Annotated in this window: 39 protein-coding genes and 1 tRNA gene (1 of these 40 only partly in view); 21 read left to right on the top strand and 19 right to left on the bottom strand. The window is 62.3% G+C overall.

From position 1 onward, the window contains the following. From galE to dapD, 3 genes are all read right to left on the bottom strand, one after another. Positions 1-566, bottom strand: partial view of a UDP-glucose 4-epimerase GalE gene (gene galE / locus HMPREF2879_RS03385; protein ID WP_044150267.1) — the 5' portion only. Its footprint begins 448 nt before the window's first position; only the first 566 of its 1,014 coding nucleotides appear in the window; its start codon is at positions 564-566; the stop codon falls past the left edge of the window. A gap of 201 nt (positions 567-767) precedes the next feature. After that, positions 768-1,649, bottom strand: a complete 882-nt coding sequence (locus tag HMPREF2879_RS03380) for a DUF4253 domain-containing protein (RefSeq protein WP_070634823.1) — start codon at positions 1,647-1,649, stop codon at positions 768-770. A 278-nt stretch (positions 1,650-1,927) separates the two neighbouring features. Continuing rightward, a complete protein-coding gene (gene dapD, locus HMPREF2879_RS03375; RefSeq protein WP_049356443.1) occupies positions 1,928-2,893 on the bottom strand; it encodes a 2,3,4,5-tetrahydropyridine-2,6-dicarboxylate N-succinyltransferase in 966 nt (321 codons plus the stop codon). 101 nt (positions 2,894-2,994) lie between these two features. Between dapD and dapE the strand changes: the two genes are divergently transcribed. The 4 genes from dapE to HMPREF2879_RS03355 all read left to right on the top strand — a co-directional run bounded on the left by dapE (position 2,995) and on the right by HMPREF2879_RS03355 (position 6,837). After that, positions 2,995-4,188 (top strand): succinyl-diaminopimelate desuccinylase, encoded by a 1,194-nt coding sequence (dapE, locus tag HMPREF2879_RS03370; protein ID WP_049349379.1) that lies wholly within the window; start codon positions 2,995-2,997, stop codon positions 4,186-4,188. An 89-nt stretch (positions 4,189-4,277) separates the two neighbouring features. Then, entirely contained in the window at positions 4,278-4,658 is a 381-nt protein-coding gene (locus HMPREF2879_RS03365) for a taurine ABC transporter substrate-binding protein (RefSeq protein ID WP_070634822.1), read from the top strand. Positions 4,659-4,663: 5 nt separating this feature from the next. Next, the gene (locus tag HMPREF2879_RS03360) at positions 4,664-6,022 is read left to right on the top strand and encodes a hypothetical protein (RefSeq protein WP_070634821.1); all 1,359 of its coding nucleotides are present in this window, start codon (positions 4,664-4,666) and stop codon (positions 6,020-6,022) included. A 437-nt stretch (positions 6,023-6,459) separates the two neighbouring features. Beyond that, positions 6,460-6,837: a twin-arginine translocase TatA/TatE family subunit gene (locus HMPREF2879_RS03355; protein ID WP_005505243.1), complete on the top strand. Its 378-nt coding sequence runs from the start codon at positions 6,460-6,462 to the stop codon at positions 6,835-6,837. Positions 6,838-6,928: 91 nt separating this feature from the next. Here the strand turns inward: HMPREF2879_RS03355 and HMPREF2879_RS03350 are convergent, their stop codons facing one another. The 3 genes from HMPREF2879_RS03350 to HMPREF2879_RS03340 are packed head-to-tail and all read right to left on the bottom strand — an operon-like array spanning position 6,929 to position 10,386. Further along, positions 6,929-8,131, bottom strand: a complete 1,203-nt coding sequence (locus tag HMPREF2879_RS03350) for a P-loop NTPase (protein WP_070634820.1) — start codon at positions 8,129-8,131, stop codon at positions 6,929-6,931. After that, complete coding sequence (locus tag HMPREF2879_RS03345) at positions 8,121-9,065, bottom strand: DUF1003 domain-containing protein (RefSeq protein ID WP_070634819.1); 945 nt, start codon at positions 9,063-9,065, stop codon at positions 8,121-8,123. The genes HMPREF2879_RS03350 and HMPREF2879_RS03345 overlap by 11 nt, the downstream gene beginning before the upstream one ends. After that, complete coding sequence (locus tag HMPREF2879_RS03340; protein ID WP_049341854.1) at positions 9,058-10,386, bottom strand: magnesium transporter MgtE N-terminal domain-containing protein; 1,329 nt, start codon at positions 10,384-10,386, stop codon at positions 9,058-9,060. Before HMPREF2879_RS03340 ends, HMPREF2879_RS03345 begins: the two co-directional genes overlap by 8 nt. Positions 10,387-10,517: 131 nt before the next feature. Here HMPREF2879_RS03340 and HMPREF2879_RS03335 point away from each other — a divergent pair, with 131 nt between their 5' ends. Continuing rightward, positions 10,518-11,477 (top strand): hypothetical protein, encoded by a 960-nt coding sequence (locus HMPREF2879_RS03335; RefSeq protein ID WP_012903160.1) that lies wholly within the window; start codon positions 10,518-10,520, stop codon positions 11,475-11,477. Between the two features lie 149 nt (positions 11,478-11,626). Here the strand turns inward: HMPREF2879_RS03335 and HMPREF2879_RS03330 are convergent, their stop codons facing one another. Continuing rightward, positions 11,627-13,156, bottom strand: a complete 1,530-nt coding sequence (locus tag HMPREF2879_RS03330; RefSeq protein WP_005508501.1) for an aminopeptidase P family protein — start codon at positions 13,154-13,156, stop codon at positions 11,627-11,629. Between the two features lie 215 nt (positions 13,157-13,371). Here HMPREF2879_RS03330 and HMPREF2879_RS03325 point away from each other — a divergent pair, with 215 nt between their 5' ends. After that, complete coding sequence (locus HMPREF2879_RS03325; protein ID WP_083309628.1) at positions 13,372-14,340, top strand: PHP domain-containing protein; 969 nt, start codon at positions 13,372-13,374, stop codon at positions 14,338-14,340. An 89-nt stretch (positions 14,341-14,429) separates the two neighbouring features. Here the strand turns inward: HMPREF2879_RS03325 and HMPREF2879_RS03320 are convergent, their stop codons facing one another. The 4 genes from HMPREF2879_RS03320 to HMPREF2879_RS03305 all read right to left on the bottom strand — a co-directional run bounded on the left by HMPREF2879_RS03320 (position 14,430) and on the right by HMPREF2879_RS03305 (position 19,639). Beyond that, positions 14,430-15,701, bottom strand: a complete 1,272-nt coding sequence (locus HMPREF2879_RS03320; RefSeq protein ID WP_070634818.1) for a DNA-methyltransferase — start codon at positions 15,699-15,701, stop codon at positions 14,430-14,432. Between the two features lie 8 nt (positions 15,702-15,709). After that, on the bottom strand, positions 15,710-17,428 hold the full coding sequence (locus HMPREF2879_RS03315) for a DEAD/DEAH box helicase (protein ID WP_070634817.1): 1,719 nt from the start codon (positions 17,426-17,428) through the stop codon (positions 15,710-15,712). A 502-nt stretch (positions 17,429-17,930) separates the two neighbouring features. Further along, a complete protein-coding gene (locus HMPREF2879_RS03310; RefSeq protein WP_005505268.1) occupies positions 17,931-18,158 on the bottom strand; it encodes a DUF3107 domain-containing protein in 228 nt (75 codons plus the stop codon). Positions 18,159-18,376: 218 nt separating this feature from the next. After that, complete coding sequence (locus HMPREF2879_RS03305; RefSeq protein WP_070634816.1) at positions 18,377-19,639, bottom strand: glutamyl-tRNA reductase; 1,263 nt, start codon at positions 19,637-19,639, stop codon at positions 18,377-18,379. A 222-nt stretch (positions 19,640-19,861) separates the two neighbouring features. Between HMPREF2879_RS03305 and hemE the strand changes: the two genes are divergently transcribed. The 8 genes from hemE to HMPREF2879_RS03265 all read left to right on the top strand — a co-directional run bounded on the left by hemE (position 19,862) and on the right by HMPREF2879_RS03265 (position 29,117). Further along, positions 19,862-21,061 carry a uroporphyrinogen decarboxylase gene (gene hemE / locus HMPREF2879_RS03300; protein ID WP_070634815.1) on the top strand — a complete coding sequence of 400 codons (1,200 nt, stop codon included), beginning with the start codon at positions 19,862-19,864 and terminating at the stop codon, positions 21,059-21,061. Positions 21,062-21,199: 138 nt separating this feature from the next. After that, entirely contained in the window at positions 21,200-22,750 is a 1,551-nt protein-coding gene (gene hemG / locus HMPREF2879_RS03295) for a protoporphyrinogen oxidase (protein ID WP_070634814.1), read from the top strand. 117 nt (positions 22,751-22,867) lie between these two features. After that, positions 22,868-23,689, top strand: coding sequence for a hydrogen peroxide-dependent heme synthase (hemQ, locus tag HMPREF2879_RS03290; RefSeq protein ID WP_070634813.1), 822 nt, complete (start codon positions 22,868-22,870; stop codon positions 23,687-23,689). Then, a complete protein-coding gene (locus tag HMPREF2879_RS03285; RefSeq protein WP_070634812.1) occupies positions 23,686-25,125 on the top strand; it encodes a ferrochelatase in 1,440 nt (479 codons plus the stop codon). Before hemQ ends, HMPREF2879_RS03285 begins: the two co-directional genes overlap by 4 nt. Before the next feature lie 110 nt (positions 25,126-25,235). Beyond that, positions 25,236-26,369 carry a hydroxymethylbilane synthase gene (locus HMPREF2879_RS03280; RefSeq protein ID WP_070634811.1) on the top strand — a complete coding sequence of 378 codons (1,134 nt, stop codon included), beginning with the start codon at positions 25,236-25,238 and terminating at the stop codon, positions 26,367-26,369. A gap of 5 nt (positions 26,370-26,374) precedes the next feature. Then, positions 26,375-27,295: a uroporphyrinogen-III synthase gene (locus tag HMPREF2879_RS03275; RefSeq protein ID WP_083309626.1), complete on the top strand. Its 921-nt coding sequence runs from the start codon at positions 26,375-26,377 to the stop codon at positions 27,293-27,295. 73 nt (positions 27,296-27,368) lie between these two features. Continuing rightward, positions 27,369-28,370 (top strand): porphobilinogen synthase, encoded by a 1,002-nt coding sequence (hemB, locus tag HMPREF2879_RS03270; RefSeq protein WP_070634810.1) that lies wholly within the window; start codon positions 27,369-27,371, stop codon positions 28,368-28,370. A gap of 552 nt (positions 28,371-28,922) precedes the next feature. Then, on the top strand, positions 28,923-29,117 hold the full coding sequence (locus tag HMPREF2879_RS03265) for a hypothetical protein (protein ID WP_070541620.1): 195 nt from the start codon (positions 28,923-28,925) through the stop codon (positions 29,115-29,117). A gap of 112 nt (positions 29,118-29,229) precedes the next feature. Here HMPREF2879_RS03265 and HMPREF2879_RS03260 read toward each other — a convergent pair whose 3' ends face one another. The 6 genes from HMPREF2879_RS03260 to HMPREF2879_RS03235 all read right to left on the bottom strand — a co-directional run bounded on the left by HMPREF2879_RS03260 (position 29,230) and on the right by HMPREF2879_RS03235 (position 36,298). Beyond that, positions 29,230-29,877: a hypothetical protein gene (locus HMPREF2879_RS03260; RefSeq protein ID WP_246822898.1), complete on the bottom strand. Its 648-nt coding sequence runs from the start codon at positions 29,875-29,877 to the stop codon at positions 29,230-29,232. 65 nt (positions 29,878-29,942) lie between these two features. Next, positions 29,943-31,136, bottom strand: a complete 1,194-nt coding sequence (locus tag HMPREF2879_RS03255; RefSeq protein WP_070541623.1) for a carboxylate transporter — start codon at positions 31,134-31,136, stop codon at positions 29,943-29,945. A 146-nt stretch (positions 31,137-31,282) separates the two neighbouring features. Further along, the gene (locus HMPREF2879_RS03250; protein WP_070634809.1) at positions 31,283-32,464 is read right to left on the bottom strand and encodes a sugar dehydrogenase; all 1,182 of its coding nucleotides are present in this window, start codon (positions 32,462-32,464) and stop codon (positions 31,283-31,285) included. 32 nt (positions 32,465-32,496) lie between these two features. Then, on the bottom strand, positions 32,497-33,846 hold the full coding sequence (hemL, locus tag HMPREF2879_RS03245) for a glutamate-1-semialdehyde 2,1-aminomutase (RefSeq protein WP_049327651.1): 1,350 nt from the start codon (positions 33,844-33,846) through the stop codon (positions 32,497-32,499). 224 nt (positions 33,847-34,070) lie between these two features. Next, positions 34,071-35,438, bottom strand: a complete 1,368-nt coding sequence (locus HMPREF2879_RS03240; RefSeq protein ID WP_049362532.1) for a threonine/serine exporter family protein — start codon at positions 35,436-35,438, stop codon at positions 34,071-34,073. A gap of 164 nt (positions 35,439-35,602) precedes the next feature. After that, positions 35,603-36,298, bottom strand: coding sequence for a 3'-5' exonuclease (locus HMPREF2879_RS03235; RefSeq protein WP_070634808.1), 696 nt, complete (start codon positions 36,296-36,298; stop codon positions 35,603-35,605). Between the two features lie 215 nt (positions 36,299-36,513). Here HMPREF2879_RS03235 and HMPREF2879_RS03230 point away from each other — a divergent pair, with 215 nt between their 5' ends. Next, complete coding sequence (locus tag HMPREF2879_RS03230) at positions 36,514-40,353, top strand: UrvD/REP family ATP-dependent DNA helicase (RefSeq protein WP_070634807.1); 3,840 nt, start codon at positions 36,514-36,516, stop codon at positions 40,351-40,353. A 79-nt stretch (positions 40,354-40,432) separates the two neighbouring features. Continuing rightward, on the top strand, positions 40,433-45,202 hold the full coding sequence (locus tag HMPREF2879_RS03225; protein WP_070634806.1) for an ATP-dependent DNA helicase: 4,770 nt from the start codon (positions 40,433-40,435) through the stop codon (positions 45,200-45,202). A 1,019-nt stretch (positions 45,203-46,221) separates the two neighbouring features. Here HMPREF2879_RS03225 and HMPREF2879_RS03220 read toward each other — a convergent pair. Then, positions 46,222-47,223 carry a phosphotransferase gene (locus tag HMPREF2879_RS03220; RefSeq protein WP_070541642.1) on the bottom strand — a complete coding sequence of 334 codons (1,002 nt, stop codon included), beginning with the start codon at positions 47,221-47,223 and terminating at the stop codon, positions 46,222-46,224. A 321-nt stretch (positions 47,224-47,544) separates the two neighbouring features. On the opposite strand from HMPREF2879_RS03220, the gene HMPREF2879_RS03215 reads away from it, so the two are divergent. Both HMPREF2879_RS03215 and HMPREF2879_RS03210 read left to right on the top strand, forming a co-directional pair. Continuing rightward, positions 47,545-49,509, top strand: a complete 1,965-nt coding sequence (locus HMPREF2879_RS03215) for an ATP-dependent helicase (protein WP_070634805.1) — start codon at positions 47,545-47,547, stop codon at positions 49,507-49,509. Continuing rightward, positions 49,493-50,131 (top strand): M48 metallopeptidase family protein, encoded by a 639-nt coding sequence (locus tag HMPREF2879_RS03210; RefSeq protein ID WP_070634804.1) that lies wholly within the window; start codon positions 49,493-49,495, stop codon positions 50,129-50,131. Before HMPREF2879_RS03215 ends, HMPREF2879_RS03210 begins: the two co-directional genes overlap by 17 nt. A 165-nt stretch (positions 50,132-50,296) precedes the next feature. Here the strand turns inward: HMPREF2879_RS03210 and HMPREF2879_RS03205 are convergent, their stop codons facing one another. Beyond that, positions 50,297-51,760 carry a zinc-dependent metalloprotease gene (locus HMPREF2879_RS03205; RefSeq protein WP_070634803.1) on the bottom strand — a complete coding sequence of 488 codons (1,464 nt, stop codon included), beginning with the start codon at positions 51,758-51,760 and terminating at the stop codon, positions 50,297-50,299. A 297-nt stretch (positions 51,761-52,057) separates the two neighbouring features. Here HMPREF2879_RS03205 and HMPREF2879_RS03200 point away from each other — a divergent pair, with 297 nt between their 5' ends. The 3 genes from HMPREF2879_RS03200 to HMPREF2879_RS03190 all read left to right on the top strand — a co-directional run bounded on the left by HMPREF2879_RS03200 (position 52,058) and on the right by HMPREF2879_RS03190 (position 57,116). Next, the gene (locus HMPREF2879_RS03200; RefSeq protein WP_070634802.1) at positions 52,058-53,281 is read left to right on the top strand and encodes a YlbL family protein; all 1,224 of its coding nucleotides are present in this window, start codon (positions 52,058-52,060) and stop codon (positions 53,279-53,281) included. A 272-nt stretch (positions 53,282-53,553) separates the two neighbouring features. After that, positions 53,554-56,706, top strand: coding sequence for a UPF0182 family membrane protein (locus tag HMPREF2879_RS03195; RefSeq protein ID WP_070634801.1), 3,153 nt, complete (start codon positions 53,554-53,556; stop codon positions 56,704-56,706). Positions 56,707-57,039: 333 nt separating this feature from the next. Then, positions 57,040-57,116, top strand: a tRNA-Met gene (locus HMPREF2879_RS03190). Positions 57,117-57,671: the final 555 nt, after the last annotated feature.

Here is a 57,671-nt window from a genome sequence, read left to right as displayed (position 1 = left end):
CCGATACGGCCGGACTCGTGCGCACCAACGGGGTTGAAGTAACGCAGCAGAGCAATGTTCCACTTGGAGTCGGAAGCAGCCAGGTCAACCAGCATGTCCTCAATGTGCTCCTTGGTGCGGCCGTAGCAGGACTGCGCGTCCATGTTCATCTTCTCGATCAGAGGCATGGACTCGGGCTCACCGTACACGGTAGCGGAGGAGGAGAACACGATGGAGTGGCAGTCAGCCTCGTCCATTGCGTACAGCAGGTTCAGGGTGCCAGCCACGTTGGTCTGGTAGTACCACAGCGGCTTCTCAGCGGACTCGCCCACAGCCTTCAGGCCCGCAAAGTGAATCACAGCGTCGGGGCGAACCTGCTTGAAGAGAGCCTTCATACCTTCGAGGTCGAGCAGGTCAACCTTGTGGAACTCGGGGGCGCGGCCAGCGAGTTCAGCGACGCGCTTGAGGGACTCCTCGGAAGAGTTCGCGAGGTTATCCATGACGACGACGTCGTGGCCTGCCTTGAGCAGTTCAAGTACAGTGTGGGAGCCGATGTAGCCGGCGCCGCCGGTAACGAGTACCTTCATGATGTCCTTTCGGGCTTTATATATCCGGAAAAAGTGCTCCGGATGGGGGACAAAAGCTGTTGAGCTGTATCTAATGGTACAGCTGTGCATGGGGTGTAAGTACTGCGGGACACTGTGCGCTTGTGCACTCTGGTGTGAGCATGTGGGAAGCGTTCTTTAGGTGTGTCGCCACTCGCCCCCACCTCGCTGTATAGCTTGCGTCTAATCCCACCAGAAATACCATTGGCGGCTCTGGTGAATAAACTCCGTCAGCTGCTCAAAATCCTCAAACACCTGGAACGGAAGATCGGAACAGAACGCGAACTGCTCGACCGCCACCTTCTTCGCCTCCAACGGGTCGGTTACGGGGCGTTCCACCAGAAATTCCAGACAATCGGCATTGTCAAGAGCCGCCGGGATTGCGCCGTACTTTTCACGCCAATAGTGGGTGAACGCCAGCTGCGTTTCGGCGTTCGGGCAGTCATTCCAGCCGCCGAAGGGCAGGTACGCGGGAATATCGGCGGGGTCATCGGTCGGAATCTGCAGCAGGAGCATCTCGCCCTGCTCCTCATCCTGGAGCTCGTAGCAGAGTAGGGCAGAAAGAATCGGGGCGTCATCTTCGGGCTCCTCATCGGGCAGAAAATCGGAGCCCATAAACTCGTCAACAAGCTCATTGAGGTTGAAGTCGTCCGGGTCGTCTTCGCTAGTATCTTCGCCATCGTCCATAACCTGGCGCAACTGCTGAGCAATGGCGGCGCTACCGTACTCTTCGGTGGAGGCGCCACCCCGGGCGGTACGGTAACGCTGCAGGACGGCACGAGTGTAGGCGCTCACCTGCTCGGGGGTCAGAGTCTCAACATCGTCAATGATGTCGTGCTCAAGGGACACCGCAATGACCATGCTTTCAAGCACCGTATCGTTCAGGTTTAGGAAGAAGGGGACGAACCCCTCCGCGCGCCCCAGCTTAGCCAACTCATCGTAACGAGCCATGGCATCAGCGGCAGGAGCGCCCATTGGAATACGCTCGTGCGGGTAGGGGAAAAGTCGCATAAAGTGCCGGTAGGTTTCGCTCATCGTCGACTCTGACTTAGTTGATTCGGGCATCTGAGTTCCTCTCTGAACTATACAGGTGGTCAGTCATGGCGGGTGCGCTGTACCCGGTACTACCAGCCTAGCGAAAGCCCGAGCATCCCGCTCTGAAAACGGTCATCGTAGCCGCCGCGGATTCGCGCCCAGTCTGTAAGATCGGCGGACGAGGGAACACCGGGCGCAGAAAAGGGGTCGGGATGCTTCACACATCCCGACCCCTAAAGCCGATCCCTAAAGTTCGCGGGCCGACCCCCAACGTTGGCAAGGGCAACCAGCGCTAGTCCAGGTACAGACTAGTTCAGGTGTAGCGCCTCGTTCAGCTCCACGGTGTTCTTTGCACGCGGCAGAACCTCAATCGCGCCGCTGATCGAATTGCGGCGGAACAGCAGGTTCGACACGCCGGACAGCTCCGCAGCCTTCACCACGCGCGCCTCCTGACCGGGCAGCAGAACACTCACGCGCGAACCAGCGGTCACATACAGGCCAGCCTCAACCACGCAGTCATCACCCAGGGCAATACCGATACCGGACTCCGCACCCAGCAGAGAACGCTCACCAATAGAGACGCGCTGAGTGCCACCACCGGAGAGGGTACCCATCGTGGAGGCGCCGCCACCCACATCCGAGCCGTCGCCCACCACAACGCCCTGAGAAATACGGCCCTCAACCATGGAAGTGCCCAGGGTACCGGCGTTGAAGTTCACGAAGCCCTCGTGCATCACGGTCGTGCCGGACGCCAGGTGCGCGCCCAGGCGCAGACGGTCGCCGTCACCAATACGCACGCCGGCGGGAACCACGTAATCCACCAGGCGCGGGAACTTATCAATGTGGCTCACGCTCAGGTGGCCCAGCTTGCGCAGACCAATCGCCAGCTTCTGGAGCTCAGCGGCAAGCACCGGGCCGTGGTTAGTCCACGCAACATTCGCCAGGGTACCGAACAGGCCGTCCAGGTTCAGCTCGTTGGGGCGAACCAGAGTGTGGGAGAGCAGGTGCAGACGCAGGTACGCGTCGACTGCGTCTTCGGGTGCCTCATCCAGGTTGATGGAGGCGGTACGCACCTCGGTACGGGCATTGCGCGCCGGGTGCTCAGCGGCCAGTTCCTCCAGCTCGTCCGCGATGGACAGGTCGGGGGTCTGGGTGAGGGAGGGAGCGGGGAACCAGGCATCCAGGACGGTGCCGGCGTGCTCGCCGGAGACAACAACATTGACCAGTGCGACGCCGGAGGCGTAACGGGGAGTGTTTTCAGACATGCCTTCCATTATAGGTTTGGGGCTTGGCGCCCCTTCAAGACCGTCTCATATGCTCGATATGGGCGTTGTGTGCGCGGGTATGCGCACGGGGGAACCTGTAAGGTTGAAGGATGAGCGTTTCCCCGAATACTTCTGAACGTCACCCGGTTCCGGCACCGCCCCTGAATTTGGACGTGTCTATGCCCGAGCTGACGCGTGCCCTGCTGGATCTTGAGTCGGTTTCTGGTAACGAACGAACGATTGCTGATGCCGTGCACACGGCGCTGTCGTTCTGCCCCCACCTGCACCTGACCCGTGACGGGGACGCCATCATTGCCCGCACCGAATTCCCGCCGCTGCCTGGAGCTGAGGGGGAGAGTGCTGAGGGGGAGCGTACCCGCATTATCCTCGCCGGTCACCTGGATACCGTGCCCCTGCCTACCGTCGAGGGTTCCCTGGGTACTGTGCCCTCTACGGTGCGTGAAGAAGAGGACGGGTACGTGCTCTACGGCCGCGGCGCCACCGATATGAAGGGCGGCGTTGCGGTGCAGCTGAAGCTTGCCGCCGAGCTGACCGCGCAGGACACCGACTACAACCTGACCTACATCTTCTACGACAACGAAGAGGTCGCTAGCGAGCTTTCCGGCCTAGCGCGCCTGATCCGCAACCACGGTGAGCTCATCACCGACGCAGATTTCGGTGTGCTGCTCGAACCGACCAACGGCACCATTGAGGGCGGCTGCAACGGCACCATGCGTTTCTTCGTGCGCACCCGCGGCCTGGCCGCCCACTCGGGTCGCGCCTGGCGCGGTGAGAACGCGATTCACGCCCTGGCACCGGCGTTGGCGGCGCTCGCCTCCTACGAGCCGAAGACCATCGCGGTGGAGGGCCTGGACTATCGTGAGGGCCTGAATGCGGTGCAGATTTCTGGTGGCGTTGCCGGTAACGTGATTCCCGATGCGGCGGCGATGCACGTGAACTACCGATTCGCCCCGGATAAGACCCTGGATGAGGCGGTCGCCCACGTGCGTGAGGTTTTCGCCGGATACGAGCTGGACTTTGTGGATCTTTCCCCGGCGGCTCGCCCCGGCCTGGACACCCCGCTGGCGGCATCCCTGATTGAGGCGGTGGGCGAGGAACCCCAGCCCAAGTACGGTTGGACGGATGTGGCGCGCCTGAGCGAGATTGGTATTCCCGCCGTGAACTTCGGTCCCGGTGACGCCCTGCTGGCTCACACCGATAATGAGCATGTGAGCTTTAGCCAGCTGACCCGTTGCCACGCGGATTTGCGTGCCTGGCTGCTCAGCGACCGTGACGAGGACTAACCGCGACGCTGATTCTGCCGGTGCTGGCGCTACTATTTGAATTTAGGTGACCGTCAGGGGTTGACGGTCCTGCATGATATGAGATTGACATGAACTTTCTTCTGATTCTGCTTGCCCTGCTGATTTCGGGCATTGCGGTGCTCTCCGTTGTGGCGCTCGGCGGTGAGCGTGCCGTGCCCGGTGCCGCGTTCTTCAGCGGCGTGGGCCGTGACGGTCTGGGCACCTTCGACCGTGTGGAGGATTTCGGCTTTATCGCTCCTCTCGTCGGTGCATCCGAAGATAACAAGGCACTTGAGAACGCACCCGCCGCTGAGTCTGCTGCTTCGACCGCAGAATCTGCTGATGCTAACGTTGCTGCCGCTGAGTCGGTTCGCCGCGGTGCGGTTCCGCTGGCTGATGATGCGGAGAGCACCTTGAGCGCGCATGACTTTGTGGAGAAGCGAAAGAACCCGCAGGCTGAGGGGAACTAACGCCCGTGAGTGTTTCGCCTGAACGTAATAGTGCTTCCCCCGCGTATTCTCCCGCGCAGGGTGCCGCCATCCCCGCCTCCACGAAGGAACAGGGCGAGTCTTTTGATGAGTTGCTGACCTGGGCGTACACCGCCGCCGGTGAGCGCCTGCACCGGGTGGGGGAGCGTCTGCGTGCCCTGCCCGCGTGGCTGTCGGTACTGCTGATTTACGGTCTGTCCCGCGTGTGGGGTTTCATCGTGTTTGCCGTGGTCGGTCAGCAGCAGCTGCGCAGCCCGTGGGGTCAGCATCTGGATTATTTGTCGTTCATTAGCATCTGGGATGCCGGCTGGTATGAGCAGATCGCGGTACAGGGCTACCCGAGTGAGCTGCCGGTGAATGCGGCGGGTGTGGTTCAGCAGAATCAGTGGGCTTTTTACCCGATTTTCCCGCAGCTTTCCGGTGCTATTAGCCATGCGACGGGCATCGGGTACTACCCGGTGGCGGCGACGGTTGCTCTGCTTGCCGGTTTCGCGGCGGCGTGGGTGATTTATCTGCTGTTTGAGGCGTCGTTGAAGGCGACCGGTTTCACAAGTGAGGAGTCGCCTTCTGCCCTGTCTATGTGGGCTGTGGCATTGGTGTCGTTCTTGCCGGTGGCGCCGGTGCTTCAGGTGCCGTATGCGGAGTCGCTGAACCTGGTGTTCCTTGCCGGTGCGCTGCTGTGCCTGGTTCAGGGACGCTACGGCCTGCTGGTTCCTGTGGCGGCGTTGGCGTGCCTGTCCCGCCCGGTGGGTGTGCCCCTGGGTGCGGCAGCCGGCCTGTGGTGGTTTGCATGCTGGGTGCGTTCGAGCCGCCAGTCGGGTATGGGTGCGGCGTTTGTGCGTCATCTGGGGCAGCTGGTCAGCGCCTTGGTGGTGTGTGCGTGTGCGCTGGTGTGGCCTGCGATTGCGTGGTGGGCTACGGGCCGTGTGGATGCGTACACCGCCACGGAGACGGCGTGGCGCGGTACCCATTTGGCGCCGATTCAGCCGTGGCTTTCGCAAGGGTACCTGTACTTTGGGTATGCGGCTCCGGTGCTGCTGACTCTGCTGATTTTGGGTTTTATTGCTCTGTGTTTGAGCCCCCTGGCGCGTAGGGTTTTGGCGGCTCCGTTGAACCTGTGGTGCCTAAGCTATTTTGCGTATTTGATTCTGTTTTTGAATCCGCAATCGTCGACGTTCCGCCTGTTGTTGCCGTTGTTCCCGCTGGTGATTGTGGTGGCGGCGGCGAGCCGTTCGCGGGCGTATCGTTGGGCGCTGCTGGTGGCGGGTGCGTGTGCGCAGTGGGGCTGGGTGGGCTGGCTGTGGCATTGGAAGCAGCTCCCCGGCGGTGGAGATTATCCGCCGTAAACCGAATATCGTGACTGGAGACCGCCGGTGTGCTGCCGGCGGTCTTTTGCGTTCGGGAGGCGGGCATGCCTGCGGTTGGAGCCGCAGCGTTTTAACCCGGCGGTGGAGATTACCCGCCGTAAACCGCTGATTCTTTCCAACAGGTGCTTGAGACCGCCGGTGTGCTGCCGGCGGTCTTGTGCGTTCGGGAGGCGGGTGTGCCTGCGGCTGGAGCCGTAGCGTTTTAACCCGGCGGCGGAGACTACCCGCCGTAAACCGAATATTGTGTCAGGAGATCGCCGGTGTGCTGCCGGCGGTCTTTTGTGTTCTTAGCCGTGAGCGCAATGCTCCTCCGCGGTGCTGTAGCGTACGCCTTCTGCTTGTCCAGAGCTTAAAGACACGTCCAGAAAGCGCCGCGGGTTCGGCGGTGCTGGCTCGGAACTGATAATCTATATTCTGTGTTTGGTATTAGTGGCACCGAGTTGATTATTTTGGCCATCATCACGTTTGTGGTGATTGGCCCCGAACGCATGCCCGAATACGCCCGCCAGATTCGTGAATTCGTCAAGACTGTGCGCCGCATGGCGTTCGACGCGAAGGACGACTTCAAGGAAGCCCTGGGCGAGACGGGTCTGGAAGATATTAACTGGCGCCAGTACGACCCCCGCCAGTACGATCCGCGCGTGATTGTGAAGCAGGCATTCGCTGAGGATGACGCCGAGCGTGAGCGTGAGGCGAAGGAACGTGAAGAGGCGCTGCTGAAGGAGAAGGAAAAGTCGGAGAGCCGTGCTCTTCCGCGAGGCGCATACGCCCCCTTCGACGTGGACGCAACCTAAGATTTTGAATAGATAAGAACCCCGCACCGTGATGGTGCGGGGTTCTTTCTATTCTCAGCTGTTTGGCCGTCAGCTTCTAGACGCTCAATCTCTAAACGAAGAGCGGCAGGTTCTGACCCGCCCTCGACTCGCCCGACTGCAGCAGCTGCGAGGCGATGGACTGGATTTCTTCTGCGGTGGCGGAGTCGGGGTAACCCCACACGACAGGCATGCCATCGTCGCCGCCGGTACGCAGGTTCACATCCAGCGGGACGGAACCGAGCAGCGGTACCGGGTAGGAGAGCGCCTCCGAAAGACGCTCAGCGAGCACCCGGCCGCCGCCAGAACCGAACATGTCGAGCACGGTGCCGTCCGGCAGGGTCATGGCAGCCATGTTCTCCACCACGCCCACGACCTTCTGACCGGTCTGCAGGCTCAGAGTACCGGCACGCTCCGCCACATCCACCGCGGCGTGCTGCGGGGTGGAAATGAGCACCAGCTCCGCATTCGGCAGCAGCTGAGCCATGGAGATGGCAATATCGCCGGTGCCGGGCGGCAAATCGAGCAGCAGCACATCCAGGGCACCGAAGTGCACGTCCATGATGAACTGCTCCAGGGCACGGTGCAGCATGGGGCCGCGCCACGCCACCGGCTCGTTGCCCTTGAGGAACATGCCGATAGAAATCACTCGAATAAAGCCGCCGCTGACCTTCTGCTCACCCCAACGCTGGGCGGGGGCGGGCACATCCACGGTCGGCGGAAGAATCAGATCATCCAGTCGGGTCGGGGCATCGGTAATACCCAGCAGACCCGGAATCGAGAAGCCGTGCACATCCGCGTCAATAATGCCCACCGCAAGCCCGCGCGAAGCGAACGCCGCGGCAAGATTCGCGGTCATGGAGGACTTACCCACACCGCCCTTACCGGACACCACACCGAACACGCGGGTCAGCGAACCGGGCGCGGTAAACGGGTTGGAACGCTCCGGTTTGAGCATCGAACGCAGGGCGGAACGCTGCTGCGGGTTCATCGCACCCACCTGCAGCTGCACACGCTCGATACCCTCAACGGTGGCGGCGGTGTCACGAACCTGCTGCTCGATGGTGTTCTTCAGCGGGCAACCCTCAATGGTGAGTAGCACCGTGACCTCAGCCCAGTGGCGGCCGGGAATCGGCTCACCGTGCTCATCCAGTTCAGGATGCACGAGCGCAGTCTCCACCATGCCCAGCTCCGTAATGGGGCGGCGCAGTTCGGGGTCCTCGACGCGGGCAAGCGCCGCGTAGAGGGCATCCTGCAGCGGGTTATCAGCGGTCACGGGCACCTCCCTCACGGGTGCGCTCTGCATGCTGCTGTGCTTGCTGAGATTCGCGGCTCTGAGGCTGGCTCAAATCGCCGTGACGGGAATCCTGCGCGGAGTCCTTTACAGAGTCCTTCGCGGAGCGTTCAGCCTTATCAGAGGACTTATCGGCGCCGTTATCGGCACCCGCAGACTCCTTCTTCTCAGAGTTCTGGTCCTCAGAGCCCTGCTCCTCAGCGTCCTTCTCCTCACCCTCGGAAGTGTCGATATCGTCGATAGCCTCCTCCAGGTCCTCAATGTCCTCACTGATGTCCTGCAGCTGCTCGGCGTGACGCTCCTGCTCCTGCGCAATGTTCTGCAGTTCCTCAAGAATGTCGCGCAGCTCGCTACGGACAAAGTCACGGGTCGCAACCTCACGCAGAGCAATACGCAGCGAAGCAATCTCGCGGGTCAGGTACTGGGTCTCCTCCAGGTTCTGCTGGTCACGCTTACGGTCCTCAGAGGCCACCACGCGGTCGCGGTCGTCCTGACGGTTCTGCGCCAACAGCAGCAGGGGAGCAGCGTAAGAAGCCTGCAGGGACAGCATCAGGGTCAGCAGGGTGAAGTTCAGGCTACGCGGGTCGAACTGCATCTCCTCCGGCGCCAGGGAGTTCCACGCCAGCCACACGCCACAGAAAATGGTCATCCACATCAGGAACTGCGGGGTACCCATGTAGCGCGCAAAACCCTCGGTCATGCGGCCGAAAGCGTCCGGGTTGGGGCTTGAGAACAGCTTCGGCTTGCGGGTGCCGGGGGTGCTCAGCTGCGAGTCGCTACGCTGCGGGCGGGAGTCGCCGCGCTCGCGGTTGCGTTCAGCGTACTTCTTCTCCAGGCGGTCCTTGAGGATGCGCGCCTTATCGATGCGGGGGTTCTCTTCGGTACGGTTTGCGTCGCGGCGGTTCGAATCAGGCAAAGCGTCGTCCTACCTTTCGTACGGGAGTTCCATCATCGTAAGTGCGCCAGTCTTCGGGCAGGAGCGCATCGAGCACGTCGTCGATGGTCACTGCGCCTACCAGGCGGTGCGATTCGTTCACAATGGGAACGATGGTCAGGTCATAGGTCGCCAGCACGCGTGCCAGCTCTTCCAAACTTGCCTGGTCAGAGACAGGCTCAGTGTCGGTATCGAGGATGTGACCAATCGGCTCACTCGGCGGCACACGCAGCAACTTCTGCATGTGCACCAGACCCAGGTACTTGCCGGTCGGCGTTTCCAGGGGCGGGCGGGTCACCATGACGGCAGCCGCCATCGCCGGAGGGATCTCCTCGGCGCGGATGTGCGCGAGCGCCTCCGCAACGGTCGCCTCCGGGGAGAGGATGATCGGCACCGGGTTCATGAGCGAACCAGCGGTACCCTCGTCATATTCGAGCAGTCGACGCACGTCGTCTGCTTCGTCGGGTTCCATGAGTTCGAGCAGCTTTTCACGCTGGGCGTCGTCCAGTTCGATAAGCAGGTCGGCGGCGTCGTCCGGTTCCATCTCTTCGAGGACCTGCGCGGCACGCTCGTCGTCCAGGTGCGACAGAATCTGCACCTGGTCCTCGGCGGGTAGCTCCTGCAGAACGTCTGCGAGGCGTTCATCCTGCAGCTCGGCGGCGATTTCGACCATGCGCTTATCGCTCATCTCGTGGATAGCGTCCGCAAGGTCGGCGGGCTTGGAATTCTCGTGGTTCGCCACGAACGCGGTTGCCGCCTGCGGTTCCACGTCGGTGGAGAGCAGAGCCTCGTCCCAGTCGACGATGAGGGTCTCCTTGGAGCGGCGGCGCCACGTGCTGGAGGAGGAGCTGACGCGGGAAACGAACAGTTCGGTCACGCCCCAGTCGCCGTTGCGGCGCTGCTCAATGGCGATGTCCTCAATGACGGCGTCGCCGCTGCCGTCGAGCAGACGCACGCGGCGGTCGAAGAGCTCACCGACGATGAGAGTCTCAGAGTTGCGCTGTTCGAAGCGGCGCAGGTTCACCAGGCCGGTTGAAATAATCTGGGAGGCGTCGATGCTACGCACTCGGGTCATGGGCATGAACACGCGTTTCTTGCCGAGCACCTCAACGATGATGCCGACAACAATGGGTTCGCTGCCCTTGGCGGGGCGGGCGCCCGCAATGGATGCGCCCAGGCCGCGTTTGAGCACGACGACGTCTCGGAGACGGCCGAGGCGGTCACCGAAGGGGTCAAAAACGTCGAGGCCCAAAAGGCGGGCAATGTAAATCTTGCTGGGGGTGCTGAACTTCGAATTGCTCACCTCTCTAGGGTACGCTCCGCCGCGGGGATTCGCACTTTGAGAAGCCGAAATTGAACGGGTGTTCGCTACGCCTATAGAGGAGCTAACTGCCCACCGGGTCCAGGGTTGGGGCGGGCGGTAGAATAGAAGCCATGACTTCTAACCTGCCGAATATTCCCTCGACCCCGACTTCTTCTTTCGTTGCCTCGCGCCTGGCGCAGGCTCAAGGCAAGCCCCTGCCCGCCGGTGAGGCGATCGCCTCCTTCGTGCGTCACGATGATGCGCTCGCCGCCTTTGACGTGCTCAGCGAGCAGGATTATCCGGTCACGGCGCTGTACCTGGTCAACGACGGCATCCGCCAGGTGGAGTACCCGGTACCGTTGCCGTATGGCCGTATCTTGACTTTTGCAGCGCTTCGAGGGGCAGGATTCGGTGCGTTTTTTGCACTGCTGGTTATAGCCTCGACTAATGACTCCTCTGCGTTTGAGGTAATAAAGTATGTGCTGCTGTCGATGGCTATGTTTGTGCTCTGGCAGATGTTCGTTTTGCGTCGCTCTCATGGGAGCCGCCATCCGATGCGTGCCGAATCAATTCCCTCGCGTACCGTGATGTACGCTCTGCCGGAGTACGCTCAGGATGCGCGCCGCGTGCTGGGTGCGCATCCTCGCTTTTCGGCGGCGGTTGCGGCTGCTCGTGCGGCGGCTGCCCCGGAGGCTTCGCAGGCTCGTGCGGCTCAGAGCACCGTCTCGATGAATGGTGCACCGGTTCCGACCGGTGCGCCGAAGGCTCCTTCGTACCGTGCGCAGGCGGGTAGCCAGCCGGCACCGAACCAGACCCTGCCCGAGCGTGACACTACCGCGCAGAATGCGGTGTCTCAGAGCGCGGCGCAGAACATGCCCGCACAGGCTGCACAGTCCACTCAGCCTGCAGAACAGGCAAGTACTGGCCAGGTGACCGCTCAGAAGTCAGATACGCAGAAGCGTCCGGCTCAGCGGTACGGTCTGCGCGTGGACGACCCGGAAGAATACGCGAAGCTGATTCAGCCCAAGCCGCAACGTCCGACTCCGCGCCCGCAGGGCCTGCAGGATAAGTCCTCGAAGGACTCCGAATAGCCGTAAGGCACAACGGCGGGAAACAGGCATAGAAGATACGCAGCGCAGAAGATACGCGAAAAGCCCCTCACCGAAACGAATCGGTGAGGGGCTTTCGCTATGCACATACAACCGGCACTAACCGGTGCTGGTGGTGTGAAGAGTCAGGCTTACTTCGCCAGCTTCGCCATCCACTCCTCAATGCCCTCAACGGTGCGGGGCAGTGCAGCAGACAGGTTCACGTTGCCGTCCTCGGTGCAGAGCACGTCGTCCTCAAGGCGGATACCGATACCGCGGTACTCCTCGGGAACCGACAGGTCCTCGTCCTTGAAGTACAGGGCCGGCTCAATGGTGAAGACCATGCCCGGCTCCAGCTCAGCCCACATGTACAGCTCAGCCTTAGCCTGTGCGCAGTCGTGCACATCCAGGCCCAGGTGGTGGCTGGTGCCGTGCGGCATCCAGCGGCGGTGCTGACCGCCCTCAACGGTGAGCGAAACATCAGCGGAAACCGGCAGCAGGCCCCACTCTTCCAGACGGTGCGCCAGAACGTTCATGGCTGCCTCGTGAATCTCGTAGAACTTGGTGCCCGGCTTAGCCACAGCGAATGCAGCGTCAGCGGCATCCAGCACAGCGTTGTAGACCTTCGCCTGAACCTCGGTGAACTTACCGTTCACGGGGAAGGTGCGGGTCACGTCTGCGGTGTACAGGGTGTCGTCCTCAACGCCTGCGTCCAGCAGCAGCAGCTTGCCGTCATCGACGGTGCCGTTGTTACGGATCCAGTGCAGGATGGTTGCGTTGTTACCGCACGCTGCGATGGTGTCGTAGCCCAGGTCGTTACCGTCGGTACGTGCCACGGAGAAGAACGCAGTCTCAACGACGCGCTCACCGCGGTGGTGCTCCTTAGCCTTCGGCAGTGCACGAATGACCTCTTCGAAGCCCTTGACGGTCATGTCAACGGAACGCTGCAGGTTCTCAACCTCGATAGCGTCCTTAATCAGGCGAGCCTCGGAGAGAGCCACAGCCAGCTCGGAGTCCAGCTTGTCAGCCTGCTCCAGCTCCACGCCGGTGTTGTAGCGGGAGGTGTCAACCAGCGCGTCAACAGCCGGGTCAACGTTGCGGACCAGGCGGATGTTCACGCCGCCCAGGCCCTGGTTACCGGCGTTCTTGGTGATAGCAACCTCAAGCTCGGACAGGTCGCGGGTACGCAGACCGAAGCGCTCGGAGAATTCCTTCAGGGTGGGGCGGGGACCAACCCAGAACTCGCCGTAGCGTGCATCCGCGTAGAACTCGGTGGTGTCGCGGCCAGCCAGCGGGCGGAAGTACAGGGTGACCTCGTGGTTGGAGCCGTTGTCGCCGGTACCCTCTTCGACGGGCTCGAAGATCAGCACGGCGTCAGGCTCGTGGTCGATGCCCAGGCCGGTCTGGTGCGCAAACGCCGAGTGGGGGCGGAAGCGGTAGTCGCAGTCGTTGGAGCGGACCTTCAGCGGGCCTGCAGGCAGGACGAGGCGCTCGCCGGGGAATGCCTTGGAGATCTTGGCGCGGCGCTCAGCTGCGTAGTCTGCTACGGGCTCGCGGGTGTAGCCGTCATCTTCGGCCTTGGCCCAGTCCTTAGCAATGAATTCGGTGAACGCAGACGCCTTAGGGGTGCTGCGGTGGTCGTTCTTCTGAGCTTCGGTGCTCTTCTCGTTGTTCTCAGTCATGGGTTAATCATATCTCCTTCACCACAGGTGGGCAGGTGTTTTAGCGCTTTTGACCATAAGAGGGGCGCGGTGGGGCAGAATATATCTTTGACTTGCGACCGGGTGCCTGATATTGCGCCGCCGATATTGGTAGGGTTGAATCAGAAGAGTAGATGACATACCTTAAAACCCCGCTGAGGTGGCGACGAACTAGCAGGGGCGGGGAAGGAGAGAATATGACGCAGACAGAACACCGAAATAGTGCACCTAATGCGCAGCAGGCACTGCAGCCCGCTGAATCGGGTGCGCCTGAAAATCTGAACCGTGCCGGGCGTTACGATTTGCATATTCACTCCGCTATTTCTGACGGCACGCAGAGTCTGACCGAGCTGGTGCCGCTGATTGCTCGCGCCGGGTTGGCTGGGTTTGCGCTGACTGATCACGATACGACGGCTGGTTGGGCGCAGGCGGCTCAGCTGGCGGATGAGCACGGTCTGGATTTTCTGCCGGGTGCCGAGTTCTCCTGCCGTTATCGGTACACCGACGGTGAGGGCCGCGCACGCACGAAGACTATTCATCTGCTCGCTTATGGTTTTGATTCGGTGGGTTCGGAGTTGGCGTGCCGTGTGGAGGCGATTCGTGCCAGCCGTGAGGGCCGTGCGCAGGCTATTGTGGGCCGTCTTGCCGCTGACTACCCGCTGACCTGGGATGACGTGTTGGCGCAGGTGGGGGAGGGGAACACGGCGGTGGGCCGCCCCCATATTGCTGATGCGCTGGTTGCTGCCGGTGTGGTTGCTGATCGTTCTGAGGCTTTCGCGAAGCTGCTGTACACGGGCAGCCCCTACTATGTGCCGCAGGATGCGCTGGACCCGCTGGAGGCGGTGCGTCTGGTGCGTGAGGCTGGGGGCGTGCCGGTGATTGCGCACCCGATGAGTACGATGCGTGGGCCCGCATTGAGCCTGGAGTACCTGGGTTTGATGGTGGATGCTGGCCTGGCGGGTGTGGAGGTGTATCACCGCGAGAACTCTCCGGAGGACCGCGCGCGTCTGCTGGAGTTCATTGAGCGTCAGCGTGCGGCGGGCCGTGAGGTGCTGGTGACGGGGTCGAGCGATTATCACGGTGCGGGCAAGCCGAACCTGCTGGGTGAGAACACGACGGATGCGGTGACGGTGGCTCGCATCCGCGAGCAGCTGGCTTCTCAGTAGTAAGACGAAAGAGTGTGGGGCGGGTTCCTTATTGGGAATCCGCCCCACACTCTTAACACGTGCTCTTATGAACGCGCAGACAAGACCGCCTAGACGCTCTCACGCGACGCATGATGCTGCAACACCGCACCCGCAGCCGCCGCATCCAGCTGAGCAGCCGCACGCGCCGCACGAGCCTTAGCCCGCGCCTGATGCTGACGCTGACGACGCAACTCATCACGACCATCAATACGCATCTTCTTATCCACCGCATCCATCGACCGGTGACGCACAAACCGGCACGACGCGCCCTCAACCGGCTGCGTAGTCTCCGTGAGCGTATCCAACACAGCCTTCAACGCATGACGGCTCGCTGCCGTCAACGCATCACGACTCGTACCGCCACGAACACCCACCGTACGCTTCGGCGTGAACAACACACTCGCCCCACGCGGAACACCACGATACTCAGCGAACGACACCGGATCAACGCCCAGGCGCTTAGCCATCACCTCAATAGCCGGCGGATTCTGATCCACACACACGAACTTACGGCCCAGCTGAGCCGCCGCCGCACCCGTAGAACCAGAACCAGCGAAGAAATCCAACACCCAATCACCCGGGCGGGAACTCGCCGCAATCATACGACGCAACAAACCCGTAGGCTTCTGCGTGGGATACCCCGTCTTCTCCTTACCCGTAGGCGACACAATAGTATGCCACCACACATCTGTAGGGAGCTTACCGCGAGAAGCCTTCTCCTCAGTCACCAAACCGGGAGCCATATACGGTTCACGATCAACCTCCGTAGTATTGAAGTAATAGCTGCGGTGATCCTTCGCGTACACCAAAATATTGTCGTGCTTCGTCGGCCAGCGGCGCGTAGACTTCGCACCGTAGTCGTAAGCCCAAATCAGCTCATTAATGAAGTTCTCACGACCAAAAATCATGTCGCACATAATCTTCACATAATGAACCTCACGCCAATCCAGGTGCAGGTACAGGGTGCCGTCCTGCGCGAGCAGACGATGCGCCTGCTCAATACGCGGCGCTAGGAACGCCCAATAATCCTCGAATGAGTCGTTATAGCTCGCCAGAGTCTGCAGGGTGCTCGAATAGCTCTTGCCCTTAAAACCGGTGCGGTCACCCTTCTCAGAAGCTTCCGCGCTCAACGTGCGGCGCGTCTGCTTCTTACCCGTATTGAACGGCGGGTCAATGTAAATCACGGTGAACGCACCGTCGGGCAGCTCACGCAGATACTCCAGGTTATCTGCCTGTACCAGCAGCGAGGGGCCCTGCGGATCGAAAACCGTCGAATCCGTGCGGGGCGACTCAGCGGCAGGGGAGGGCGCGGCAGGCGCCGGGGATGCTGAAATACCCAACCCCGGCCCTAGCCTTCAGAACCAGCACGGTCAGCGCCACGGCCCTTACCGCGAGAACCCTCAGAACGAGAACCTTCAGCACGCGAGCCTTCAGAGCGGCGGCGGGTACGGCGGCCCTCACCCTCCACGGGCTGGCCCTCAACACGGCGGGTACGGCGACGCTGACGAGGTGCACGCTCAGAACGCTCAGCAGAACGTTCGGTACGCTCGGATGCGGCCTGCTCGTTACGCTCGGAAGAACGCTCAGTGCGCTTGCGGCCCTCGGAACGGCTACGGCGCTCGCCGCGGCCCTCACCAGAACGACCCTCGCGGCCACCGTCACGACCACCGCGAGAACGGCGCGAACCCTTCTCGCCATTACGGCCACCCTCACGGGAACCGTCGCGGCCACCGCGAGAACGAGCCGGACGGCCATCACGCGAGTCGCGGGCGCTCTCAAAGAACTCGTCGCCCATGCCCTCAGCCACGCGCTCCTCGCGCGGCAGGCGGCCCTTAGTGCCAGCCGGAATGTTCAGATCGTAGAACAGGTGCTCAGAGGAAGAGTACGTCTCAACAGGCTCAGGAACACCCAGCTCCAGGGCGTCGTTAATGACCTTCCAGCGCGGCAGGTCATCCCAGTCAACCAGGGTCACAGCGGTACCCTCATTGCCGGCACGACCGGTACGGCCGGTACGGTGCAGGTAAGTCTTCTCATCCTCGGGCACGCGGTGGTTAATCACGTGGGTCACGTCTTCAACGTCAATACCGCGAGCCGCCACGTCGGTCGCAACCAGAATGTCGACCTTGCCGGTGCGGAACGCCTTCAGCGCCTGCTCACGCGCAACCTGGTTCAGGTCACCGTGCAGGGGAGCGGCAGCGAAGCCACGGTTCACCAGCTCCTCCGCTACGCGGGCAGCGTCACGCTTGGTCTTGGTGAAGATGACGGTGCGGCCGCGGCCGGTAGCGCGCAGAATGCGGCCAATCATCTCGTCCTTGTCCAGGTGGTGCGCACGGTAGACGACCTGACGGATCGACGCCTTAGTCTTCGAGGCGTCCTCGGGGTCAGCGGCGCTAATGCGCATGGGCTTGGTCATGTACTGGCGTGCCATCGCAATGACCGGGCCGGGCATGGTTGCGGAGAACAGCATGCTCTGGCGGTCCTCCGGCAGGTAACTGAGGATCTTCTCAACCGACGGCTGGAAACCCAAATCCAGCATCTCGTCAGCCTCATCGAGGACCACGATCTTAACCTGCTTCAGGTTCAGGAAGCCCTGCTGGTACAGGTCGATAATGCGGCCGGGGGTGCCCACCGCAACCTCCAGACCGCGGCGTAGCAGCTCAGCCTGAGGCTCAATCGGCACACCACCGTACAGGGTGGCGACGCGGGCGTTGCGCAGCTTCGCGGCAATCGCCAGGTCCTCGCCCACCTGAATAGCAAGCTCACGGGTCGGAACCAGAATCAGCGCCTGAGGTGCGCCGGGGTACTCCAAATCAGCCCAACCCTCATCGTCGCGGCCGACCACACGCTGAATGGTGGGCAGACCGAAGCCGAGGGTCTTACCGGTACCGGTCTTTGCCTGACCAATGATGTCCTGGCCAGACAGAGCCACGGGAAGAGTCAGCTCCTGGATGGGGAAGGGGGAGGTAATGCCAACCGCCGCGAGGGCGTCGCTAATATCCTGGCGAACGCCGAAGTCGGCGAAGGACTTTGCAGTCTGAGTGGTTTCCTGCGTGTTCGTTTCAGTCACTGGACCGTATCTTTCTACCCCTGCTCGGGGTGTGTTTCTCCCCGAAACGGGGGTGTACCAGTCAGCGCCTCAATGGTGGAGGCGGTGACGGGCGGGCGTCGAAAGCCGGCCGCGGGAAATTCTTACACGGGAAATTCTTACCGAGACGCCGCCTGCACGCATGGTTATTACTCATGGTTCATTCATGATGAGAAGGCGGTGCAGCCTCGGGGTCTTGAAAGGGGTACGACCGGTCATTCACTTAACCCCTCAATATTAACCCGGATTTGCTTCCGGCGCACCCCCGACCGGTTGTGGTGTGCGCCCGTGATGGGCGATATACCGCCCCAAAACCGGGTGCCGCGAGGTTTTTGCGAGGGCGGTTTAAAACGCAAACCCCCGCATTCGGCACGGCGTAACCACGTGACGCATAAAGCGCACGCACAGCGCATAAAGCGCGGTTACGCATCGTGACGGATGCGGGGGGGGGGGGCTAAAGCTAAAGGGGGTTCAGCCGCCGAAATTAGGCGCCGATACCGAAACCAACGTGACGCTTAGCGTCGGAACCCAGCTCGACGTAGCCAATCTGAGCGCCAGAAATCAGGGTGGTGTTGCCCTTATCATCCATAATCTGCAGCAGCGAGCCATCCTCAATAGCCTTCGAGACCTTCTCCATGAGGATTTCCTTAGCCTCACTGGTCTCAACAACGATTTCACGAGCAATGTGGCGAATGCCAATCTTGATTTCCATGAGTCTCCTCGCAGAATAGTCCGGCGCAACCAAACGTGCGCCGGGTATGGGAACTGTCTTATCTAGCATCTACTCTAGCGTGAATGCGCCCATCGGCACCGTGAACGGGCGGTACTTCGCCGGGGGCTAATAAAATACTCGCCGCCGGATGCGCAGAAACAGGCGCGAAAGTAGCCTTAAACAGAGCAGGACAGGGGAGGGAGAGCACTGAGGCTCCTCTAGGACTCCTCCACCTGAATGCCGTAGAGGGTCTCCAGCGCCTGCACGTAATCCTCTGCGCGGCCCTCCGACGCCAGCTTCTTGGCGCGCACCGTCGGGGTGTGCAGAAGAGACTTCACCATGCGGCGCATCGCCAGCTCAAACTGCTCCGTCGCCGCACCGCAACCAAACTGGTTACGTACCTTCTCCAGCTCGGAATCCAGTACATCCAGCGTGTGCGAGCGCAGGGCAACAATCGCGGAGTCAATCGTGCGGGAACGCTGACGAGACACAAACGCCGCCAGCTCAGACTCCACAATGCGCGTAGCCGTCGCCACGGATTCCTCGGTCTCCTCGGGGGCGGCAAGGCGCACCGACTCGAGCGTAATCAGCTCAACATTCGGCAGGTCAGCGACCGACGGATCAAAGTCACGTGAAAGAGCAAGGTCAAGAATCGTGTGGTGACCGCCCGGAATCTGCTCGGGAAGCAGCGGGTCGGATCCGCCGGAGCAGCCAATAATGACGTCGGCAGAAGCCATGGCCTGTTCCATGCCGTCCACCGGCACCGCAGAAACTTCGCGCTTTGCCGCGAATTCGGCGGCACGACCCGAACGGGAATTGACCCAAATATCGGTGCAACCGCGCTCACGCAGAGCCGCAATGGTCGCGCCCGCGTAAGCACCCGTACCAAAAATCAGGGCGCGTCGGGTCGACCAGTCCTTCTCGGCAACCTCATCCGCAAGATCCAGGGCAACAGACACAATCGAGCGGCCCTGGGCACCAAGCGCCGTATGCTGACCCACCTGACGAGCCGTATGCGCCGCATGTTCAAATAGCTGAACCAGCTCACCGGGAAGGGGTACGCCGTCCTCTTGTGCCTTCGCCTGCGCGGCGGCCAGCGCGCGGCGTACCTGACCGGTGATTTCGCGCTCGCCGACCACGGCAGATTCCAGGCCGGAGGCGACCGTCAGCAGGTGGCGTGCCGCTTCCTCGTCTGCGTACACGTCGAAACTGGTATTGACCAGTTCCTTGTCCAGGCCGGAGGTTTGCGCAATCGAATCAACAATCAGCTCACGAACCATGTGCACATGCGCAGAGACGTGCAGCTGAACATACATTTCAAGACGGTTACAGGTGGCAAGAACTACTGCACCCTTAACACCGAGTTGACGTGCGATATCCGCCGCCAGAACATCGGGTACGCCAGAGGCACCGGCGCTCAACGCAGCGACGGTGGTCAAATCAACGGTGTGGTGCGATGCCACAAATGCATAAGTACTCACTAGAGACTAATCATAACCACGCCGACTAAGCCCCTGTAAAGCTCATAGAACCTAAGTTCCATCATCGTAGGGGGCAAGAAAATCTGCGCGGTGGGGGATGCGGGCACGAAGAGTAGGCACGAACTAAGGTGTCCCTCACTGCTAAGAAAGCCATCATTAGGTAAGAGTCACCATGACATAGTGTCGCAAAAACGCCCACATAAACCTGTCACACTAGAGACTATGAGCGAAAACCAGCACACCACCCCCGCATCGGAAAAGGGCCCCGCGTCGGCACAGGGCACCGCACAGGCACCCGCCCTGCCCGCACACCCCACCGACGCCCAGCGACCCCTGCTCACCGACGAGCAGCTCGCACACCTACCCGCCAACCACCCCCTGCGCGCAGGCACCACCGCCGACTCGCCCATGCTCCGCGCCCTCACCGGCCGCCCCTCCAGCCACCGACCCGTCTGGTTCATGCGCCAGGCAGGCCGCTCCCTGCCCGAATACCGCCAGGTACGCGAAGGCATCCCCATGCTGGACGCATGCCTCACCCCCGACCTCGCCGCAGAAATCACCGTGCAGCCCGTCCGCCGCCACAAGGTCGACGCCGGCATCTTCTTCTCCGACATCGTCATCCCCATGAAGCTCGCGGGCGTCAACGTCGACATCGTGCCCGGTAAGGGCCCCGTACTCGACCAGCCCGTACGCACCCTCGACGAGGTGCGCGCCCTGCCCGAACTCAAAGACAGCGACCTCGACCCCATCCGCGAAGCCGTCGCCGCAACCGTAGAAATGCTCGGCGACACCCCGCTCATCGGCTTCGCCGGAGCCCCCTTCACCGTCGCCGCCTACATGGTCGAAGGCGGCCCCTCCCGCGACCACCTGCGCCCGCGCACCATGATGCACGCCGACCCCGCCGCCTGGCACGAACTCGCCGCCTGGGCAGCCCGCACCGCAGGCCAGTTCCTCCGCGCGCAGATCGAGGCGGGCGCATCCGCCGTGCAGCTCTTCGACTCCTGGGCTGGTTCCCTCGGCGAAAGCGACTACCGCCGCTACGTGCAGGCGCACTCCGCAACCGCCCTCGATATGGTGCGCGAATACGGCGTGCCGCGCATCCACTTCGGCACCGGCACCACCGCCCTGCTGCCCGCCATGCACGAAGCCGGCGCAGACGTCATCGGCGTGGACTACCGCCTGCCGCTGTCCGCAGCGAATACCCTGCTCAACGGCGCCGTACCCCTGCAGGGCAACATCGACCCGGCACTGCTCGCCGCAGGCAGCGAAAACCTCTACGCACACGTAGACGAAGTGCTCGCAGAAGGCAACGCCGCCCCCTCGCACGTGGTCAACCTCGGCCACGGCGTACCCCCGACCACCGACCCGCAGGTGCTCACCGACCTCGTGGCATATATCCACGAACGCACCGCGCAGGCATAGGATAAATAGCGATAAATAGACGGCGCAGATGCCTGGCACCCTCCGGCATCTGCACCGAACATCTGCACCCCGAACCAACCACCACACCCGTTACCGCAATGGGCAACTCCACTGCACGCAGACCAAAGGAGAACCACCATGGGCCACACCAACCAGGCACCGCACCGCACCGCACAGGTCAGTTCCTCCGCCGCGCCCCAGAACGCACGAGCTTTCACCCGCAACGAGAAGGCACCCACCGCCATCGTCATCGGCGGCGGCCCCTCCGGCCTGATCTCCGCACGCCGCCTCGCCGCAGCCGGTATGCGCGTCACCCTGCTCGAACAGCGTCACCACCTTGGCGGTGCCGTTGGTGCCCACGAAGTTGGCGGCCTTCTGCTGGACTCCGGCGCAGAATCCTTCGCAACCCGCAGCCCCATTGTCAGCGACCTCGTCAAGGAACTCGGCCTGGGCGACCAGATCGTCACCCCCAACTCCTACGGCTCCTGGCTGTACCTGCCGCAGGGCGCCCGTCGCACCCCCAGCACCGGCATCATGGGCATCCCCGGCAACGTGAACGATAAGTCGCTGATCCCCGTCATCGGTAAGAACGGTCTGCGCCGCGCCCAGGTGGACAAGTTCCTGCCCGTCTCCGCAGGCGAGAACGCGAAGACCCTCGGTGAGCTCGTGCGCATCCGCATGGGTCAGCAGGTGCTCGACAACCTCGTCGCACCCGTAGTCTCCGGCGTGTACTCTACCCACCCCGACAAGCTCGACGTCGATGCGACCATCCCCGGTCTGCGCGAAGCCTTCCGCAAGCACCGCTCCCTCTCCGCCGCAGCGCACGCTTTCCGTTCGGCAGCCCCCGCAGGCTCACAGGTCGCCGGTATCGTGGGCGGCATGAACCAGCTGTCTGAACGCCTCGTCGAAGACCTCTACGCCGCTGGCGTTCGCATCGTCACCGGATTCGACGTCATCGCCGTTGACCGCGACGAATCCACCGGCCAGTGGTTCATCATCCAGCGCCACACCACCGACGGCGAAAACACCCCCCTCTACGCCGACTACCTGGTGCTCGCCACCGACGGCCCGACCGTGGCACGACTCATCGGCCCGCACGTCTCCACCGCCCTACCCGCCATGGAACCCGGCCCCGAAGTCGCCCTCGTCACCCTCGTCGTTGATGCCCCCGCCCTGGACAAGCACCCCCGCGGTACCGGCCTGCTCGTCTCCGAAGAAGCCACCGCCGTACGCGCCAAGGCACTCACCCACGCCACCGCCAAATGGCAGTGGGTCGCCGACGCCGCAGGCCCCGGACGCCACGTGGTACGCCTGTCCTACGGCCGAGGTGGCGAAGACTCCCGCTTCTCCGAAGTCGCCCTCGCAGACGAGCAGCTCATCACCCTCGCCCTGCGCGACGCAAGCCGCATGATGGACGTAGCCCTCACCCACAACAACCTCGTTGACGCGGACGTCGTACGCTGGCGCGGTGTACTACCCGCCTCCACCCCCGGCCACCGCGACCGAGTCAAGGAATTCCGCGAACGCGCCAGCGAACTCGGAACCCTCAGCACCGTCGGCTCCTGGGCGGCAGGCTCCGGCCTGGTCTTAACCGTCAAAGACACCTACGAACAGATCGACCGCCTCATCTACCACGCGGCACAGGACTGGGAAGGCGTCACCGCACCCAAGGCCGCAACCGCCAAGTAGACGGCGCAGCGGCGGCAGAAGCTCAGCCAGTAACTAGACCAAAAAATTGAGAAAACGCGCAGCTACGGAAGCCGCGCCTCCAGCACAGCGAACCCTCGCTGAAGAAAGGAACACACAATGTCTCACGATCACGCAGCACACGGCCACGGCGGCGCACACGGCGCAGGTCAGGGCGGCTACACCCACGCAGGCCACGGCTACGGCGGCGCACCCAAGGGCTACGCAGTCCAGCACTCCGCAGCTGACGAGAACCGCCGCGGCCGCGAAGAAGGCGAAACCCTGCACTACGCCCTGTACACTGTGTTCGCACGCTCCGGCGCACGCCCCGCAGAGTCCAACACCGACGAGGCTCGCGCCGAATTCGAGAAGGTCGCCGAGCAGCTGGCCGCCGAGGGTGTGACCCTGCGCGGCATCTACGACGTCTCCGCAATGCGCGACAACGCAGACGTCATGATCTGGACCCACGGTGCAACCCCCGAAAAGCTGCAGGCAGCAGTCCGCAAGATCCGCCGCACCGCACTCTTCGCAGGCACCACCATCGTCTGGTCCACTATGGGCGTACACCGCGAAGCAGAGTTCACCCGCAACCACGCACCCGCCTACGCACGCGGCAAGGCACCCGAAGCATGGGTCTGCGTCTACCCCTTCGTACGCTCCTACGACTGGTACTACATGAACCCCGAACGCCGCGCAGAAATGCTCAAGAACCACGGCATGAAGGCAATCGACTTCCCGCAGGTTCTGGCAAACACCGTCGCAACCTTCGGCATGAACGACTACGAGTGGGTCCTCGCCCTCGAAGCACCCCAGCTCGTTGACCTCGTCGACATGATGCGCCACTTCCGCAACACCGAAGCACGCCTGCACGTACGTGAGGAAACCCCCTTCTACACCGGCCGCCGCATCGGCGCAGACGAAGTAGCAGAGGTTCTGGCGTGAGCCATCAGCCGCACAACGGCGTAACCCTCAACGGCACGCTCCTGCCGGACGATGTGGTACCCAACCGCACCGACCCGGCGAACACCGCCTCCAACGGCCCCGCCGCGCTCAACGAGCAGACCCTCGGCGACTACCGAAGCGAACGTAGCATCACCCGTGAACGTGCCGAAGAGGTGCGCCCCTACGACCTGGTGATCCTGTCCTCCTTCGGTGGCCCCGAGGGGCAGGAGGACGTCATCCCGTTCCTGCGCAACGTGACCGCTGGCCGCGGCATCCCGGATGAGCGCCTCGAAGAGGTCGCCACCCACTACCGCGCCAACGGCGGCATCTCGCCGATTAACGAGCAGAACCGTGCCCTGCTCGCCGCACTGCAGCAGGCGCTCGCTGAACGCGGCCCGCACATCCCGATTACCTGGGCGAACCGCAACTGGAAGCCCTACGTGAAGGACGTGCTCGCCGAAGCCTACGAGAACGGCCACCGCAACGTGCTCGTGCTGGCGACCAGCGCCTACCCGGGCTACTCGAGCTGCCGCCAGTACCGTGAGGACTACGGCATGGCGATTGAGCAGCTCGGCCTGGAAGGTCGCGTGCACGTGGGCAAGATCCGTCAGTTCTTTGACGTGCCCGGCTTCTCCCGCGCTTTCGCTGACGGGCTGAAGGATGGCCTCGCCACGGTGCGTGAGCAGCTCGCCGCACGCGATAGCGGTTCGCTGAACCCGCGCCTGCGGATTATGTTCTGCACCCACTCGGTGCCGACCTCCGCGGCGAATGAGGCAGGCCCGCGCGGCGTGAACTACGAGGGCGGCTCCGCCTACGTGGAGAAGCACCTGCAGGTCGCTCGCGCCGTGCTTTCGCTGGTTCACGATGAGGCCCCGCAGCTTCTGCAGAACGTCGAATGGGAGCTGGTGTACCAGTCCCGTTCCGGCCCGCCGTCCATGCCGTGGCTGGAACCGGACGTCAACGACGCCCTGGAGGCGCTGCCCACCCCCGCCAACCCGGCGGAGGATGGCGAAGCCCCTGTGGAAGGCGTCGTGCTGGTGCCTCTCGGCTTCGTCTCCGACCACATGGAAGTCAAGTGGGACCTGGACACCGAGGCGCTGGACACCTGCGAGCGCCTGGGCGTGGTCGCCGTGCGCACCCCCACCCCCGGCACGCATCCGGCGTACGTGGAGTCGCTGCGCCGCCTCATTGAGGAGCGCGTGGAGAACAGCGTTTCAGCCGACCTGCGCCCCGAACGTGAGAGCGTCCTCGCCCCGAGCGCGAGCGGCCAGTACGGCTGGTTCGACGAGTGCGAACCGGGCTGTTGCAAGCCCGGTCGTGGCGCGCCGAAGCCGGTCATCGCCGAGTACACAGCCGGTGCTGATACCGCCGAGTCGGCTGAAGCTCCCGCCAGCCGCTCCGGTGGATGCGGCTCCGGCGGATGCTGCTCCCACTAACACCACCCCTGTAGCTCCGGCTCGCCCTAACACCCCCTGACTGGGGTGTGCGGGCGGGTCGGAGCGTACGCGCCTACGGGCTATCACACACATCACTGATAAGGAGAGATATGAGCCATCACGAGTACATCTTGGGCACCCGCGGGTCTGCCCTCGCCCTGACCCAAAGCCGTATCGCTGCTGAAATCGTCACCTCCCTCTACACCGAACACCAGGCACACCACGGCGCCGCAGATGCCGAGGTCGTGGACTTCACCCTGCGCACCGTCAAGACCGAAGGTGACGTGCTCACCGGACCCCTGGCAACCCTGGGCGGCACCGGCGTATTCGCGGCGGCACTGCGCCAGCGTCTGCTCGACGGGGAGAACGCCTCTGAAGAAAACCGCGTGGACATGGCAGTACACTCCCTCAAGGACCTGCCCTCCGCACCCTGCCCCGGTCTGGTTATCGCCGCAACCCTCAAGCGTGAAGACCCCCGCGACGCCCTCGTAGCACGCGACGGCCTGACCCTCGACACCCTGCCCACCGGCTCCCGCGTGGGCACCGGCTCACCCCGCCGCGCCGCCCAGCTGCGCGCCCTGCGCCCCGACCTTGAAATCGTGGACATTCGCGGTAACGTGGGCACCCGCATCGGGCGCGTGAAGGGCCTTGAAGAGCACGCCGGCAAGCAGGTCGTGCTTCGCCAGAACACCGAAACTTCCGAACGAGCCGACCACGGTGTAGGCACCGAACGTAGCGGCGACTGCGACGCTGTGGTGCTCGCCGTCTCTGGTCTGAAGCGCCTGGGCAAGGAAGAACTCATTACCGAGTACATGGACCCCACCCGCATGCTGCCCGCCCCCGGCCAGGGTGCGCTCGCCCTGGAAGTGCGTGAAAGCGAGTTCGAAAACCCGGACCCCGCCGCGCTCGCCGACCCCGAGGTGGCACGCCCGATGCGTGCCCTGGGCCGCGCCCTGCTCGCCGCAAACCACTACGAAACCCGCCTCGCCGTCAGCGCCGAACGTGCCCTGCTACGCCGCCTCGAAGCCGGATGCGCCGCCCCCATCGGCGCCTACGCGCAGGTGGTTGAGGGCGACCTGGTGCTCAACGTCGTGGTGGCCTCCCCGGACGGCACCGACATGCTACGCCACACCTCGGCAACCGCCGAACTGGATGTGCCCGGCGCCGAACGCCTGGGCGTGCGCGTGGCAGAAGACCTGCTGCAGATGGGCGCCGCCGCACTGGCTGGATTGGACCTGAAGTAGGCATCATGTCTGCCTCGTGTTCTGAACCTCAGCTGGCTGATGCCCCGCAGGTTGATGCCCCGCCTTCTGAAACCCCGCGCACGGTTCTGCTGACCCGCTCCGCCATCCAGGGCGCCGCCTTCGAACGCGCCCTCGCCGAAGAATGCGCACAGAACGGGCTGGGGGAGTGCCGGGTACTCTTCGCACCGCTGCAGCAGGCACGCACCGTCGAGCCCGGCGAAGACCACGCCGCCGCGCTGGAGGCGCTCGCCTCCGGTCAGTATCCGTGGGTGAGTTTCACGAGCACCAACACGGTTCACGCCTGCGCCGAGCTGTGGGGTGACAAGTTCGCCCGCGCCTGCGCGAGTGGGGGAGTGCGCATCGCCTGCGTGGGTGCGGCAACCGCCCGCGCCGTGCACACCCAGCTGGGGTTGGGCACGGATTTTCAGCCGCAGGTGCAAAGTGCCGTCGGTATGCTCGCGGAGTTCGAAAAGCCTGCAGCAGATGCTACCGCCGTGCTGGTTCTGGAAGGCTCCAACGCCCGCCCGACCCTGCGCGAAGGCCTCAAAAATCTGGGCTGGGACAGCCGCCGCTGCGTGCTCTACGACATGGTGCCCGCCGAGCAGGTGGCACCCGGCGAGCTGAGCCTCAGCACCGCCCGCGCGCTCGTGCAGGGGAACACCATAGATGCACCCGCGCCGGAAAGCCCCACCCAGGAAAACCCCGCGCCGGATGTGCTGGTGGTGACCGCCCCCTCCCGCCTGCACGCTCTACTGGACGGCACCCCCGCGCTAACGCCTGAATCTGTGCCGCCTGAGTCCGTGCCGCCGGTGGTGGCGATTGGGGCGAGTACCGCCTCCGCATGCCGCGCCCTGAACCTGCGTTATGTGCAGGCCGATTCGCCGTCACCGCAGGATTTGGCGCGCGCCGCCGCATCCCTGATTTAGGCGCATCCCTCATCTAGGCCTCAATAAGACACATCTAAGACCACATATTTTTATCGAGTTTTCAGGAGAGATCATGAACCTCACCCGCCGCCCGCGCCGCCTGCGCACCACCGCAGCCATGCGTTCCCTCGTCGCTGAGACCACCCTGCGCCCCGCACAGCTGATTCAGGTGTTCTTCGTTCGCGACGGCATCGACGAGCCGCAGCCGATTCGTTCCATGCCCGGCCAGTACCAGCACACCCTGGAGAGCATCATCCCCGCTGTGCGTGAGGCGTACGAGGCGGGCATCCGCTGCATTGACCTGTTTGGCATTCCCCGCGATGAGGATAAGGACGAGGTCGGTTCGACCGCCTGGGATCCGCAGGGCATCCTGAACCGTGCGATTGCGGTGTGCCGTGAGGAGTTCGGCGATGACCTGGTGGTTATGGCTGATACCTGCCTGGATGAGTTCACGAGCCACGGCCACTGCGGTGTGCTGGTTGATAACGGCCACGGCACGCTTGTTGTGGATAATGACGAGACTGTGGAGCTGTACTGCAAGATGGCGGTTTCGCAGGCTCGCGCGGGTGCGCACACCGTTTCGCCCTCGGGCATGATGGACGGCCAGATTGCGGCCATGCGTGCCGCCCTAGACGAGGCTGGCTTCGAGGATGTGTCGATTATGGCGTATTCGGCGAAGTACGCTTCGGCGTTCTTTGGCCCGTTCCGTGACGCGGTGGAGTCCAGCTTCACGGGTGACCGTAAGACCTATCAGCAGGATCCGGCGAACCGCCGCGAGTCGCTGCTGGAGGTGCGCGCTGACCTGGAGGAGGGCGCGGATATGGTGATGGTGAAGCCTGCCGGTAGTTACCTGGATATTGTGCGTGAGGTGGCGGAGTTTTCGCCGGTGCCGGTGGCGGCGTATCAGGTGTCGGGTGAGTACGCGATGATTGAGGCTGCTGCGGCGAACGGCTGGATTGACCGTAAGGCTGTGGTGCTGGAGTCGCTGCGTTCGATTCACCGCGCCGGTGCGGACGTCATCCTGACCTATTACGGTACGGAGGCGGCAGGCTGGCTCCGCGAGCTGGACGCCTAACCCCTCCCTGTTAGACGCTGAGAAGCCACATGTGTTTCGAAAAGCCACGTCTTATGTGGCTTCTCGCTTTCCGTGACTAAAACTGGGAGTAAAAATAGAAAAATATAATAAGATTTTCAGGTTGTATTAGGGTGCAACCGGATGAGATGAAAATGTAAAAAATCTGTTGCAATGAAGATGTAGGCGGACTACTGCAGTATGAGTGCTTTGCGGCGTTGGGGATGTTGGATGCAAAATTATTTATCTTACGAGAGAACTAGTCAGCGGATGAGATCTAACTCGTAACCTCTGGAAGGAAGTGTGGGGTCTAAGGGGAATTAGTCACTTTGCAGAGAAGCGTGGGCCATTTCCGCGGGAGGCTCCGAGGAAGATATCTCACTAGAACCAGGTTTAGGGGCCTAGGGAGCATAAATGTATTTCTATAGTAATTGCGTTATCGTAACTCTGGTTTCCCCCGAGCTATTCATGGTTGACTTGGGGATATGTTCATAGTAGACTTCAGATGTGGTTGCGATATGTAACTGCATCTCAACTTCAAAGGAGAACAATATCATGGCAGATTTGCAACGAGGCGACGAAGTCATCGCTGTACAGGATATTTCTGTAGGTATCTTCAGCAGTGTCCCCAAGGGTACGCGTGGAGTAGTGACTGATACCAGCGGTTTCTTTACTACTCAGTACACCGTTTCTTTTGAGAATGGTCAGAAGGCTGAAAACGTCGACGGAAATGCAATTCGAGCTATTTAAATTTAGCTAATACGTTTGCATTTAGTTGGTTGTATATACAACTGGCAAACAAACTTGGTTTTTAACCGAGAGAAGCCACATGCTGTACGAACAGCATGTGGCTTTTCGCCGTTTATGCTTGTTCTTCGCTGACTGGCTTGTACCCGAGGGAGGTGCACACAATGTTGCCGTTGGTGAAGTACTCCGCCAGCATCTCGCGGTCGGCGGGGGAGCGCAGGTCCGCCCAGCGTTCCTGCTCCAGGTAGAACGCAACCTGGGAGGTCAGGCAGACGACACGCTCATCGTGCACCGCCACAATGTGCCTGCGCAGCCACGGCATGCGCTGAGCGAGGTTCGGCGGGATTCTGGACGGCACCTTGATTTCTATCTGCCATTGCGAGGGCTCGTAGAAGGTCGGCTTGATCTGTTTGGGGTTCTTCGGGAAGACGCAGAACTCCTCAATATCGGTGTAACGGTACTTCTTCGCGGGCAGGAAAAGCCGCCCGACGTAGAACGAATCGGGGTTGAACAGCAGGTACCGCCTCTTGCAATACCAGCGAGTCGCAAAGGTTATAGCGGCGACAAGCCCCAACATGATGGACGCGTCACGGCGAGACATCGGGCGAACACCCAGAATGGTCCAGCCAACGAGTGCATAGAAGAAAACACAGAAAGCCAGAAACAGCACAAAGTGGGTTTCAAAATAGAACTGGTTTCTTTTCCAGACTCGTCTGGCTCGGGGAGGAATCTCCTCCAGGGGTGCGGAAGCGCTTAGCTCCATGAGTCGTCCTCTCTACGGGTCTCGGTGATGGTGTGTGGCTTTTCGCCGTTTATGCTAATCAGCCGCTAATCCACTGCGCGGAAGGACGCGATACGCGCCGCCTTTTCCGTGAGCTCATTCGCCGGCTTGTAGCCCAGCGTCAGGCAGATAGCGCGCCCCTCCACGAAATACAGGGGCAGTTTCTCGCGGTCCGCCGGGGAATCCACATCTGCCCAGCGTTCCTGCTCCAGCTTGAACGCAATATGTGCCACCAAACAATCGATGCGGTAATCCCCGAAGCCAAAAGTCTCTAGGGAACCGTTAGAGAAAGTGACGGCAATACGCCAATCACTGGGCATCTGCTGATCAGGGTCTATATCCTCGGGATCGCCCGTGTACCAGGGGTAAACCTTGAACCGCTCAATATCGGAGTACTGATAGACCTTGGGCGAACGGAAAATACGCCCACGCTTCACCACGGTCGGCGTGAACCGGTAGTACGAACGCACCGTACACCACAGGTACGGAATGGCGAACACGTAGACAACAAGAAACGCTATTGAGGTCTTGCCGATGTAGGTGGGTACATACTCGAGCAGCTCGGTGTTCGCGAGCGAATGAAGGTAGCAGAGCAGGAAGAAACCACCGACAGGAAGAGCCACAAAGAGGAAGATTCCCTGCCCCTTCCAATCAACTTGAATGGGCTCACTACTGGGCATGGCAACCGTGCCGCGGAACGGGGCACTGAGCCGACCCAGCGTCCTGGTGTAAATAGCGGGCATGCCCAGATGACGTTCATTGGGGCTGAAACCGCGTGCGACGCGCCAGCCGCGGCGACCCCAGCGCGCCGCCCAATATACCATGAGGAACGGCAGAAGCAGCCCCGGAATTAGGATTCCGTCGTACGCCATATCCCAGTACAGAACGAACGTCGAATAGACGATGACACACGCCCAGCCGTACACGAGGATATGCCCGAAATCCATAATGGCGTTTGAGCCTTTGATGCTTTCCAGCTGGGCTTCAGCCCTGCGGAATGCCGCTTCTTCCTGCTCGGACGTGAGGTGAGTGCCAGCATCCGCGAGCTCTGTAATTGCCTCCTTCACATCCTCGACGGGGGAACCCATGACCGAGGTGTAGACTTCGCGCGCTCGCGAGGCGCTAATGAGCGTCGGGTAGGCGACCTCCACCAGCAGGCAGCACGCCAGGTAGATGAAGAACGCCACCAGCCACACGTTGCGCACCTGCTCCAGGGGCAGGCCCAGGGCTGCAAGGTCCATGAATTGTCCTCTCTATCGGTGTCTCTTTACGGGGGATCGGTGATGGTGTGTCTACGGTGCTGAGAAGCCACATGTGTTTCGAAAAGCAACATAAAACGTGGCTTCTCGAAACACATGTGGCTTCTCGCGGTATTAAAGCAACTCGCTTACTTGTACTGCGCCTTCTGGAAGGACGCGCGGCGTGCCGCCTCCTCCGCATGCTTACCGGCAGGCTTGTACCCCATGGTCGTGCAGATGACGCGGCCGTCCACGAAGTACTTCGCCAACATTTCACGGTCCGCCGGCGAATCCAGCTGCGCCCAGCGTCCCTGCTCAATATTGAACGCAATCTGCGCCACCAAACAATCAATCTGGTGATCATTCAGCGAATAGTCGTGCTTGCGGCCGCCGGGAAGCAGAATCTCCAGCGTCCACTGGCTCGCGTCCTTCGGGTTCAGCTTGATAGCGTCCGGGTTCTTCGGGTACACGCGGAACGCGCGAACCTCAGAGTAGGGGCGGGACTTCGCCGGAAGGAGCAGACGCCCAGCCTGGAACGAATCCGGGTTGTACAGCACGTAATCGCGGTTGTACATCAGCAGCATGATGATCAGCGGAATGTACGCCGCCAGCAAGAACCAGGATGCGTGACCGATATAGATCGCTTCCCAATCCTCGTCGATGCTCCAGCCCGCCAGCGAAACCAGGAAGACCGAGGCGAGCAGGAACGCAATACCACCGAGGATCCAGTAGGCGGTGCGGTCGTCACGAATCGGCTCCACGCCCGGCACGGTGCCGCGCACACGGAACGGTGCGCTCAGCTTACCCAGCGTCGCCGAGTAGATGCGCGGCATGCCCAGCACACGGTCGTCCTTGCTGTATCCGCGAACTGCACGCCACTGACGGCGGCCAATACGCGCACCCAGGTACACCATGAGGAACGGCAGAAGCAGTGCCGGCAGTACAACGCCGTCATACACGATATCCCAGTACAGGGTGAAGATAGAGACTGCCACAATCCAGCCCCACAGGTACATGACCGTGTGGAACCAGCCGCTAAACACGCCGGCGCCCTCAATGGAATCCAGCTTCTTCTTCGCCTTCTTCGTGGCGCTACCCTTACGGGAGGAGCTCAGCGGTGCACCCATTGCGGTGCGTTCCGCGGTGGCGCGGCGCGCCTCATCAACGGGCGAACCGGACACCTCAAGGTACAGTTCGGCTGCCTTCTCCTTCTTGATGGGCACCGGGTAGGCGATATCCATCAGCAGGCACAAGCCCAGGTACACCATGAAGGCAATCAGCCACACGTCGCGTAGCTGCTCCATAGGCAGTCCCAGAGCGCTCAGATCCATGAGCGGCTCACCTCCTTACGTCTCTCAAACTCCTACGCGGATGCGGCAGCAGCTGCGGCAGCCGGAAGAGCCGAGATGATACGGTCCATCGCCTCATCGTCGTGGGCGGCAGAAACGAACCACGCCTCGAATGCGCTCGGCGGCAGGTACACGCCGGATTCGAGCATGGAGTGGAAGAACGCGTTGTAGCGGCTGGTTGCCGACGCCTTGATGTCGGCGTAGTTGTGCACGCCCTCCTGAGAGGTGCCGAACGCGACCGAGAAGAGGTTACCGGCGCTCTGGATGGAGTGGTCCACACCGGCGGCGTTGAACGCCTCGGTCAGAGCCTGCTGCAGCTGGGCGCTGCGCGAATCCAGGTGCGCGTAGACGGCGGCATCAGCCAGGGTCAGGGTCGTAATACCCGCCGCAACGGACAGCGGGTTACCGGAGAGGGTGCCCGCCTGGTAGACGGGGCCAACCGGCGCCAGGTGCTCCATGACCTCACGCTTACCGGCCAGCGCCGCGATGGGCATACCGCCACCAATGACCTTGCCGAACGTGAAAATATCGGGAACCCAGCCGCCATCCTCGGGAGCGGCGTAACCCCAGTAACCAGCCGAAGACACACGGAAACCGGTCAGCACCTCATCAAAAATGACGAGCGCACCGTTCGCGTGAGCAATCTCGTGCAGGCCACGGTTGAAACCGGGCTCGGGGGTCACCACACCCATGTTGCAGGGCGCCGCCTCAGTAATAATTGCGGCAATCTGACCCTCATGGTTCGCGAACGCCTCACGCACAGCGTCCAGGTCGTTATAGGGCAGGACGATGGTCTCCGCGGCGGTTGCGGCAGTCACGCCAGCAGAACCCGGCAGAGCCAGGGTCGCCACACCCGAACCAGCCTCGGAAAGCAGCGCATCCACGTGACCGTGGTAGCAGCCCGCGAACTTAATAATCTTGTCGCGACCAGTCACACCACGCGCCAGACGAATCGCAGTCATGGTCGCCTCAGTACCGGTGGACACCATACGCACCTGATCAATAGCGCCGGGAATCGCCGCGTTAATACGGTTGACCACCAGCTCAGCCAGCTCAGCCTCCGGCGCGCTCGCCGCACCAAACGACAGGCCGCGCTCAGCCGCCTGCTGAACCGCCTCAACCACCTGCGGATGCGCATGACCCAGAATCGACGGACCCCACGAGCAGACCAGGTCAACGTACTCGTTGCCGTCCGCATCGTACAGGTACGCGCCCTTAGCCTTCGCCGCAAACGCAGGAGTGCCGCCCACAGAATTGAAGGCGCGCACCGGGGAATTCACGCCACCGGGAATCACCGCGCGAGAACGCTCAAAAAGCTTCTCACTGGTTTCATGATGCAGCGGGTGAGTAGAAGAGGAAGTCATCGTATCGGTGCCTTTCAAACGAGACGGCGAACTAAAGAATTACAAGGGACGACGCACGGCAGGCGACAGAGCCCGCACGTTACTAACGTCCCGTACCCTAACCATCATAGGCGCTACAGATGAACCGCAGGTGACAAGCACCTGAACGTACCGAAAGGTGACGATAAAACACAACAAACAAGTTAGGGAACAGAGAAAAATAAAGAACAGGGGGGCGCAACGCGCTAACGCAGGTGCCGGTCAGTGTCCAGACGGTTCAGCACCTGAGTGTCCTGATCGAACAGCCAGTTCTTATCAAAGAGCAGACGCACAAACGCCAGGCCCATACCCAACGCCATGAAAATCAGCAGGGACTGCACGAAACCGCTCGCCGCCGAGTACATGTCACCGCTAGCAAAATGCGACATCGAACGGTAGAACGGAACACCCGGAACCATCGTCACCACCGCCGGAACCGACAGGGAAATACGCGTGTACTTACGCTGATGCAGCGGCGCCACAAGCTCAGCCAAAATGCCCACACCAAACACGGCAATCGTCGCTGCCATATGCGCGGGCATACCAGCCTCAACCATATGAATACGGACGGGGTTCGCCACCGCAGCAATCACGCCACCCCACACGCACGCCACCGGGGATGCGGCAAAAAGCATCGCGAAGCCAGCCGCCGCAACGCCCGAAGAAAGCACCTGCAGAAGCAAATACAGGGTCGGATCCAGGTTAAGAGGAGCAGGAGCCGCCAACGGCAGGTGGAAGAGCGAACCCAAAACCCACACCGCAAACGACGCACTCAGCAACAACAAACCCACATAGGTTAGACGCGAAATACCCGCCAAAAAGTCCATGCGGGAAATATCGAGCATGCCCGTCACCATGGGGAAACCGGGCACCAAGAACAGTACCGACGAAATGAAACCAATCATATGGTTCGGGCTAATCCAACCCACCGCGACCAGCACATTAACAATCGCAATGTACAGGCCCGCCGCCAGGAAGCCGCACGCCATCCACGTTGCCAAATGGCTCACCCCGCGCTTGAGCAGGGTCGAACGCAAAAACTGGCCGGCACCCGCCGCGAAGAACACCACCGTGCACTCCACCAGACCGCCACGGTTCAAGAACGCGAACCCGGCACAAGCCACCGCCGACGCCAGCGCCAACATCCAGCGGGTGTACAGAGGCTTCGCCGAATCGATACGGTCCAGCTCAGCATTCGCCTCCGCCGGGGTGATCTTTTCAGGAAGCTCAGAAATGAACTTACCCAACTGATCCAGCTTATGAGCGTTAATGCCCATCGTGCGCTGCTCAGCCACCTCAGTACGGAAATTACCGTCAGTGTACGAAGAGGTCGAAATTTCGGTGAAGGTCACCTGCGCGTGATGCTCCTTCAACCCCACAGCCTTCGCCAAACGCGCCATCGACGCCTTAATACGGTACGCGCTCGCACCCGACTTCATCAGGATACGGCCCAGGCGGAGCACCACCTGAGACTGCGCCACCAAATGCTCATGCGCCAGACGGGTAGACCCCAGATAGATACTGCGCGTATTAGTGTCAGGGTACGGCTCGGTAGTGCGGGGCTGATCATCCATGAGAGGCCTTCCGGGTCGTGCTATTCACGTGCTATTCGTGTAGGTGCGGTTACCTTCTAGCATAGGGGAGAAGCCCCTGCGGGGATAGTGTCAGCCCGTCAGTAAAGGAGAGATATGTTGGGAGGCTGGGACGAGTTTAGCGGCGCAGTTTTATCGGCGCAGGTTTAGCGGCGTACCGGCCAACGGCCGTCAATGACCTCAGATTCCTTACCCGGCTGCGTACGCAACCACGCCTGGAAGCTCGCCGCCTGCTCCGCCGCCCACTGAATCTGCTGCTCGTGCAGCTGGCATGCATCCACGTTGAGGACCTCGGGGAACTGCTCGGTGAGCTTCACCAGCAGACGCTCCGCCGCCAGGGCATCATCAGCGGAGGTGTGCGCATTCTCCAGGGAGACACCGTACTCGGCGGCAAGGACCTCAAGGGTGCGCTTGCCGCGCTTACGCGGAATCACGTGCTTATGCAGAACGTACGGGTCGAGCACCACACCCGGCGGCAGCTCACCGTTGGCAATATTGTGGCGCAGCATCTCGTGGTGCAGCACCGAAAAATCGTAGGCGGCATTGAACGCAATAATCGGCACACCGTCAAGGTTCAGTGCACCAATCGCGCCGGCAAGCTCCCACACGACCTCGCGGGCGGGGCGGCCGTGCTCACGCGCGTACTCAGTCGTAATACCGTGCACGGCGGCGGCACCGGCGGGGATCTCAACGCCGGGGTCAGCCAGCCACTCGCCACGGCGCACCACATTACCCTGAGGGTCCAGCAGGATCAGGGAAGCAGTCACGATGCGGGCGGTGGTGACGTCCACACCGGTGGTTTCAAGGTCAAAAGTGGCGCGCAGGCCGTTCATCCAGGTCATGCTATAAGACTAACCCAGCGGCGGTGCAAGCGCGCGCCCGGTCGTCACGCGGCTGTGGATAAGCTCTCGGCGGAGCGGCATATTAAGCCCCGGAAGCGGCATATATAAGTTACCGGGGGCGGCATGCTAAGTCACCGGGGCAGCATATAAGCAGCCGACGAGCCCAAATGACCGCCAACAAGGTACAAGCGCTCTACAGCCGATAGACTGAAACCATGACAACCCAACTTCTCACCGGCATCCCCGGAACCGGTAAAACCCACCACCTCACCGAACGCGCCCTGCGCTACCTCGCCGACGGCAACGACCCCGCCCGCCTGCTCATCCTCGCACCCACCCGCACCGCCGCGACCCGCATGCGAGACACCATCGCCGCATCCAGCGACCGCAGCCTCTCCGTAGCACCCACCCGCGCCTGGGCAGCATACGCCTTCGACCTGCTCAAACGAGCCCAAACCCGGGGTCTACTCAGCGGCGTAGAAGGCAACCTCAAACTCCTCTCCGGCCCCGAACAAGACGTCATCATCGGCGAACTACTCGCCAACCACGCCGAAGGCATCGCACCCGGACCCGCCTGGCCCGACGTACTCCGCGACGCCCTCGCAACCCGAGGATTCCGCCACGAAATCCGCGACTTCTTCGACCGCATGGCAGAATACGACCTCACCGCCGAAGACGTACACGCCCTCGCCACCGAACACAACCAGCCCGCCTGGCACGCCCTCGCCCAACTGCACACCGAATACCGTGCCGTGCGAGCCCTCCGCGCCAAAAACGCCTACGACCCGGCAGTACTCATCAACGACGCCTGCCGGCTGCTGCTGCGCGCCCCCGAATTCCTCGCCGAAGAACGCCGCCGCTACGACCTAATCCTCATCGACGACGTGCAGGAACTCAGCCCCTCCATCTACCGGCTGCTGCGCCTCATCGCCGCAGAAGTCGCCCCCGCAGACGCCGCGCACCTGACCGAAACCCACCCCGACCTCTTCGCTGAAGGCCCCCAGGTTGTCATGACCTACAGCGACGAAGCCGTCGTCCAGGGCTTCCGTGGCGCCCGCCCCGACCTCGTCACCACCCTGCAGGCAAGCTTCCCGAGCATGCGCACCCGCACGCTCACCACCTCATACCGCCTGCCCGCACTCATGATGCCGCTCGTGGCGGACATTCGCCGCCGCCTGCCGCGCTACACCCGGTTCGTGCCACTCACCGCCGAGCAGGAAGGGACGAAGAACGGCGCGCAGGAGGGGTCAAAGAACGGTGCGCCCGCAACCTTCGGACGCATCAACACCACCCCCGCCGATGAAGCCCTCACCTGGGGCGCCGCCGACGAACCGCTGCTGCACCTGGGTGCCGACGGCAAAATCCTCGACCCCGCGCACTACCGCACCGCACCCGCTGGCGTGTATAAGTATGCGCTTTCCAGCTCTCAGGACGAGGCGAACCTCATCGCCCAAATGCTGCTCGAAGAACGCATCTACGGCAACCACCCCTACCGCGAGTCCGCCATCATCGTGCGTAGCAGCGCGGACGTGGCGCGCATCCGCCGCGTGCTCTCCTCGAACGGTATTCCCTCGCGTACCTCCGCGGCGCTCGTGCCGGTGCGCGACGAGCCCGCCGTACGCCCCTTCCTCGACGCGCTCAGCCTGCTCGTCTACGCCCGCAAGCGCGGCGAGAAGGCACTCAACCCCGCCGTGCACATGCCCGCTGCAGAAGGTGCGGAGGCGGCCGAGCGTGGCGGCTACGAGGCCCTCAGCGCCTCCGAAGCTGAAGAGCTCATGCGTCGAAGCCTCGACGACGTCATCGCCGAGGAAAGCCGCGCCAACCCCCTCGGTGGCGCGCAGAGCGCCATCACCCTGCTCACCTCCCGACTCGGTGGCGCATCCAGCATGGACGTGCGACGACTCCGCCAGCAACTACGATCCATCGAACTGCAAAGCGGCGGCCACCGCCCCAGCGACGACCTGCTCCTCGGTGCACTGCTACACCCCGAAACCCTCCCCGAAGAGGGCGTAGGACGCGCCGTGCACCGCATCGCAGCCGTGCTCTCCGCCGGACGTAAAGCACTCGCCCGGCCCGAATCCACCAGCACCGAAGTACTCTGGGCGCTCTGGGAAGCCAGCGGCCTCGAAAAAACCTGGGTTACCCAGTCGCGTGGTGCAGGCCCCGACGCCGACGCAGCCCACCGCAACCTCGACGCCATGATTGGTCTCTTCGAAGCCGCCGACCGATTCGACGAGCAGATGCGCGGCGCCGGTGCTGAGCAGTTCCTCGACTTCATCGACGCGCAGGACCTGCCCATGGACACCCTCGCCGCCCGCGGCGTACGCCAAGACGCGGTCGAGATTCTCACCCCCGCGCTCGCCGCCGGTCAGTCCTGGCGCACCGTATATGTATGCGGTCTGCAGGAAGGAACCTGGCCCAACACCACCGTGCGCGGTTCCCTGCTGAGCACCGGCGACCTTACGGACCTGTGCGATGCGCGCCTCCGCCAGCGCGCCCAGCAGGCAGAACAACAGGCAAGGGAGGGCGAGCAGCCGGTGCCGCCCGCACGTATCCGCAGCTACCCCGAACGCGTGCGCGACACCCGCCACGACGAGCTACGCATGTTTGCCGTTGCCGCCACCCGAGCCAGCACCCGCCTCGTGCTCACCGCCGTACGCAATGACGATCAGGCACCCGGCGAATTCTTCGACTTCGTGCTACCCACCGACGCCGAGAACGAGTCGCCCGAGGTTCCCATCACCCGCGTGCGCCGCCCCGCCACCCTGCGTTCTCTGGTGGCGGAGCTTCGCCGCACCCTCGTTGAGGAGTCGCTGAACGCGATGCGCGCCGAAGACGCACAGGACGGCGCGCCGGCTGGAAGCATGCCGGAGGAAGAGGCTCTCACCCCGGAGGCTTCCACGTACCGACTCGATGCCGCATCCCGCACTCTGGCGCGCCTGGCGAATGCGCAGGCACCCGGCGCCGCACCCGACGACTGGTGGGGGCTACTGCCGCTTTCTAGCACGGAGCTGCTTTTTGCGCACCGCCCGGCAGACCACGCTGAGGACGAAAACCACAGCGAAGAGCCTGCTGAAGAACAGGCTGAAAAGCCGAGCCGCCGCACCATTGCGCTCTCGCCCTCACGCCTGGAAACCATCCACAGCTCCCCGCTGGACTGGCTGGTTTCCGCCGCCCGCGCAGAAGCCCAGACCGACCTGTCCCGCTCCCTCGGCACGCTCATTCACGCCATCGCCGAAGAGTACCCGACCGGCACCCTCGAAGAGCTCCAAACCGCCCTCGACGAGCGCATTAGCTCCCTCGGCGTGCCCGCCCGCAAGGAGGACGAAACCGACGAAGAGTACCGCGAGCGCGTGCCCTGGGAATCCTACGCCCTCTACGAGCGCGCCAAGCGCATGATTCTGCGCCTGAGCTACTACTACCGTCAGCACATGGGTGACGCCGGCTGGCAGAACCTCGGTGTTGAAGGCTCCTTCGCGGTGCGTGTGCCCGTGCCCTTCGACCCCGCCGGTGAAGTCGGCGAGCTGGATGCGCTACTCACCGGCCGCGTGGACCGCCTCGAGGGTACCGCCCCGGCGGAGGACGGCACCCGCCGCTACGCCATCGTTGACCTGAAAACCGGCAAGTCTAAGCCGACCGGGTCGGAGATGGAGACCCACCCGCAGCTTGCCGCCTACCAGATTGCGGTGGAGGCTGGCGCGGGTGAGCAGCTGGAGGAGCGCTACCGCGCCGAAGCCGCCGCCCTGGAGGCGGGCGAACCGCTACCGGATGCCCGCCCCCAGGAGCTGGAGTACACCGGCTATACGGGTCGTTCCGCAGGCGCGGCGCTCGTGCAGCTGGGCGCCTCGGGCGTGAACGATGAGAGCAAGACTCGCCTGCAGGTTCAGCCCGCCCTGACGGAGCACGATTCGTGGGCGGCTGAGCTGGTGCAGCACGCCGCGGAGCTGATTGCTGGCTCGCAGGTGCAGGCTCGTCACCGTGAGGGCGGCTATGGGTGCCGTCTGCCGGAGATCTGCCCGATTTGTACGCGCGGCCGTCAGGTGACGCAGCCCTAGTAGCCGCGTACCCTACGTTTACTTTCGATATCACTCACACCGAACCTCCCATGAGAATGATCCATGAGGAAGAGGAATCATGACTGACTCTGGCGCATATGGCGCTGATATGCAGGGCGCTACTAACCCGGGCGTTACTACCCCCGGCGCTCACCCCGGTTCTGGCACCGGCATGCTCACCCCCGCCCAGTGGTGCGAGCACAATAGCTGGCAGCTGCCCAACGGCGTGCTCTTCTCGGCAGAAGCCGCCGCGAACGACCCCGCGCTGAAGCCTGCCGACTACCGCAGCGCCCTCGACATTGCCGAGATGCTCAACGGTGCCGACGGCAAGAAACCCACCCCCGAGCAGATCCGCATGATTGAGGCGGGCCCCGCCCCGACCCTCGTCATTGCCGGTGCCGGTTCGGGTAAGACCGCGACCATGGTTGACCGCGTGATTTGGCTGGTCGATAACGGTTTTGTGCGCCCTGAAGAGGTGCTCGGCGTGACCTTTACCCGCAAGGCTGCAACCGAGCTGCGCAGTCGTATGCGTGCCGGTCTGAACACTTTGCGCCGTAGCCGCCGCGTCGCCCCGACCGATGAGGAGCTGCGTGAGGGCATCGCTGATCCGACCGTGCTCACCTACCACTCCTACGCGAATAACCTCGTCAAGGAGTACGGCCTGCGCCTGGGCGTGGAGCAGGACGCGCAAATGCTTGGCGATGCGCAGAAGTGGCAGCTTGCCGCGCAGATTGTGCAGTACTGGGAGGGGGAGCTTCCCCTCGATAAGGACGGTGTGCCGGTGTCTGCGGCGACCATGATTAACCAGATGCTGCAGCTCTCTGACGAGTGCGCGGAGCACCTGGTGGAGCCGCAACAGGTTATTGACTTCTGTACCGAGCAGTTGGCGGCTTATGCGGCGGTGCCCGAGCCTCGCCGTGAGACGAAGACTGAGAAGGACATTCAGAAGGTTCAGCGTCTGCTGCGTAACCGCCGAGTGTACGCGCGCATGGCGATGAGCTACGCCCGCGTGAAGGCACGCATGCAGGTGCTGGATTTTGGTGACCTGATGCGCTTTGCCGCCCGCATTGCGGAGGCTGACCCGGCGATCCGCGAGGGTGAGCGTGCCCGCTTCAAGGTGGTTCTGCTGGACGAGTTCCAGGACACTTCGCACGCGCAGATGAGCTTGTTCTCCTCGATTTACGGTGCCGATGAGGCGGCGGGTATTCCGGCGCATCCGGTGATGGCTGTGGGTGACCCGAAGCAGTCGATTTACGGTTTCCGTGGTGCTTCGGACGGCCAGATGTTCAGCTTCTACCGTCATTTCCCAACTAAGCATGTGCGGCCGCTGTTCCTGTCCATCGCGTGGCGTAACGACATTTCGGTGCTGAACGCGGCGAACCACGTGGCGGAGAAGCTGAAGGAGGTTCCCGCGTGGGTGCGTGCCGCCGACGGCGATATTACCGCCGCTCAGGTTCCTGACCTGCGCCCGCGCTGCGCCCTGGTGGGGGAGCCTGGTTCACCCGCTTTTGAGCAGGCTGCCGCGGGCATGGTGGGCCGCGTTGATTTGACGTACCACGACTCTGACCGCGAGGAGGCTGTGGCTATTGCCGAGCGTATTGCGGCGATGCGTGCGCAGGCGGTACGCGAGTATGAGCGCGCCTACGCGGCGCATCGTTCCGGCGATGGTTCGGTGCGTCCGCGTTTGAAGATGCCTGAGATTGCGGTGCTGGCGCGTGTGCACGGTCAGCTGGACCCGATTCGTGTGGAGTGTGAGCGCCTGGGCATTCCGGTGCAGCAGGTGGGTTTGGGCGGTTTGCTCTCCCAGCCGGAGGTTGTGGATTTGGTGTCGGCGTTGCGTGTGCTGGCTGATCCGAACCGTTCGGATGCTCTGGCGCGCCTGCTGACGGGTGCGCGTTGGCGTTTGGGCGCGGCGGATATGTTGGCGCTGGGTGATTGGGCGCAGTCGCTGGTGCGTGAGCGTGAGCGTGCCCTGCGTGAGCAGATGGCGTTGCGTATGCTTGCCGAGGCTGAAGACGCCGACGACGCTGCTGCTATCAACCTGCAGGCAGAGCACCTGCGTGCCGCCCAGGAGCGCCTGGACGAAACCCTCAAGGGCGCGGTGGAGGATTCCTCCGGCTACGCCTCCCTGATTGAGGCGGTGGAGAACCTGCCGCAGGACGGCGCGGACGGCGAACCCCTCTACGGTGAGCAGTACCGCGGCCGCCGTTTCTCCCCGGCGGCACTGGAGCGTCTGCGTGCTTTTGCCGAGCAGATGCGCGTGCTGCGTGCCGGTTTGAGCGAGGATTTGGGCACGCTACTGTACGAGATTGAGCGGACCATGCTGCTGGATATTGAGCTGGCGGTCCGCCCGGGTACCGACCCGCTGGGTTCACGCGCGAACCTGGACGCTTTCCACGAGGTGGCCGCCGCCTACGGCATGTCGGCGCCGCGTATTAACGCGATGATTTACGCCGGCTCTGACGGCGTGAGCGCGGAGGAAGGCGACCCGGGTGCGCGCCGCTTCCTGCTGTCTTCGGGCGGCGTGAGCTACGTGATGGGCTTCCTCGCGTGGCTTGAGCGTGCCGATGACGAGGAGAAGGGCCTGGCGCTGGGCGCCGTCGAACCTGACCCGAACGCGGTGCAGCTGATGACCATGCACGCGGCGAAGGGCCTGGAGTGGGATCATGTGCTTCTGCCGGGCCTGTGCGGTAGCGCGACCGGCGGGCAGACCCCGAACCTGTGGCAGATGTCGGCTAATACGGCTCTGCCCTGGCCGCTGCGTGGCGACCGCGAGTACCTTCCCTCGATCCTTGAGACCCCGGAGGAGATTACCGCCTTCGAGAAGGCGAAGGACCTTGAAGACTACCTGGCCGAGCATAAGGATGATGCCGCCGAGCATGCCGGCATGGAGGATCGCCGCCTCATGTACGTGGCGATGACCCGTGCCCGTAACCTGCTGGCGTTGAGCGCCTACCGCTGGAAGAGCGCCGCTATGCTCCCCCTGCCGGTGCAGCCCTTCTGGGAGGAGCTGATGGAGATGCTTTTCAAGTCGCTCTTCGACATGGGCACCCCCACGGTAGATGCGCCCTCTGTGCGCTTCGAAGAGACGATGGATACCCCCTGGGCGGCACCGCAGCTGGTGGGCATGGGCCTGTCGTACACGATGCCGAATCCCGCCGATAAGCGCAAGAAGGTGCACCTGAACCATGTGCGCCGTTGGGCTGAGCAGCTGGCTGAGTCGAAGTACCGCCTGACCGAGCCGGTGGCCCTGGTGCACGGTACGGTCGTGGATCCTTCGAACCTGCCGCCCGCCCCCGATGAGGCGGCACTGCTGGAAGAGCTGGAACTCTACCCCGTAGACGCCGACGAGCTAATCCCCGTACAGGCGGAGGCGCGCGCGAACGCTCGGGCAAAATACGCCGAGCAGGTGCAACGCTACGCGTGGGCGCTGGTTGAGGCTATGGCTCCCGCCCTCGCGCAGGATTGGCAGCTGGCGGCTCCTTCCGTACGAGCACGCACCGTGGCGGAGAACTGTACCCGCCTGAACCTGCCGGTGCCCGAATGGATTATCGAAGCCACCGAGCGGGAGAAATGGCGTGAGGCGCAACCGCCTCAGCCCGGTTTCTCACCGACGGTGGCGGCGGCGCTGCCGATTGAGGTGCGCGGCCAGTTCGCCCAGAAGAACTACGAGGACAGGAACCCGAACCTGGGTGCGGTGCTGACCGCTATGTGGCCTTTCGACCCGCTGGAGCGCCCCGTGATTTGGCGTTGGGCTTCTGACGATGCTCTCAACCGGGGCACGGAGGCGATGCTTCGCCGCGGCCAGCACGAGAACCTGCAACGTGAGATTGCGATTAACTCCTCGAGCCGTCGTGAGGCGGTGGAGCGCGCCGCCCTGGCGGTGGAGCTCGCCGTTGGCGCGGGGGAGGATGACCCGCAGCAGGGCGCGGAGGTCGTAGCGGGGGAGAGCGCAAACCACCCTGCATCCGCCGCACCCGCTACACACGGCGAGTCCGCCATTCCCGAATCCCTGCGCCAGCAGGCGGTGGACTGGGAACGCGAAGCCGACCTGCTACTGCTCATGATGGGCCAGACCGACCCGGTGCTGAGCGAGCAGCTGCCAGGGCACCTGTCCGCATCCACGTTCATCCGCCTGAGCGAGGACCCGCAGGGCACGGTGCATCAGCTGATGCGCCCGGTGCCTCAGCGTCCCTCGCGTGCGGCAACAATTGGTACGGCGGTGCACGCGCTGATTGAGGAGCACTTCGGGGTGGCGCCGAGCGCCGACCCGCTGGAGGCGCCCGATGCGGAGGACACGGTGGGCGTTGACCTGCCGGGTTCTGCTACCGCCACTGCCGCCTCCACCGCGCCGGCTGATCTGCAGGAACAGGAGCAGGACGAGTTCACCTTCGAGGACGCCTACGAAGAATCCGAGAGCGAACTGGAAGCCTCCGTTCAGCGCCTCTGGGAGCGCTTCGCCAACAGCGAGTGGGGCAGCGATGAGTGGAAGGAACGCATCTGGGCGGTCGAGTACCCGGTCGAAACCCACATCGAGGGTCTAAGCCTGCGCGGCCGTATCGACGCGGTGTTCCGCACCGAGGATACGGACGGCGAACGCTGGGTCCTGGTGGACTGGAAGAGCGGTTCCCGCCCGAAGATGTCGACCATGCAGTCTCGACGCTTCCAGCTGGGTCTGTACCGTATCGCGTTCTCCCGCATTATGGGCGTGGACCCGGAGCGTATCAGCACCGTGTTCGTGTACCTGGGCGGCAAGGGCGTTGCGGAGGTGTGGGATCACCAGATCCGCGGCGGCCTGCCCTCGGAGGCGCAGCTGGCGAAGGTGATCCGCGAGGCGCGCAAGGGCTAGGTAGCGGATCTCAACAGCGAATCTCCCAGCGCCGGGCGGGCGGCGCTCGCGTGCTAGCGCTTACTGTCACCGAATAGAGAAAAGCAGCTCACGTAGGCGTTGCGCCTCGTGAGCTGCTTTTCTGCGCGGACTTTTACGGTTAATGGCAGAGGACGCCTCTTCACCCCACTGCATTAGGGTGATGAGGCGTCCTCAGCCGCTGAAGAACTATAGAGGTACTTCGTGCCCTCGCACGCTCCGGGAAAGAATCGCGCCGAACGACTGCCGCTCTCGCGGCCTCACTCGCGCCGCCGGCGCCCCGTGGGGTTTGCGTGCGTCTTTACTCTCAAACACAACCTCGAAAGTAACTCTATAGATTTCTGCCATCGGTGATTGGTTGCGCGGTGCATGAATCCGGCTCGGGTCTGACATGACCGGTCAGGGTCCCGTCCAATCTGTCTCCCCAATTTATCGCTGCCACGATATCAGCGCTGGTCAGTGCGCTATGGGGAGTGTGTCCGCTGGTATTCTCGCGGCACAGCAAAAGTATTCCAGGAGTTTTTGAAAAAATCTACAGGGTAAGTTTTTACCCTAAAATGCACTATTTTGAGCATAGTTCAAGGTGAAGTTGAGACTCTGTGGACTCCCGAGGTCAAAAGTTGGTTCATGTGGGTTTGTGGCGTATTTGCACCCGGGAAATATTGTGAATGGCGCCTTTAGCGCACCTTCAAGTCTCAGCCTTAATCTGAGTCATTCATGCACAAAAATGCAAAACTGGTGCTCAAAAGGTGAGGGGAAACACTTAAAGAAATTTCGGCAAAAAGCCCACTAAAGCCCCTCCACTAGCCCTTATAGGCATCATCCCGTCGGTTTGACAGACAGTCAGGAGAGCAGGTTTCACCGGGCGCGAGTCAGCGGATATACAACCCAGTAGGTACAGTTCAGCCCCGCAGCGCAGTACTGCGGGGCTGAACTGAAAATCTAGCTGAACCGAAAACCTATGCGGTAAGTAGCAACCTAACAGCTACCCGACCCAATACCTACTCGGTGGGGCCGACTAGCGGGCCGACCTCCTCCTGTCCGAGCAGTTCGCCGGAGGCACGCAGGTCGTCCTGAATGTCCAGGAGCATGGACACTGCGTGGGTTGCGCCGTCGCGGTCGCCAACCTCCACGGTGTGGGTGAGCCATTGGGCGATCGCGAACTCTGCGTAGAAGTTCGCGCGCTGCGCCAGGTAGGCGTCGGGCAGTTGAGGCATCTGCTGGCGGTACACCTCGATTGCCTCGTCGGTGAAGTCGATGTCCTGGCAGGAGTACAGCCAGGCGAAGTCCTGCGCGGGGTCGCCCACGTGCACATCGGACCAGCCGGTGACCTCCACGATGCGCGCCGTCGAGGGCGTTACGTGCAGTACGAGGTTCTCGGCGCCCATGTCACCGTGGACCACGCGCGGGCGGAACTGCCACATGGGTCCGGGGGAAAGCACGGTACGCCAGTGCGCGAGCAGGTCGGCGGGCACCTTGCCGGTTGCGGCGGCACGCTCGAGCTCAGCGTTCTTGCGCAGGCGAATCTGCTCCGAAGAGTAGGAGGGCAGATCGGCTTCGTAAATAATGTCTTCGGGCATCACGTGCAGGGTCGCGATGTCCTTGGCGATGATGGATGCCAGGGAGGGGCGGTTCGCCGCAACTTCGCGGCGGCTCAGCTCGGCGAGCTGGTCCACGTCGTAGATGGTGCCGGGGATGTGCGTGTACACGAACACGTTGCCGCCCGCGTAGGGTACGGTGCCGGCGACGGTGGGTACGGCGAAGGGCAGTCGTGCGCGCAGGCCGGGGCTGAACGACTGCAGGATGAGGTGTTCAGCTTCCAGACGCATGCTGGCGTCGGGGCGGCGCGGGGCGCGCACTCGCCAGCGGCGACCGGTGGAGTCGGCGATGATTGCCGAGTCGAAGTCGTCGCTGTCTTCGCGAACCGGTTCGGCACCGACGGGGTAAATCCCGGGCACTCCGGCGGAGACAATGGCTGCTAGCTGAAGGGGAGATAAAGTCACGGGTTAAGGTTACCAAACCAATGTGTGCCGTTTAGTAGTTTTTGGGATCTTTATGCCAAGTGGTGAAGATACTCGTGGACAAGCCTAAACGTGCTCGCTTGCGCAGCCCGTTGAGCTTCTACTTGCCCACTCCAAAAAGAGGCGGGTTCCTCACGCCCTGAATGAAAGCAGCAGCTAAGAAGCCGCGGCAGGTCTGGAGAACACAGTCTGGGAGAATACAATGGAAGACCGGCTATCACCGCCTCGCGCGCCCGCATATCCATATGTCCAGCGCGAGCGCATGCCGCCTGCCCGTACCGCCCGCCTTACTGATGGAGCATTATGACCGCCACACCTCAGCAGCCTCAGCATATGATCTCCGCAGACGATATCCTCGCCGGGCTTGACCCTGATCAGCGTGCGGTCGCCACCGAGCTGGACGGCCCCATGCGCGTGCTGGCGGGTGCCGGTACCGGTAAGACCCGCGCGATTACGCACCGCATCGCCTACGGTATTGCGATCGGTCGCTACCAGGGCCCGCGCGTACTCGCCCTGACCTTCACCCTGCGCGCGGCGGAGGAGATGCGTACCCGCCTGCACCAGCTGGGTGCGCACGGCGTGCAGGCGCGTACCTTCCACTCGGCGGCGCTGCGTCAGCTGGCGTATTTCTGGCCGCAGGTGGTGGGCGGTACGTTCCCGTCCATCGTGCAGAATAAGGCAGCGCTCATTACGGAGGCGGCGAACCGTCTGCGCATCAGCACGGACCGTTCCCTGTTGCGTGATTTGGCGTCGCTGATTGAGTGGGCGAAGGTTCAGCTGCTCACCCCGGATACCATCATGCAGCGTCTGAGCGAGAAGCAGCTGCCTTCGGCGGTTACCCCGCAGAATATGCAGCGTATTTTCCAGGCGTATGAGGATTTGAAGGATGAGCGTAACCTCATCGATTTTGAGGACGTGCTGCTGCTGACCATCGCCATGCTGGAGGAGGATGAGAAGCTCGCCGCGACCGTCCGCAACCAGTACCGCCATTTTGTGGTGGACGAGTACCAGGACGTGTCCCCACTGCAGCAGCGTCTGCTGGATGTGTGGCTGGGCGGCCGCGACGATATTTGCGTGGTGGGCGACGCCTCCCAGACAATTTACTCTTTTACCGGCGCGACCAGCCGTTACCTGCTGGATTTTGCGCGCCGGTACCGTGGCGCGCATACGGTGAAGTTGACCCGCGACTACCGCTCCCATTCGCAGGTGGTGGAGTTGGCGAACCGCCTGTTGGCGGCGCGTCGTCCGCATCCGGATTCGAGCCCGCATTCGTGGGCGCCGCCGCTGGAGCTGATGTCTCAGCGCGGCCCCGGCGTGGATGTGGAGTGGTTCGGCTATGCCGACGATGAGCAGGAGGCGGCCGGCATTGCCGAGGATATCCGCGACCTGATTGAGAAGGACGGCGTGCCGCCTTCGGAGATTGCGGTGCTGTTCCGCACGAACGCGCAGTCGGCGGCGATTGAGTCTGCGCTGGCTGCCGCCCATATTCCGTACCAGCTGCGTGGCGCGGAGCGTTTCTTTGAGCGCCCCGAGGTCAAGCAGGCGATGCTTGCCCTGCGCGGTTCGGCGAAGTCCACGGACGGTACCGAGGACGTCACCCGCTACACCCGCGATGTGCTCGGCGGCCTCGGCTATAAGGAGGAAGGCCCCCTTTCGGGAGGCGCCACCCGCCAGAAGTGGGAGTCCCTCGCCGCCCTGGTGCACATGGTGGACATGATGGCGCAGCACCGCCAAGAGCAGCTTCAGGAGCACCGCGCGAACCCGCGCCCGGGCGTGCCCGAGCCGCTACCTTTGACCATGCACGAGGTGGTGGCGACCCTGAACCACCGTAGCGAATTCAACGACGCACCGCAGGTCAACGGCGTAACCCTCGCCTCCCTGCACGCGGCTAAGGGCCTGGAGTGGGACGCCGTGTTCCTGTGCGGCCTGAACGAGGGCCTCATGCCCATCACCTTTGCGACCACCCCGGACGAGGTGGATGAGGAGCGCCGCCTGCTGTACGTGGGCATTACGCGCGCCCGCAAGTACCTGTGGTTGACCTGGACGATGACCCGCACCGTGGGCGGTCGCGGTCAGCGGAAGCGTTCGCGTTTCCTGGACGATATTGATCCGGCGAAGCGCCGCCGCAGGGCTGAGAGCGTCGGCTCCTCGTATAGCCAGGCTCGCTCGGCGCAGGATCGCTCGGCTCAGTCCCGTTCGGCTCAGCCTCGTGCCACGCAGCCCCGCCGTTCGTCGAAGGGAAGAGGAGACTATGGCTCAGCGTTTTAAGCGTGAGATTCTGCCCGCCACCGAGGACCGCCCGCAGATTGAGCTGGTCCGCTCGGCGCGCCGCACCCGCACCATCAGCATGCAGCGTGATGGCGTGGACGAGCACGGCAATCCCGCCTACCGCCTGCTCATTCCGGCTGCGAGTACGAGCGAGGAGATTGACGAGCATATTGCCCGCCTGCTGCCGCGCATTCAGCGTCGTGCCGCCCGCCGTGAGCGTGCCACGCAGCTGACGGTCACGGACGAGTACCTGCGTTCCCGCGCTCTGCACCTGGCGCAGAAGAACCTGCCGGAGCTGGTTGCCTCGGGCAGGTTGGAGAAGCTGTCGATTCGCTGGGTGAGCAACCAGCGTCAGCGCTGGGGCTCGGCAACCTACGCGAACACACAGATCCGCATCTCCTCGGAGCTGCAGGGCGTGCCCGAGTACGTGCTGGATTCGGTGATTCACCACGAGCTCTGCCACCTGCTGCAGCCGAATCATTCGGCGGCGTTCCGTGCCCTGGAGGCGCGTTACCCGCAGCTGCTGCGGGCGCAGGCCTACCTGGAGGGGTACGCGCTGGGGCGCTCGCGTGCGGAGGGCGAAGGTGCTGAGGGTGAACGCGGCGAAAACAGCGCCGGCTAAAATCCCGCCGACTAAAATCCAGCCAGCTAACGCGCTTCCCGAAAATCAAAGAATCAAAAACCAAACGAAACACTCGAGCGGGGGTGGCTTGTATATTCACAAGCCACCCCCGCTCGACTGTCAGCTATTTACTTTTGTCACTGCTCAGCTTTACTTCGCTCAGCTCTACTTTTCTTCGGGCGCGTCGCCGAAGCCGCCGTCCAGCAGCTTCTGCAGCTCTGAGTCGAAGTCCACGTCGTCCAGGCTGATTTCGTTCATGCGTGCATCGTATGCGGTGAAGTCTTCCAGCTCGGCGGGGGTGGGCAGGGTCTCCGGGGTGTCCCAGAGGCCGTCGCGTGCCTCAATGCCGTGGGCGTTTTCGTACCAGCGCCAGAACTGCTGTGCCTCACGCACCAGGCGCGGGCGCAGTTCCAGACCGACCAGGTTCTCGAAGACCTGCTCGCTGGGGCCACCGTCGATGCGGCGGCGCGCCATGATTTCGGTCAGCTGCGGTGCCTTGGGCAGGTTGCGGGTCGCGTCCTCGGTTACGACGGATACCCAACCCTCGATGAGCGCAAGCAGACCCTCCAGGCGCTGCACCGCCAGTTCCTGGTCTTCGGTGCGCTGGGGGCTGAACATGCCGCCTTCGAATGCTTCCTGTACGGCGTCGGGGTTGCTCATGTCCACCTGGGATGCGGCGTCCTGCATGCGGTTCATGTCCACACGAATGCCGCGGGCGTATCGCGCCACGAGCTGGACCAGGTCTTCACGTAGCCAGGGGTTTGCCTTGTGCAGGCGAATCAGCGCGGATTCACGCACGGCAAGGTAGAGCAGAACTTCCTGAGAGGGCACCTCGATGCTTTCGGCGAGCTGCTGGTAGCCGTTGGGCAGCAGGGCGGAGGAGCCCGGCGCGAGCGGGAAACCAACGTCGGTGGAGGAGTACACCTCACCGGCGAGCTGCGCGAGCGCCTGCGCCATCTGCGCACCAAAAATCACGGAACCAATATTGTTCAGGAAGCCGCTGTTGAGAATCTGAGAGATTTCTTCGGGCACGTCTTCGGGGGCGCCGGGCATGACCATGGACTGGGTGACTTCGGCTGCGACCGGCTCAACCATTTCGCGCCAGGAATCGAAGGAATGCTCCACCCATTCCGCCTTGGACCACGCCTGCACCGGATAGTTGTGGCGCTCAACGGTGGTCACCGCGTCCAGCCAGAGGTCGGCGAGGTTCGCCGCGTCTTCTACGGCGCGCTTGAGGTTTTCGGGTACGGAGGGGTCTTCGCCCATGGAGGCGAGCATCTGGCGGGTCTGGTTCTTCACGCTATCCCAGTTCACGCCGCTGGGGCTGTCGGATGCGCCCGCGCCGGAGAACATCGCCTGCACCTGCGCGAACATGCTCTGCATCATGGCGGGGTCAAAGCTCATGCCCATGTTCTTCAGGTCTTCGGGGTCGATGCTGATGCCGAAGGGGTTCTGGCCGCCTTCGCCGAAGAGCGCGCTGAAGGGGTTCTGTGCGTTGGAGGAGGCGCCCTTGCCGCCCTGGCCGGTTGCCCCAGCGGAGGGGTCGAAGCCCTGCTCCTGCATCTTCTTAATGAATTCTTCGAGGGGGTCGCGCTCGTTGGAGGCGCCGCCGGTGGGGTTCTCAGACATGTAGAAGCCTTTCGTAATCCGGGGGTGGGCGCAGCTGGCCCGCTCGCTGTCCAGCCTACCGATTTTTGCTGAGAATTTCCCGTGCCATTGCTGTGGAAGCGGGTTAATCAGCTAAGGGCTCACAAGCTTGTCTTTGGGGCCGGGGTTTGGGAGTTTTTTCGTGCCGCTGTCACCGTGCGGTGCTGATAAAGCGCGGTGCGGGTCGGAACGTAAACGCCTCCTGGGGCTCTATTTTTAGCGGGGTAACGGTGCCCGCCCGCGTGTTGAAAAGCAGGTTTATCCGGTACTGTAGAAACCATGACTAAGTCCACCCCTGATGCTGAGCAACAGTCGAACGCCGCCTCCGCGAGCGTGAAGAGTAATGAGAAGGCGGCTAAGCGCCGTTCGCGTTTTGCGCCGCACCGCGTGAACTTGCGTTCGGTGAGCGCTGTGGCGACGTGCGCCCTGCTGGCTGGTGCTTTTGTTCTGCCCAGTTCCTATGTGAAGGAGGGCCCCGGCCCGCTCTTTGATGTGCTCGGAACGTACCAGGAGAAGGACGTCATTGAGGTTTCTGGCGCGCCCAGCTATAAGACGTTCGGCAAGATGAACATGACCACGGTGTCGGTTTCGGGCGGCCCGTACACGGAGCTGTCCGGCGCGGAGGCGTTCTACGGCTGGTTGGCGTTTGACGGTAACCGCAGCCTCGTGGTGCCGACCGATGCCCTGTACCCGCACGTGAGCCATGAGCAGGCGACGGCGGCGACCGGCGCGCAGATGGCTGATTCGCAGACTCAGGCGAAGGTCGCGGCGATGCGCCAGCTGAAGATGGCGGTAACTGAGAAGGTTCAGGTGCTTTCCACGGTGGAGGGTTCCCCGGCGGCGAGCGCGCTGAAGGCTGATGACCGCATCGTGAAGGTGGGGGAGAAGCAGATTGAGACCCTTACCGATGTTCCGAAGGCGGTAAACGCCTCGAACGGCTCGCCGATTGATGTGACCGTGGAACGTGACGGCACGCAGCAGACATTCAAGCTGACCCCGGTTCGTTCCAGTGACGATAGCCGCTGGATTCTGGGCGCGGGTTTGAAGCAGAGCTATGACCTGCCGGCGCACGTGCAGTACAACCTGGACGGTGTGGGCGGCCCGAGCGCGGGTCTGATGCTGGCGCTGGGCACGGTCGATAAGCTGAGCGAGGGTACTTTGCTCGCCGATGAGGACGCCGGAGGCGACCCGTACCGCAGCTACATTTCGGGTACCGGCACGATTGATGCTGACGGTAAGGTCGGCGCAATTGGCGGCATTAAGTACAAGATTTTGGCGACGGGCCGTTACGGTGCGCGTTATTTCTTGGCGCCGAGGGAGAACTGCGATTCGATTGTGAAGATGCAGGCTGAGGACCCGGCACTGTTCAACTACTATCACGCAGGCCAGGTCAAGGGCGAGATGGTGGTAATCCCTGTCTCAACCCTGGATGAGGCGGTGAAGACGGTGGAGGCGATTAAGTCCGGCACCCCGGATGATTCCCTGTCCCGCTGCGGCTCCTAACGTAACGTTTCTCTCCGCGAGGTTCTCACCCGTATAGCGTAGAAGTCAGCCCCGGTACATGCGGTACCGGGGCTGTTCTGCGCCCTATTCTCTGTCCTCGTCTGCGTCTCCGTAATCCTCGCCAGCACCTCTCACCTCAGCATTTCGCGTCCCAAAACCTCTCAACCCGGTCATATTTCGCCCCGAGCTTCTACGAGGTTCTGCCCTTCTGCGTCACCTCTGAGATACTTAAAGGCAGTTATTTTCTCTGAACGTATGATGAGCGAGGAATTGTGTCTGAGTCGACCAATAACACCGCGCATCCCAAGCCGACGAAGCCTGCCCCCAAGCGCCGTAGCCCCCTGAAGGCAACGATTGCTGTGGTGGCGGTGCTTATTGCTGCTTTTGTGGGTGCGTCCCAGGTGTACACGGACTGGCTGTGGTTTGATCAGCTGGGTTATAGCACCGTGTTCACTACCCAGATTTTGTTGAAGGCTGCCGTGTTTGTTGTGGCTGCCGTGGTGATTGCTGTGCCGCTGTGGGCTTCGATGTCCTATGCGGTTCGTCATGCTGATGTGGCGCCCGCGTCCGAGAAGAAGCCGCAGGAGGCGCCGAACCCGAATCAGAGCGTGCCGACCAGCGGTACGGATGCAGCCGAGCAGATGCTGCGTGACGTGTTCGGTCAGCAGCGTGCTGAGGAGAGCATGCGCCGCTACCACGAGAGCGTGGATAAAGCGCGTAAGGTTCTGCTGATCGCGGTTCCGCTGCTGTTGGGTCTGTTCATTGCTTCGGCGACGATGACCCAGTGGAGCACCGTCGCGCTGTTCTTCAATCAGCAGTCCTTCGGTAAGACTGACCCCGAGTTCGGCATGGATTACGGGTTCTTCCTGTTTGCGTTGCCGTTCTTCCGCATGGTGGTGACTCTGGTGACCTCCGCTGTAGTGCTGTCGGCGCTCGCGGGCCTGTTCATGCACTACTTCTACGGCGGTATTAAGGTGCAGCCGGGCGGTGTGAGTACTACCGTGGCGTTCCGTCGTCACGCTGCAATTGTGGCGGCTGCGTTCTTGCTGACTCGTGCGGTGAGCTTCTGGCTGGACCGTTATTCGTCGACTCAGCAACAGGCGGGCCGCTGGGCTGGCGCAATGTACACGGATGTGAACTCGTCGATTCCGGTGAACGCTATTTTGGCGATTTCTGCTTTGCTGGTGGCGATCATGTTTATGGTGGCTGCTTCGATGAATCGTTGGCGTCTGCCGCTGATTAGCACCGCGATGCTGGTGATTGTTGCCGTGGTTGCTGGTGGCCTGTACCCGTGGATTGTTCAGCGTTTCCAGGTGGTTCCGAATGAGCAGGGTGCTCAGGCGAAATTCATTCAGCGCAATATTGATGCGACCCGTTACGCGTACGGTCTGGACAAGATTGAGACCACTCCGTATGACGCGACGATTGATACCCGCGCCGGTGCGTTGAGCTCTTCGAGCGCGACCATTGCGAATATCCGTCTGTTGGATCCGAATGTTGTGTCCTCGGCGTTTGCTCAGATGCAGCAGTTCCGCCCGTACTACCGTTTTGATTCGCAGCTGTCGGTGGACCGCTATTCGGTGGGTAACACCACGCAGGATACGGTGTTGGCGGCTCGTGAGCTGAACCCGGCGCAGACGAGCGGCGATTCTTGGTATAACCGCCACGTGGTGTACACCCACGGTTACGGTGTGATTGCCGCGTACGGTAACCAGGTGGATTCTGCGGGTAACCCGAAGTTCTTGCAGTCCGGTATTAAAGCGACCGGTACCCTGAGCGAGGATTATGAGCCGCGTATTTACTTTGGCATGAGCTCGCCGGAGTACTCGATTGTGGGCGGTAAGGGCGACACCCTGGAGCTGGACCGTCCGCTTTCCGCTGAGGAAACCAACGCCTCCGATGCGAAGTACACTTTCGCCGGTTACGGTGGTCCTCGCGTTGATTCGCTGCTGGCTCGCCTGTCCTACGCGATTAAGTTCCAGTCCTCTGACATTCTGCTTTCGGACGCGGTGCGTGAGGGTTCGCAGATTCTGTACGAACGCAACCCGCTCGATCGTGTGCGTAAGGTGGCGCCGTACCTGAGCGTGGATTCTAAGCCGTACCCGGCGATTGTGAATAACCGCGTGCAGTGGATTGTGGATGCTTACACTACGAGCGATCAGTTCCCCTACGCGCAGGGTAGCTCCCAGGATGCGGCAACCGCTGCGGGTGCTCAGCGTTCTAACTCGGTGAACTACATCCGTAACTCGGTGAAGGCTACTGTGGATGCGTATGACGGTTCGGTGACCCTGTACGCGTGGGATGAGGAGGATCCGGTGCTGAAGGCGTGGCAGGGTGTTTTCCCTGGCACGGTGAAGAGCTACCGTGAGATGAACGCTTCGCTGATGAGTCACGTGCGTTACCCGACTGACATGTTCAATATTCAGCGCACCATGCTGAATAAGTACCACGTGACGAACGCGAATAGCTTCTACGCCGGTGACGATGTCTGGTCGATTCCGAACGACCCGACCAATGATCGTAACCAGCCGATTTCGCCCTACTACCTGTCCTTGCAGATGCCCGGGGATTCTCGTGCGCACTTCTCGTTGACGACCACGTTCATTCCTCAGCAGAGCGATTCGAACTCTCGTAACGTGATGTACGGCTTCCTTGCCGCTAATGGTGATGCCGGTACCGGTAAGGACGGCGAGCGTAGTGCTGATTACGGCAAGCTACGCCTGCTGGAGTTGCCGCGTTCTTCGGTGGTTCCCGGCCCCGGCCAGGCTCAGAACATTTTCAACTCTGATGCTGAGGTGTCGAACCAGCTGAACCTGCTGCGCCGCGGTTCGTCTGAGGTTATTAACGGCAATATGCTGACTCTGCCGGTGGGCGGCGGCATGCTGTACGTTCAGCCGGTGTACGTGCAGTCGAGCGGTGACGCTAAGTACCCGCGTCTGCAGCGTGTGCTGGTGAGCTTCGGCGATAAGGTCGGTTTCGCTCCGACTCTGGAGGAGGCGCTGAACCAGGTGTTCGGTGGCTCTTCGGGTGCGAAGCTGGACGGTTCGGCGTCGGCTAGCCCCTCGCCTTCGGCTTCTGGCTCCTCGGGTACTTCGGGCGCTTCGACCGGAGGTTCTTCTGCTTCGCAGTCTTCGGAGCTGAAGCAGGCTCTGACGGATGCCTCGAAGGCGATGACCGATGCTGATGCGGCGATGAAGAAGGGCGACTGGGCTGCCTACGGTGAGGCTCAGAAGCGTCTGGAGGCAGCCGTGAAGAAGGCTCTGGAGGCTGAGGAGGCGCAGAGCGCGGCTTCTGCTAAGGCTTCTGCATCGGCAGCGCCCAGTGCCTCTGCGGCTCCGAGCGCCTCTGCAGCTCCCAGTGCCGCGGCTTCTGCAAGCGCCCCCGCAAGCGCGAAGCCCAGCGCCAGCGCCTCGGCTTCTCGCTAAGCCTAAGAGACAGCGGGGGAGTAGCGCATACCGGATGCTCAGGGATCGGATGTCCACGGGTCTAGCGTCCTCGCTCTAGATCCGGGGCCTGCACTGGATACGGCTCCTACCGACTAGCTCTAGCGGTCTCTGCGGGAACATCTCTGCGGGAACGGGGTGGAAGTGATTCACTTCCACCCCGTTCCTGTATGTTCTACCCCTGGCACTGCCCCGTAGCCCCTATTCCTACCCAACTGCTTTCTACCCAACAGCCCCTATTTTTGTGTGCTTGGTTACAAATCGCGTTTTTGGCTTGCATGCCCGGTTTGGGGTCTGTATAGTTGTATGAGTCGCCGCGGGGTGGAGCAGTTCGGTAGCTCGCCGGGCTCATAACCCGGAGGTCGCAGGTTCAAATCCTGTCCCCGCAACCAGAAAAACCCGGTATCTCAACGAAAAGTCGCTGAGATACCGGGTTTTGTTTTGCCCTGACGAGACCGAATCCCTATGTTATTCCCTACCTTTCAGCCAAACTCAGGCCCGTCGTCGAGGTGGGGGGAGGGGGGACTATCACCCAACATCGAGGACTATCATCCAACGCCCCTTCGGGGCGTATGACTATCTTCGCTCGTGCATGATCTCGTGGGAGGGAGGTTGCAGAGGAGGATTTTCACCGCCTAATCGGCGTTGATACCGGCTGTTTACCGCCTGAAAATGCAAAAGCGGTATAGCATTTTCCCTCGTATCTCAACCGAATCCCAACCCTTTACCGCCTTCACCGCCTAAAACCGAAAACTTTTATATATACACACGCATATGTAGGAAGATGAACACTCGCGTGTACACTTTTTAGAAATTAGGCGGTAGAGGCGGCAACACACTATGTTTTGACTGATATACCAACGTTTTCGATATACCGCTTAGCCTCAAACAGGCGGTAACTAAGCGGTGAAAGAGTAGCGTCCCGCATAGTGGTGTAACCGTGGGTG

The sequence above is a fragment of the Rothia sp. HMSC069C04 genome (assembly GCF_001812895.1).
Lineage (GTDB): Bacteria > Actinomycetota > Actinomycetes > Actinomycetales > Micrococcaceae > Rothia.
The sequence above is the reverse complement of the archived record's forward strand: the minus strand, read 5'-3'. Positions and strand labels throughout refer to the sequence as shown.

Excerpts from the sequence above, each read along its gene's own strand:
- HMPREF2879_RS03380 (WP_070634823.1), bottom strand. The coding sequence starts at position 1,649 with ATGCCCGAATCAACTAAGTCAGAGTCGACGATGAGCGAAACCTACCGG.
- dapD (WP_049356443.1), bottom strand. The coding sequence starts at position 2,893 with ATGGAAGGCATGTCTGAAAACACTCCCCGTTACGCCTCCGGCGTCGCA.
- dapE (WP_049349379.1), top strand. The coding sequence starts at position 2,995 with ATGAGCGTTTCCCCGAATACTTCTGAACGTCACCCGGTTCCGGCACCG.
- HMPREF2879_RS03365 (WP_070634822.1), top strand. The coding sequence starts at position 4,278 with ATGAACTTTCTTCTGATTCTGCTTGCCCTGCTGATTTCGGGCATTGCG.
- HMPREF2879_RS03335 (WP_012903160.1), top strand. The coding sequence starts at position 10,518 with ATGACTTCTAACCTGCCGAATATTCCCTCGACCCCGACTTCTTCTTTC.
- HMPREF2879_RS03330 (WP_005508501.1), bottom strand. The coding sequence starts at position 13,156 with ATGACTGAGAACAACGAGAAGAGCACCGAAGCTCAGAAGAACGACCAC.
- HMPREF2879_RS03325 (WP_083309628.1), top strand. The coding sequence starts at position 13,372 with ATGACGCAGACAGAACACCGAAATAGTGCACCTAATGCGCAGCAGGCA.
- HMPREF2879_RS03310 (WP_005505268.1), bottom strand. The coding sequence starts at position 18,158 with ATGGAAATCAAGATTGGCATTCGCCACATTGCTCGTGAAATCGTTGTT.
- hemE (WP_070634815.1), top strand. The coding sequence starts at position 19,862 with ATGAGCGAAAACCAGCACACCACCCCCGCATCGGAAAAGGGCCCCGCG.
- hemG (WP_070634814.1), top strand. The coding sequence starts at position 21,200 with ATGGGCCACACCAACCAGGCACCGCACCGCACCGCACAGGTCAGTTCC.
- hemQ (WP_070634813.1), top strand. The coding sequence starts at position 22,868 with ATGTCTCACGATCACGCAGCACACGGCCACGGCGGCGCACACGGCGCA.
- HMPREF2879_RS03280 (WP_070634811.1), top strand. The coding sequence starts at position 25,236 with ATGAGCCATCACGAGTACATCTTGGGCACCCGCGGGTCTGCCCTCGCC.
- HMPREF2879_RS03275 (WP_083309626.1), top strand. The coding sequence starts at position 26,375 with ATGTCTGCCTCGTGTTCTGAACCTCAGCTGGCTGATGCCCCGCAGGTT.
- hemB (WP_070634810.1), top strand. The coding sequence starts at position 27,369 with ATGAACCTCACCCGCCGCCCGCGCCGCCTGCGCACCACCGCAGCCATG.
- HMPREF2879_RS03265 (WP_070541620.1), top strand. The coding sequence starts at position 28,923 with ATGGCAGATTTGCAACGAGGCGACGAAGTCATCGCTGTACAGGATATT.
- HMPREF2879_RS03260 (WP_246822898.1), bottom strand. The coding sequence starts at position 29,877 with ATGGAGCTAAGCGCTTCCGCACCCCTGGAGGAGATTCCTCCCCGAGCC.
- HMPREF2879_RS03255 (WP_070541623.1), bottom strand. The coding sequence starts at position 31,136 with ATGGACCTTGCAGCCCTGGGCCTGCCCCTGGAGCAGGTGCGCAACGTG.
- HMPREF2879_RS03250 (WP_070634809.1), bottom strand. The coding sequence starts at position 32,464 with ATGGATCTGAGCGCTCTGGGACTGCCTATGGAGCAGCTACGCGACGTG.
- hemL (WP_049327651.1), bottom strand. The coding sequence starts at position 33,846 with ATGACTTCCTCTTCTACTCACCCGCTGCATCATGAAACCAGTGAGAAG.
- HMPREF2879_RS03240 (WP_049362532.1), bottom strand. The coding sequence starts at position 35,438 with ATGGATGATCAGCCCCGCACTACCGAGCCGTACCCTGACACTAATACG.
- HMPREF2879_RS03235 (WP_070634808.1), bottom strand. The coding sequence starts at position 36,298 with ATGACCTGGATGAACGGCCTGCGCGCCACTTTTGACCTTGAAACCACC.
- HMPREF2879_RS03230 (WP_070634807.1), top strand. The coding sequence starts at position 36,514 with ATGACAACCCAACTTCTCACCGGCATCCCCGGAACCGGTAAAACCCAC.
- HMPREF2879_RS03225 (WP_070634806.1), top strand. The coding sequence starts at position 40,433 with ATGACTGACTCTGGCGCATATGGCGCTGATATGCAGGGCGCTACTAAC.
- HMPREF2879_RS03215 (WP_070634805.1), top strand. The coding sequence starts at position 47,545 with ATGACCGCCACACCTCAGCAGCCTCAGCATATGATCTCCGCAGACGAT.
- HMPREF2879_RS03210 (WP_070634804.1), top strand. The coding sequence starts at position 49,493 with ATGGCTCAGCGTTTTAAGCGTGAGATTCTGCCCGCCACCGAGGACCGC.
- HMPREF2879_RS03205 (WP_070634803.1), bottom strand. The coding sequence starts at position 51,760 with ATGTCTGAGAACCCCACCGGCGGCGCCTCCAACGAGCGCGACCCCCTC.
- HMPREF2879_RS03200 (WP_070634802.1), top strand. The coding sequence starts at position 52,058 with ATGACTAAGTCCACCCCTGATGCTGAGCAACAGTCGAACGCCGCCTCC.